Annotated in this window: 64 protein-coding genes and 2 rRNA genes (1 of these 66 cut by a window edge); 40 read left to right on the forward strand and 26 right to left on the reverse strand. The window is 69.6% G+C overall.

Annotated features, from left to right (window positions below):
• The 4 genes from BLQ91_RS25075 to BLQ91_RS25090 all read left to right on the forward strand — a co-directional run.
• Positions 1 to 134 (forward strand): 23S ribosomal RNA (locus BLQ91_RS25075); the annotation flags it as partial.
• Between the two features lie 112 nt (positions 135 to 246).
• Positions 247 to 363, forward strand: a 5S ribosomal RNA gene (gene rrf, locus BLQ91_RS25080).
• A 308-nt stretch (positions 364 to 671) separates the two neighbouring features.
• Positions 672 to 1517, forward strand: a complete 846-nt coding sequence (locus tag BLQ91_RS25085; protein ID WP_090100393.1) for a helix-turn-helix domain-containing protein — start codon at positions 672 to 674, stop codon at positions 1515 to 1517.
• Positions 1492 to 1668 (forward strand): DUF397 domain-containing protein, encoded by a 177-nt coding sequence (locus BLQ91_RS25090; protein ID WP_090100395.1) that lies wholly within the window; start codon positions 1492 to 1494, stop codon positions 1666 to 1668. The genes BLQ91_RS25085 and BLQ91_RS25090 overlap by 26 nt, the downstream gene beginning before the upstream one ends.
• Here the strand turns inward: BLQ91_RS25090 and BLQ91_RS25095 are convergent.
• Entirely contained in the window at positions 1653 to 2075 is a 423-nt protein-coding gene (locus BLQ91_RS25095; RefSeq protein WP_090100806.1) for a type II toxin-antitoxin system PemK/MazF family toxin, read from the reverse strand. The two genes, BLQ91_RS25090 and BLQ91_RS25095, sit on opposite strands and share 16 nt — an antisense overlap.
• Before the next feature lie 89 nt (positions 2076 to 2164).
• Here BLQ91_RS25095 and lepA point away from each other — a divergent pair, with 89 nt between their 5' ends.
• The 3 genes from lepA to BLQ91_RS25110 all read left to right on the forward strand — a co-directional run bounded on the left by lepA (position 2165) and on the right by BLQ91_RS25110 (position 5538).
• A complete protein-coding gene (gene lepA, locus BLQ91_RS25100; protein ID WP_090100397.1) occupies positions 2165 to 4000 on the forward strand; it encodes a translation elongation factor 4 in 1836 nt (611 codons plus the stop codon).
• 32 nt (positions 4001 to 4032) lie between these two features.
• Positions 4033 to 4857 carry a DUF72 domain-containing protein gene (locus BLQ91_RS25105; RefSeq protein WP_090100399.1) on the forward strand — a complete coding sequence of 275 codons (825 nt, stop codon included), beginning with the start codon at positions 4033 to 4035 and terminating at the stop codon, positions 4855 to 4857.
• A gap of 69 nt (positions 4858 to 4926) precedes the next feature.
• Positions 4927 to 5538 (forward strand): class I SAM-dependent methyltransferase, encoded by a 612-nt coding sequence (locus BLQ91_RS25110; RefSeq protein WP_090100401.1) that lies wholly within the window; start codon positions 4927 to 4929, stop codon positions 5536 to 5538.
• 55 nt (positions 5539 to 5593) lie between these two features.
• Here the strand turns inward: BLQ91_RS25110 and BLQ91_RS25115 are convergent, their stop codons facing one another.
• Positions 5594 to 5821: a hypothetical protein gene (locus BLQ91_RS25115; protein ID WP_090100403.1), complete on the reverse strand. Its 228-nt coding sequence runs from the start codon at positions 5819 to 5821 to the stop codon at positions 5594 to 5596.
• A 73-nt stretch (positions 5822 to 5894) separates the two neighbouring features.
• Positions 5895 to 6326, reverse strand: coding sequence for an HD domain-containing protein (locus tag BLQ91_RS25120; RefSeq protein WP_090100405.1), 432 nt, complete (start codon positions 6324 to 6326; stop codon positions 5895 to 5897).
• Between the two features lie 97 nt (positions 6327 to 6423).
• On the opposite strand from BLQ91_RS25120, the gene BLQ91_RS25125 reads away from it, so the two are divergent.
• The 5 genes from BLQ91_RS25125 to BLQ91_RS25145 all read left to right on the forward strand — a co-directional run bounded on the left by BLQ91_RS25125 (position 6424) and on the right by BLQ91_RS25145 (position 13666).
• A complete protein-coding gene (locus BLQ91_RS25125) occupies positions 6424 to 7899 on the forward strand; it encodes a chitinase (RefSeq protein ID WP_090100407.1) in 1476 nt (491 codons plus the stop codon).
• A 128-nt stretch (positions 7900 to 8027) separates the two neighbouring features.
• Entirely contained in the window at positions 8028 to 9074 is a 1047-nt protein-coding gene (locus tag BLQ91_RS25130; RefSeq protein WP_090100409.1) for a nitronate monooxygenase, read from the forward strand.
• Positions 9075 to 9084: 10 nt separating this feature from the next.
• Positions 9085 to 10617, forward strand: coding sequence for a DUF885 domain-containing protein (locus BLQ91_RS25135; protein ID WP_425412534.1), 1533 nt, complete (start codon positions 9085 to 9087; stop codon positions 10615 to 10617).
• On the forward strand, positions 10617 to 12137 hold the full coding sequence (locus tag BLQ91_RS25140) for a DUF885 domain-containing protein (protein ID WP_090100807.1): 1521 nt from the start codon (positions 10617 to 10619) through the stop codon (positions 12135 to 12137). The genes BLQ91_RS25135 and BLQ91_RS25140 overlap by 1 nt, the downstream gene beginning before the upstream one ends.
• On the forward strand, positions 12137 to 13666 hold the full coding sequence (locus tag BLQ91_RS25145; RefSeq protein WP_090100414.1) for a DUF885 domain-containing protein: 1530 nt from the start codon (positions 12137 to 12139) through the stop codon (positions 13664 to 13666). The genes BLQ91_RS25140 and BLQ91_RS25145 overlap by 1 nt, the downstream gene beginning before the upstream one ends.
• Here BLQ91_RS25145 and BLQ91_RS25150 read toward each other — a convergent pair.
• Positions 13641 to 15059, reverse strand: coding sequence for an amino acid permease (locus BLQ91_RS25150; RefSeq protein WP_090100416.1), 1419 nt, complete (start codon positions 15057 to 15059; stop codon positions 13641 to 13643). The genes BLQ91_RS25145 and BLQ91_RS25150 overlap by 26 nt on opposite strands.
• A gap of 108 nt (positions 15060 to 15167) precedes the next feature.
• Complete coding sequence (locus BLQ91_RS25155) at positions 15168 to 16136, reverse strand: zinc-binding dehydrogenase (RefSeq protein WP_090100808.1); 969 nt, start codon at positions 16134 to 16136, stop codon at positions 15168 to 15170.
• A 70-nt stretch (positions 16137 to 16206) separates the two neighbouring features.
• Here BLQ91_RS25155 and BLQ91_RS25160 point away from each other — a divergent pair, with 70 nt between their 5' ends.
• Genes BLQ91_RS25160 through BLQ91_RS25175 form a run of 4 tightly spaced genes read left to right on the forward strand, consistent with a single transcriptional unit; the run spans position 16207 to position 17348 of the window.
• Positions 16207 to 16419, forward strand: a complete 213-nt coding sequence (locus tag BLQ91_RS25160; protein WP_090100418.1) for a hypothetical protein — start codon at positions 16207 to 16209, stop codon at positions 16417 to 16419.
• Positions 16416 to 16862, forward strand: a complete 447-nt coding sequence (locus tag BLQ91_RS25165) for a guanyl-specific ribonuclease (RefSeq protein ID WP_090100420.1) — start codon at positions 16416 to 16418, stop codon at positions 16860 to 16862. Before BLQ91_RS25160 ends, BLQ91_RS25165 begins: the two co-directional genes overlap by 4 nt.
• Positions 16859 to 17122 carry a barstar family protein gene (locus BLQ91_RS25170; RefSeq protein ID WP_090100422.1) on the forward strand — a complete coding sequence of 88 codons (264 nt, stop codon included), beginning with the start codon at positions 16859 to 16861 and terminating at the stop codon, positions 17120 to 17122. Before BLQ91_RS25165 ends, BLQ91_RS25170 begins: the two co-directional genes overlap by 4 nt.
• Positions 17123 to 17165: 43 nt before the next feature.
• Positions 17166 to 17348, forward strand: a complete 183-nt coding sequence (locus BLQ91_RS25175) for a hypothetical protein (RefSeq protein ID WP_090100424.1) — start codon at positions 17166 to 17168, stop codon at positions 17346 to 17348.
• On the opposite strand, the gene BLQ91_RS25180 is transcribed toward BLQ91_RS25175, so the two are convergent.
• On the reverse strand, positions 17345 to 18121 hold the full coding sequence (locus BLQ91_RS25180; RefSeq protein WP_090100427.1) for an enoyl-CoA hydratase-related protein: 777 nt from the start codon (positions 18119 to 18121) through the stop codon (positions 17345 to 17347). The two genes, BLQ91_RS25175 and BLQ91_RS25180, sit on opposite strands and share 4 nt — an antisense overlap.
• A gap of 62 nt (positions 18122 to 18183) precedes the next feature.
• Here BLQ91_RS25180 and BLQ91_RS25185 point away from each other — a divergent pair, with 62 nt between their 5' ends.
• Together BLQ91_RS25185 and BLQ91_RS25190 are read left to right on the forward strand one after the other, a co-directional pair.
• Entirely contained in the window at positions 18184 to 18801 is a 618-nt protein-coding gene (locus BLQ91_RS25185) for a type 1 glutamine amidotransferase family protein (RefSeq protein ID WP_090100429.1), read from the forward strand.
• On the forward strand, positions 18788 to 19222 hold the full coding sequence (locus BLQ91_RS25190; RefSeq protein ID WP_245733798.1) for a MarR family winged helix-turn-helix transcriptional regulator: 435 nt from the start codon (positions 18788 to 18790) through the stop codon (positions 19220 to 19222). Before BLQ91_RS25185 ends, BLQ91_RS25190 begins: the two co-directional genes overlap by 14 nt.
• 27 nt (positions 19223 to 19249) lie before the next feature.
• Here BLQ91_RS25190 and BLQ91_RS25195 read toward each other — a convergent pair whose 3' ends face one another.
• The 11 genes from BLQ91_RS25195 to BLQ91_RS25245 all read right to left on the reverse strand — a co-directional run bounded on the left by BLQ91_RS25195 (position 19250) and on the right by BLQ91_RS25245 (position 28948).
• On the reverse strand, positions 19250 to 19861 hold the full coding sequence (locus BLQ91_RS25195) for a hypothetical protein (protein ID WP_090100431.1): 612 nt from the start codon (positions 19859 to 19861) through the stop codon (positions 19250 to 19252).
• 281 nt (positions 19862 to 20142) lie between these two features.
• On the reverse strand, positions 20143 to 20643 hold the full coding sequence (locus tag BLQ91_RS25200) for a hypothetical protein (RefSeq protein ID WP_143022799.1): 501 nt from the start codon (positions 20641 to 20643) through the stop codon (positions 20143 to 20145).
• An 85-nt stretch (positions 20644 to 20728) separates the two neighbouring features.
• Complete coding sequence (locus tag BLQ91_RS25205; RefSeq protein ID WP_090100435.1) at positions 20729 to 21424, reverse strand: sirohydrochlorin chelatase; 696 nt, start codon at positions 21422 to 21424, stop codon at positions 20729 to 20731.
• Positions 21421 to 22293: an ABC transporter permease gene (locus BLQ91_RS25210; protein WP_090100437.1), complete on the reverse strand. Its 873-nt coding sequence runs from the start codon at positions 22291 to 22293 to the stop codon at positions 21421 to 21423. The genes BLQ91_RS25205 and BLQ91_RS25210 overlap by 4 nt, the downstream gene beginning before the upstream one ends.
• Positions 22277 to 23053, reverse strand: coding sequence for an ABC transporter ATP-binding protein (locus BLQ91_RS25215; protein ID WP_090100439.1), 777 nt, complete (start codon positions 23051 to 23053; stop codon positions 22277 to 22279). The genes BLQ91_RS25210 and BLQ91_RS25215 overlap by 17 nt, the downstream gene beginning before the upstream one ends.
• A 21-nt stretch (positions 23054 to 23074) precedes the next feature.
• Complete coding sequence (locus tag BLQ91_RS25220) at positions 23075 to 24124, reverse strand: ABC transporter substrate-binding protein (RefSeq protein WP_090100441.1); 1050 nt, start codon at positions 24122 to 24124, stop codon at positions 23075 to 23077.
• A gap of 14 nt (positions 24125 to 24138) precedes the next feature.
• Entirely contained in the window at positions 24139 to 25485 is a 1347-nt protein-coding gene (locus BLQ91_RS25225; RefSeq protein WP_090100443.1) for a sulfate adenylyltransferase subunit 1, read from the reverse strand.
• Positions 25486 to 26385 carry a sulfate adenylyltransferase subunit CysD gene (cysD, locus tag BLQ91_RS25230; RefSeq protein ID WP_176959951.1) on the reverse strand — a complete coding sequence of 300 codons (900 nt, stop codon included), beginning with the start codon at positions 26383 to 26385 and terminating at the stop codon, positions 25486 to 25488.
• Complete coding sequence (locus BLQ91_RS25235) at positions 26382 to 27077, reverse strand: phosphoadenylyl-sulfate reductase (RefSeq protein WP_090100448.1); 696 nt, start codon at positions 27075 to 27077, stop codon at positions 26382 to 26384. The genes cysD and BLQ91_RS25235 overlap by 4 nt, the downstream gene beginning before the upstream one ends.
• Positions 27074 to 27232, reverse strand: coding sequence for an Insertion element protein (locus BLQ91_RS25240; RefSeq protein ID WP_090100450.1), 159 nt, complete (start codon positions 27230 to 27232; stop codon positions 27074 to 27076). Before BLQ91_RS25240 ends, BLQ91_RS25235 begins: the two co-directional genes overlap by 4 nt.
• Before the next feature lie 36 nt (positions 27233 to 27268).
• The gene (locus BLQ91_RS25245) at positions 27269 to 28948 is read right to left on the reverse strand and encodes a nitrite/sulfite reductase (RefSeq protein ID WP_090100810.1); all 1680 of its coding nucleotides are present in this window, start codon (positions 28946 to 28948) and stop codon (positions 27269 to 27271) included.
• Between the two features lie 371 nt (positions 28949 to 29319).
• Between BLQ91_RS25245 and hemW the strand changes: the two genes are divergently transcribed.
• Positions 29320 to 30528: a radical SAM family heme chaperone HemW gene (gene hemW / locus BLQ91_RS25250; RefSeq protein ID WP_090100452.1), complete on the forward strand. Its 1209-nt coding sequence runs from the start codon at positions 29320 to 29322 to the stop codon at positions 30526 to 30528.
• Positions 30529 to 30537: 9 nt separating this feature from the next.
• Here the strand turns inward: hemW and BLQ91_RS25255 are convergent, their stop codons facing one another.
• Together BLQ91_RS25255 and BLQ91_RS25260 are read right to left on the reverse strand one after the other, a co-directional pair.
• On the reverse strand, positions 30538 to 30753 hold the full coding sequence (locus BLQ91_RS25255) for a hypothetical protein (protein ID WP_090100454.1): 216 nt from the start codon (positions 30751 to 30753) through the stop codon (positions 30538 to 30540).
• A gap of 9 nt (positions 30754 to 30762) precedes the next feature.
• Entirely contained in the window at positions 30763 to 33300 is a 2538-nt protein-coding gene (locus BLQ91_RS25260; protein ID WP_090100456.1) for a GmrSD restriction endonuclease domain-containing protein, read from the reverse strand.
• A 153-nt stretch (positions 33301 to 33453) separates the two neighbouring features.
• Between BLQ91_RS25260 and hrcA the strand changes: the two genes are divergently transcribed.
• The 6 genes from hrcA (at position 33454) to BLQ91_RS25290 (ending at position 38477) form a co-directional block, all read left to right on the forward strand.
• Positions 33454 to 34476 carry a heat-inducible transcriptional repressor HrcA gene (gene hrcA, locus BLQ91_RS25265; RefSeq protein ID WP_090100457.1) on the forward strand — a complete coding sequence of 341 codons (1023 nt, stop codon included), beginning with the start codon at positions 33454 to 33456 and terminating at the stop codon, positions 34474 to 34476.
• Positions 34477 to 34517: 41 nt separating this feature from the next.
• Positions 34518 to 35666 carry a molecular chaperone DnaJ gene (gene dnaJ / locus BLQ91_RS25270; RefSeq protein ID WP_090100811.1) on the forward strand — a complete coding sequence of 383 codons (1149 nt, stop codon included), beginning with the start codon at positions 34518 to 34520 and terminating at the stop codon, positions 35664 to 35666.
• The gene (locus BLQ91_RS25275; protein WP_090100459.1) at positions 35663 to 36394 is read left to right on the forward strand and encodes a 16S rRNA (uracil(1498)-N(3))-methyltransferase; all 732 of its coding nucleotides are present in this window, start codon (positions 35663 to 35665) and stop codon (positions 36392 to 36394) included. The genes dnaJ and BLQ91_RS25275 overlap by 4 nt, the downstream gene beginning before the upstream one ends.
• 499 nt (positions 36395 to 36893) lie before the next feature.
• A complete protein-coding gene (locus BLQ91_RS25280; RefSeq protein WP_245733799.1) occupies positions 36894 to 37550 on the forward strand; it encodes an alpha/beta hydrolase family protein in 657 nt (218 codons plus the stop codon).
• A gap of 9 nt (positions 37551 to 37559) precedes the next feature.
• Positions 37560 to 38150, forward strand: a complete 591-nt coding sequence (locus BLQ91_RS25285) for a TetR/AcrR family transcriptional regulator (protein ID WP_090100463.1) — start codon at positions 37560 to 37562, stop codon at positions 38148 to 38150.
• Positions 38151 to 38159: 9 nt separating this feature from the next.
• A complete protein-coding gene (locus BLQ91_RS25290) occupies positions 38160 to 38477 on the forward strand; it encodes a histidine triad nucleotide-binding protein (protein ID WP_090100465.1) in 318 nt (105 codons plus the stop codon).
• On the opposite strand, the gene BLQ91_RS25295 is transcribed toward BLQ91_RS25290, so the two are convergent.
• Positions 38474 to 39256: a GNAT family N-acetyltransferase gene (locus BLQ91_RS25295; protein ID WP_176959952.1), complete on the reverse strand. Its 783-nt coding sequence runs from the start codon at positions 39254 to 39256 to the stop codon at positions 38474 to 38476. The two genes, BLQ91_RS25290 and BLQ91_RS25295, sit on opposite strands and share 4 nt — an antisense overlap.
• Before the next feature lie 13 nt (positions 39257 to 39269).
• Positions 39270 to 40019, reverse strand: coding sequence for a GNAT family N-acetyltransferase (locus BLQ91_RS25300; RefSeq protein WP_090100470.1), 750 nt, complete (start codon positions 40017 to 40019; stop codon positions 39270 to 39272).
• 145 nt (positions 40020 to 40164) lie between these two features.
• Here BLQ91_RS25300 and BLQ91_RS25305 point away from each other — a divergent pair, with 145 nt between their 5' ends.
• Genes BLQ91_RS25305 through BLQ91_RS25355 form a run of 11 tightly spaced genes read left to right on the forward strand, consistent with a single transcriptional unit; the run spans position 40165 to position 48536 of the window.
• Entirely contained in the window at positions 40165 to 41214 is a 1050-nt protein-coding gene (locus BLQ91_RS25305) for a PhoH family protein (protein WP_090100472.1), read from the forward strand.
• A 5-nt stretch (positions 41215 to 41219) separates the two neighbouring features.
• Entirely contained in the window at positions 41220 to 41765 is a 546-nt protein-coding gene (ybeY, locus tag BLQ91_RS25310; RefSeq protein ID WP_090100474.1) for an rRNA maturation RNase YbeY, read from the forward strand.
• Positions 41766 to 41788: 23 nt separating this feature from the next.
• Positions 41789 to 43078 carry a hemolysin family protein gene (locus BLQ91_RS25315; RefSeq protein WP_090100476.1) on the forward strand — a complete coding sequence of 430 codons (1290 nt, stop codon included), beginning with the start codon at positions 41789 to 41791 and terminating at the stop codon, positions 43076 to 43078.
• Complete coding sequence (locus BLQ91_RS25320; RefSeq protein WP_090100478.1) at positions 43071 to 43403, forward strand: cytidine deaminase; 333 nt, start codon at positions 43071 to 43073, stop codon at positions 43401 to 43403. The genes BLQ91_RS25315 and BLQ91_RS25320 overlap by 8 nt, the downstream gene beginning before the upstream one ends.
• Positions 43404 to 43446: 43 nt before the next feature.
• Positions 43447 to 44343 (forward strand): GTPase Era, encoded by an 897-nt coding sequence (gene era, locus BLQ91_RS25325; protein ID WP_090100480.1) that lies wholly within the window; start codon positions 43447 to 43449, stop codon positions 44341 to 44343.
• A gap of 15 nt (positions 44344 to 44358) precedes the next feature.
• On the forward strand, positions 44359 to 45111 hold the full coding sequence (recO, locus tag BLQ91_RS25330; RefSeq protein WP_090100482.1) for a DNA repair protein RecO: 753 nt from the start codon (positions 44359 to 44361) through the stop codon (positions 45109 to 45111).
• A 48-nt stretch (positions 45112 to 45159) separates the two neighbouring features.
• Positions 45160 to 45984, forward strand: coding sequence for an isoprenyl transferase (locus BLQ91_RS25335; protein WP_090100484.1), 825 nt, complete (start codon positions 45160 to 45162; stop codon positions 45982 to 45984).
• Positions 45981 to 46379: a YbjN domain-containing protein gene (locus BLQ91_RS25340; RefSeq protein ID WP_090100486.1), complete on the forward strand. Its 399-nt coding sequence runs from the start codon at positions 45981 to 45983 to the stop codon at positions 46377 to 46379. The genes BLQ91_RS25335 and BLQ91_RS25340 overlap by 4 nt, the downstream gene beginning before the upstream one ends.
• Before the next feature lie 23 nt (positions 46380 to 46402).
• A complete protein-coding gene (locus BLQ91_RS41615; protein ID WP_176959953.1) occupies positions 46403 to 46828 on the forward strand; it encodes a hypothetical protein in 426 nt (141 codons plus the stop codon).
• Positions 46825 to 47835, forward strand: coding sequence for a permease (locus tag BLQ91_RS25350; protein ID WP_090100488.1), 1011 nt, complete (start codon positions 46825 to 46827; stop codon positions 47833 to 47835). The genes BLQ91_RS41615 and BLQ91_RS25350 overlap by 4 nt, the downstream gene beginning before the upstream one ends.
• Positions 47832 to 48536 carry a TIGR03943 family putative permease subunit gene (locus tag BLQ91_RS25355; protein WP_090100490.1) on the forward strand — a complete coding sequence of 235 codons (705 nt, stop codon included), beginning with the start codon at positions 47832 to 47834 and terminating at the stop codon, positions 48534 to 48536. Before BLQ91_RS25350 ends, BLQ91_RS25355 begins: the two co-directional genes overlap by 4 nt.
• A 30-nt stretch (positions 48537 to 48566) precedes the next feature.
• Here the strand turns inward: BLQ91_RS25355 and BLQ91_RS25360 are convergent, their stop codons facing one another.
• The 3 genes from BLQ91_RS25360 to BLQ91_RS25370 are packed head-to-tail and all read right to left on the reverse strand — an operon-like array spanning position 48567 to position 49602.
• Positions 48567 to 48965 carry a Fur family transcriptional regulator gene (locus BLQ91_RS25360; RefSeq protein ID WP_090100492.1) on the reverse strand — a complete coding sequence of 133 codons (399 nt, stop codon included), beginning with the start codon at positions 48963 to 48965 and terminating at the stop codon, positions 48567 to 48569.
• Positions 48962 to 49312, reverse strand: coding sequence for an ArsR/SmtB family transcription factor (locus BLQ91_RS25365; RefSeq protein ID WP_051768539.1), 351 nt, complete (start codon positions 49310 to 49312; stop codon positions 48962 to 48964). The genes BLQ91_RS25360 and BLQ91_RS25365 overlap by 4 nt, the downstream gene beginning before the upstream one ends.
• A gap of 11 nt (positions 49313 to 49323) precedes the next feature.
• On the reverse strand, positions 49324 to 49602 hold the full coding sequence (locus tag BLQ91_RS25370; protein ID WP_245733800.1) for a hypothetical protein: 279 nt from the start codon (positions 49600 to 49602) through the stop codon (positions 49324 to 49326).
• Positions 49603 to 49619: 17 nt separating this feature from the next.
• Between BLQ91_RS25370 and BLQ91_RS25375 the strand changes: the two genes are divergently transcribed.
• Positions 49620 to 49997, forward strand: a complete 378-nt coding sequence (locus BLQ91_RS25375) for an antibiotic biosynthesis monooxygenase family protein (protein WP_090100494.1) — start codon at positions 49620 to 49622, stop codon at positions 49995 to 49997.
• Here the strand turns inward: BLQ91_RS25375 and BLQ91_RS43415 are convergent.
• On the reverse strand, positions 49981 to 50655 hold the full coding sequence (locus tag BLQ91_RS43415) for a tetratricopeptide repeat protein (protein ID WP_143022802.1): 675 nt from the start codon (positions 50653 to 50655) through the stop codon (positions 49981 to 49983). The two genes, BLQ91_RS25375 and BLQ91_RS43415, sit on opposite strands and share 17 nt — an antisense overlap.
• Positions 50656 to 50746: 91 nt before the next feature.
• On the opposite strand from BLQ91_RS43415, the gene BLQ91_RS25385 reads away from it, so the two are divergent.
• On the forward strand, positions 50747 to 52132 hold the full coding sequence (locus BLQ91_RS25385; RefSeq protein WP_090100814.1) for a glycine--tRNA ligase: 1386 nt from the start codon (positions 50747 to 50749) through the stop codon (positions 52130 to 52132).
• A 98-nt stretch (positions 52133 to 52230) separates the two neighbouring features.
• Here the strand turns inward: BLQ91_RS25385 and BLQ91_RS25390 are convergent, their stop codons facing one another.
• Positions 52231 to 52962: a Type 1 glutamine amidotransferase-like domain-containing protein gene (locus BLQ91_RS25390; protein WP_090100499.1), complete on the reverse strand. Its 732-nt coding sequence runs from the start codon at positions 52960 to 52962 to the stop codon at positions 52231 to 52233.
• Positions 52963 to 53103: 141 nt separating this feature from the next.
• Here BLQ91_RS25390 and BLQ91_RS25395 point away from each other — a divergent pair, with 141 nt between their 5' ends.
• A complete protein-coding gene (locus BLQ91_RS25395) occupies positions 53104 to 53688 on the forward strand; it encodes a YdcF family protein (protein WP_245733815.1) in 585 nt (194 codons plus the stop codon).
• On the forward strand, positions 53688 to 54736 hold the 5' portion of the coding sequence (locus BLQ91_RS25400; protein ID WP_090100503.1) for a deoxyguanosinetriphosphate triphosphohydrolase. It continues 190 nt past the right edge of the window; the window shows 1049 of its 1239 coding nt (coding positions 1-1049); it begins with the start codon at positions 53688 to 53690; the stop codon falls past the right edge of the window. Before BLQ91_RS25395 ends, BLQ91_RS25400 begins: the two co-directional genes overlap by 1 nt.

Raw genomic sequence — 54736 nt, forward strand, 5'->3', positions numbered from 1 at the left:
GCTCGTTCCAAGATGAGGTATCCCACCCTTTGTGGGTTAAGGCCCCCAGCTAGACCACTGGGTTGATAGGCCAGAGGTGGAAGACCGGTAACGGTTGGAGCTGACTGGTACTAATAGGCCGAGGACTTGTTACGAAGACGCTACGCATCCACTGTGCGGTTCTGGAAGAACAACCAGAACCGATCGAACCCACTGGCAGACGAGAGTGTGCTGGTTCGGGGTTCAGGTTGAACATTTCCATAGTGTTTCGGTGGTTATAGCGTTGGGGAAACACCCGGTCCCATTCCGAACCCGGTAGTTAAGCCCTTCTGCGCCGATGGTACTGCACTGGTTACGGTGTGGGAGAGTAGGTCGCCGCCGAACTTAATTTGCCCTGCGGGTTGAGCGCCACAAGCGCTCCCCGCAGGGCTTTTTCGTGCGATGCGTTGGATGTGTCGGAAGACGCCGTCGAAGGCCGTGCCGGCCGCCTCGCAGTGTGTGGGAGCTGCTGAAGTGCCAGCCGAAATCGATCCGGCGTGCACAGCTCGCCTGTTGACACGTGGCAGGAGCGCAAGAGCAGGGCAGCTACCGCGCTATAGGTAGCCGTGGACTCCACACGGCTTCATAGGGTGCTTTGTTTTCACCCGAATGAGCCTCTTCTTTGGACCTCCTTCAAACCTTAGCTTCGGCCTATGACTGTGATCACGTCCACTGCGTACAGCCGTGAACTCGGCGACGAACTGCGACGGCTGCGGGAGACCTGCACCAACTTGGGCGGCCGCGCGATGGCCGTCCGGCTCGGGTGGGACCCGAGCAAGGTGTCCAACATCGAACGGGGCAAGGCGCGGGCGAGCGAGATCGACCTCGTGCAGCTCCTGACCATGTGCGGCAAGGACATCGACTTCTTCGAGGACTTTCGGCGTCGGTACAGGAACGCCTTCGACGAGTACATCGTGCAGGTGTCCGGCAACCTGCGGACCCTGGCCTTCGCCGAGTCGACCGCGAAGAAGATCATCAGTTACGACCCGCTCGCGGTGCCTGGCCTTGTGCAGGTGCCTGAATACGCCGACGCCCTCTACCGGCTCGGTGGGTTCATCGTGGAGGAGCGGATCCCGACGGTCGTCCAGTTCCGGGTCGATCGCCAGTCGATCCTGCGACGGCACGACCGGCCGGAATGCCTGTTCTTCGTCCACGAGCTCGCGTTGCGGCAGCGGGTCGGCAGCGAGCGGGTGATGGAGGAGCAGTACGCCCGGCTGCTGTTCGAGGCGGACGTCATCAGGGTCGTACCCGCCCACGTCGTGGTGCCCTCGACCGGCCTTGTGCTGTGGGAGTACGAGAAGGCGTCGCCGGTGGCGTTCAGCGATACGGATGTTGCCAAGGTGTTCGTGCAAGACACGGGAGCCATTGCGCGCACTCGGTTGCTCTTCAACCACCTGGAGCAGGTCGCCTTGGATGCGGAACAATCGCGGAGCAAGCTGGCGGAGTACGTCGGCCGACCGCGAGGAGATTTCGATGCTCAGGGAACGCGTCTGGCGTAAGAGCAGCTACAGCGGCGCCACCGAGGACAGCAACTGCGTCGAGGTGTCGTTCGCCCGGGACGTGCTGGTGCGGGACTCCAAGAACGCGGACGCGGGCACGCTGACGTTCAGCGCGCCCGCGTGGCGTGCGTTCGTTCAGCGCCAGCCGTGACGGGCGCGTAGCGCGTCCACGACCCGGCCGAACGCGGCGGGCGTCAGCACGGCGCCCTCACGCCGGATGTCGTCGTCCGAGTCGAGGGCGAAGACGCGGTCCAGGCGCAAGTAGGAGGGCCGGCCCTCGCGGTCCCAGGCGCCGCCGCCCAGCTCCACGAAGTCGTCGCGCGGCTCCTTCGACGAGAGCATGAGCGCGATCAAGTCGCCGTTCGCGCGACCCACGACCAGCAGTGGGCGGTCCTTGCCCCGGGAGGCGTCCTCCTCGAAGGGGACCCAGGCCCAGACGACCTCGCCGGGGTCGGCGTCGCCGTCCGACGAGGGCTCGTACTCGAGCTTCGTGGCGTCGGCGGCGTCGAAGATCTCACGGACCGCGCCCTGGGCGGGGCGGGGGTCCTCACCGTTCATCAGCACGAACGCACCCTAGTGGTGCCGGGCACCCCGGACACTATGGGACCATAAGGGGACACCCGTCCGATTTCCTGCTGAGGACCGCCTTGACCACGTTCGCCGACACGACCTTCACGCCTCCGGAGCTGATCCGGAACTTCTGCATCATCGCGCACATCGACCACGGCAAGTCGACGCTGGCCGACCGCATGCTGCAGCTCACCGGCGTGGTCGAAGCGCGGGCGATGCGCGCCCAGTACCTCGACCGCATGGACATCGAGCGGGAGCGCGGCATCACCATCAAGGCGCAGAATGTGCGCCTGCCGTGGCAGGTCAACGGGCAGGACCACGTCCTGCACATGATCGACACGCCTGGCCACGTCGACTTCACCTACGAGGTGTCCCGCGCGCTGGAAGCCTGTGAGGGCGCCGTGCTGCTGGTCGACGCCGCGCAGGGCATCGAGGCGCAGACGCTCGCGAACCTGTACCTGGCGATGGAGAACGACCTCACCATCATCCCGGTGCTGAACAAGATCGACCTGCCCGCCGCGGACCCCGACAAGTACGCGAAGGAGATCGCGCACATCGTCGGCTGCGAGCCGGACGACGTGCTGCGGGTCTCCGCGAAGACCGGTCTCGGCGTCGAGGCGCTGCTCGACGAGGTCGTGAAGCTGGTTCCGCCGCCGGTCGGCGCGGCCGACTCCCCGGCCCGCGCGATGATCTTCGACTCGGTCTACGACACCTACCGCGGCGTCGTCACCTACATCCGCGTCGTCGACGGCAAGATCACGCCGCGCGAGCGCATCAAGATGATGTCGACCGGCGCCACGCACGAGATCCTCGAGGTCGGCATCGTCTCTCCGGAGCCGAAGCCGTCGCAGGGTCTCGGTGTCGGCGAGGTGGGCTACCTGATCACCGGCGTGAAGGACGTGCGCCAGTCCAAGGTCGGCGACACGGTCACCTCCGAGCGCAAGGGCGCCACGGAGCCGCTGGCCGGCTACCGCGAGCCGCGGCCGATGGTCTACTCGGGCCTCTACCCGGTCGACGGCTCGGACTACCCCGAGCTGCGCGAGGCGCTCGACAAGCTGCAGCTCAACGACGCCGCGCTCACCTACGAGCCGGAGACGTCCGCGGCGCTGGGCTTCGGCTTCCGCTGCGGCTTCCTCGGCCTGCTGCACCTGGAGATCACCCGCGACCGCCTGGAGCGCGAGTACGGTCTCGACCTCATCTCCACGGCCCCGAACGTCGTGTACCGCGTTGTGATGGAGGACGGCACCGAGCACGTCGTGACGAACCCGTCCGACTGGCCGGAGGGCAAGCGCGCCGAGGTCTACGAGCCCGTCACCAAGTGCACCATCATCGCGCCGTCGGACTACATCGGCGCGATCATGGAACTCTGCCAGGGCAAGCGCGGCCAGCTCGGCGGCATGGACTACCTCTCCGAGGACCGCGTCGAGCTGCGCTACACGATGCCGCTCGGCGAGATCATCTTCGACTTCTTCGACTCGCTGAAGTCGCGCACCCGCGGCTACGCGTCGCTCGACTACGAAGAGGCCGGCGAGCAGGACGCGGAGCTCGTCAAGGTCGACATCCTGCTGCAGGGCGAGACGGTCGACGCGTTCAGCGCGATCGTGCACAAGGACTACGCCTACGCGTACGGCACGCGCATGGCGACCCGTCTGCGTGAGCTCATCCCCAGGCAGCAGTTCGAGGTGCCGATCCAGGCCGCGATCGGTGCCCGCGTGATCGCCCGCGAGACGATCCGCGCCATCCGCAAGGACGTGCTGGCCAAGTGCTACGGCGGTGACATCACCCGCAAGCGCAAGCTGCTCGAGAAGCAGAAGGAAGGCAAGAAGCGCATGAAGATGGTCGGCCGGGTCGAGGTGCCGCAGGAGGCCTTCGTCGCCGCGCTGTCCACGGATGAGCCGAAGGGCAAGAAGTAGGCGCAGTGGCACGTCTGCATGTCGGCTGCGCCATGTGGAACCACAAGGCGTGGCTCGGGCGGTTCCTGCCGCAGTCGCACCCCGCCGGGGAGCGACTGCGGGCCTACGCGGGCTGGTGCAACGCCGTCGAGGGCAACACCACGTTCTACGCGACGCCCGCCAGGAAGACCGTCGAGACCTGGGCGCGGCAGACCGACCCCGGCTTCCGGTTCGTGGTCAAGCTGCCCAAGGTCGTCACGCACGAGCGACGCCTGGCCGGCGTCGAGGTCGAGATGCGGGCGTTCCTGGACGCGATCGAACCTCTCGGCGAGCGCGCGGTCCTGTGGACCCAGTTGCCCGGCTCGTTCGGCCCGGCGGAGGTGGACGCCCTGGGCCGCTTCCTGCGCAGGCTGCCCGCCGGCCTCCGGCGTGCCGTGGAGGTGCGCCACCCGCTGTTCTTCACCGACGGAGCAGCGACGTCGCTGCTGGAGGGGGCGCTTGCCGGCGCGGACGCCGAGTGGGTGCCGTTCGACACGACGGTCTTCTTCCAGAGCCCGCCTACCAGCGAGGCCGAGCGGGAAGCCTGGGACAGGAAACCGCGGTTGCCGCGGCGAACGCGAGCGCTGACCGACCAGCCGGTCGTGCGCTACCTGGGCCGGGACTCGGTCGAGGACACGGTCGAGGGGTGGCGGCCGTGGACCGCGGTGGTCGCCGGCTGGCTGCGGGAGGGCAGGTCGCCGACGGTGTTCCTGCACACCCCCGACAACGACGACGCGCCGGCGCTGGCCCGCCGGTTCCACGACGAGGTTCGCGCGCTGGTGCCCGGCCTCGACGCACTGCCCGAGCCCGAGCCGGTCGAGCCCGCGACCCTGTTCTGAGCTACCGGCCCTTTGCTGTTTCGGCAACGGAATTTGCCGATTCGGCACGGTCTGGCGCACCTTGGAACCATGACGACAGCGCAGGAGTTCTGGGAGTCCTTCTACTCGGAGCGGGACCAGGTCTGGTCCGGCAACCCCAACCCGTTGCTGGTGCGCGAGGCTGAACGGCTCAAGCCCGGCAGCGCGCTCGACCTCGGCTGCGCGGAGGGTGGTGACGCCGTGTGGCTCGCGAAGCGGGGCTGGCGGGTGCTGGGTGTCGACGTGTCGCAGGTGGCGCTCGACCGCGCCCTCAAGCACGCCTACGACGCCGGCGTGGAGATCTCGGTGGAACAGCACGACCTCAAGGCCACGTTCCCCGAGGGGTTGTACGACCTCGTGAGCGCTCAGTTCCTGCACTCGCCGGTCGAGGAGGACGGGGAGCGCAACAGCATCCTCAAGCGGGCCTCGGAGGCGGTGGCGCCGGGCGGGTACCTCGTCATCGGCGGGCACGCGGGCGCGCCGTCGTGGTCCGAGCACCAGGACTACCGGTTCCCGACGACCAAGGACGTGCTCGACCACCTCGGGCTCAAGGACAACTGGATCATCGTCACCGACGAGGTGGTGGAACGGCCGCTCGTCGGGCCGGAGGGCCAGGAGGAGACGCGCAAGGACAACGTCCTCACCCTCAAGCGGTTGTTCTAGGAACGCGAAGGCCACCCTCGGCATCGTTGCCGGGGTGGCCCAAGGATCCAGTTCGTCAGGCGGAACGCAGGAGGCGGTCCATCGCCTGGCGGTTGATGATCGAACGGAGCTCGCCGGTCTCCTCCGCGGCGTGGCGGGAAAGAATGGCGTCCAACTCCAGCCGGTCACTCTCGGTGGTGTAGCTGGCCAACTGCCGTTCCAGGCTCTGACGCTTGACGCGAGCCGCGCGGCGGGAGGCCAAGCTCGAACGCAGGGACTTCACGGACAGGTCGTGGCGGGTCATCTCGTCCTTCCAATCTTGGTTACGTTTCGATAATACACCCTGCTCATGACATCTGTACCGATATAGAAGCGAGTTAGCTCACGTACTCGTCGAGCAACTTCAACGCTCGTGCGTACTTGACCTTCAGCCGCTCCTGCGTCTCCTGGTCCAGGCGGGCGAGGCGCGCGGGGGAGAGGTTGTCGCCGATGTCGGCGCGCTTCACGCTGAGTGCCAACGGGTTCGCCGCCACGCGCCGCAGGTAGTCCTCCTGCGGTTCGTCGTCGAGGTGCGACAGGGCGACCACCGCGTCAACGACGGCGGGAGGGCAGCCACGTGCGAGGAGGTCGTCGGCCGTCACCGGGGTGTCCTCGATGACGTCGTGCAGCACGGCGGCCATCTGCTCGTGCTCGCCGGACACCGACGCCATGACCCGCAACGGGTGTCCGATGTACGGCCGGCCCGACTTGTCGACCTGCCCCTCGTGGGCGGAGGTGGCGATCGCGACGGCGTCTTCGAGGGTGAACACGGCACAAAGCTATTCCAGGGCTTGACCCGGCGCAGTGGTCTAGTCCATTTTTAGTCCACTCACAACATGGTCGCCGCATGATGTGTGGAGGTGGACCATGTCCAAGACCAGACGAGCAGCCGTAGCGCTGCTCGCCGCGCTGGTGTCGTGCGCCGGTCTGGTGCTGGTGATCAACGGCAGTGCCGCCGCCGCCAACCTCGCGGCCAACAGCGGCTTCGAGGCCGGCAACCTGAGCGGTTGGACCTGCACCGAGGGCACGAGCGCCACCAGCAGCACCAAGCGCACCGGTTCGTACGCGCTGCAGGGCGCGCCCGCGGGCCAGAGCAACGCGCGGTGCCAGCAGACCGTGACGGTGCAGCCGAACACGGCCTACAAGCTGTCCGCGTGGGTGCAGGGCAGCTACGTCTACCTCGGCGTCACCGGTGGCGTCGAGAAGAACACCTGGACGCCCGGCTCGAGCGGCTTCAGCCAGCTGAGCCTCGACTTCAACTCCGGCAGCGCCGGCAGCGTCACGATCTACCTGCACGGCTGGTACGGCCAGCCCGCCTACTACGCCGACGACGTCACCCTCGACGGCCCCGGCACCCCGCCCACGACCACGAGCACCACGACGTCGACCACCACCACTACGACGACGACCACGACCACCACCACGACGACGACGAGCAACCCGCCGAACACCGGTCTGCCCAAGCACGTCCTGACGGGCTACTGGCAGAACTTCTACAACGGTGCGCGCGCTCTCAGGCTGTCGGACGTGCCCACCACCTACGACATCGTCGCGGTCTCGTTCGCCGACGCGACGGCGGTGCAGGGGCAGGTCGCGTTCAACCTCGACCCGGGGCTGAGCAGCCAGCTCGGCGGCTACACCGACGCGCAGTTCCGCGCCGACGTGAAGACCCTGCAGGGCCGCGGCCAGAAGGTGATCATCTCCGTCGGCGGTGAGAAGGGCACGATCAGCGTCGGCAACTCGACGGCGGCGGCGAACTTCGCCACCAGCGTCAAGGGCCTGATCGCCACCTACGGCTTCGACGGCGTCGACATCGACCTGGAGAACGGCGTCAACGCCCAGTACATGGGTCAGGCGCTGCGCGACATCCACGCCGGTGGCGGCAAGGTCATCACCATGGCGCCGCAGACGATCGACATGCAGAACGTCAACGCCGAGTACTTCAAGCTGGCGCTGGCCACCAAGGACATCCTGACGATCGTCAACATGCAGTACTACAACTCCGGCTCGATGCTCGGCTGCGACCAGCAGGTCCACAGCCAGGGCACGGTCAACTTCCTGACCGCGCTCGCGTGCATCCAGCTGCAGTCCGGCCTGCGCGCCGACCAGGTCGGTCTCGGCCTGCCCGCGTCGCCGTCCGGTGCCGGTGGCGGCTACCAGCCGCCGGCCAACGTCAACAACGCGCTCAGCTGCCTCGCCCGCGGCACGAACTGCGGGACGTTCAAGCCGAGCACGACCTGGCCGTCGATCCGCGGCGCCATGACGTGGTCGATCAACTGGGACGCCTCGAACAACTGGCAGTTCGCGAACACGGTCGCCCCTCATCTGGACTCCCTGCCCTAGATGACGGGCACCGCCGGCGCCACGTCCACTGTGGACGTGGTGCCGGTGCCCGCCGGAACGGCTGGGCGTCGGCAACGACACAGGCGTTCCGCCGGGCGTCCACCGTCCCGTCCAACTAGGTTGTTCTCATGTTCCCCACGCTGGCCGTGCCCGTGATCGCCGCGCCCATGGCGGGTGGCCCGTCCACCCCGGAACTGGTCGCCGCGGTGAACGAGGCGGGCGGCCTCGGGTTCCTCGCGGCCGGGTACATCACCGTCGAACAGCTCGCGGAGAAGATCACCCGCACCGCCGAGCTCACCGCCGAGCCGTTCGGGGTCAACCTGTTCGTGCCCGGCACGCGGCCGACGGCCGACATCTCCTCCTACGTGCGAAGCGTCACGGCCCACGCGGACAAGGTCGGCGCGACGCCCGGTGAACCGCGCTGGGACGACGACAACTACGCGGCGAAGCTCGAACTCGTGCTGGCCCTGCGGGTGCCGGTGGTGTCGTTCACCTTCGGCCTGCCCGAGGCCGACGACGTGCGGCGGCTCAAGGCGGCTGGCTCGACCGTCGTCGTGACGGTCACCACCCCGGGCGAGGCGCGGCAGGCGCAGCACGTCGGCGCGGACGTCGTGTGCGTGCAGGGCTCGGACGCGGGCGGCCACCGGGGCACGTTCACCGACGACGGCATCTCGCCCGGCGGCGGTGAGCTCTACGGCACCCTCGCGGCGATCCGGCTCGTCAAGAGCGCCGTCGACCTGCCCGTCATCGCGACCGGTGGTCTCGTCACCGGCGCCGACGTCGCCGCCGTGCTGGCCGCGGGAGCGGTCGCGGCGCAGCTCGGCACCGCGTTCCTCGGTTGCCCGGAGGCGGGAACCGCTGCCGCGCAACGGGAAGCGCTCGCCGAGGGGAGCAGGCGCACCGCGCTCACGCGGGCGTTCAGCGGACGGCCCGCCCGCGGTCTCGTCAACCGGTTCCTGGTCGAACAAGGCCCGCACGCGCCCGCGGCGTACCCGAACGTGCACCACCTCACGAAGCCGGTGCGCGCCACCGGCCAGATGGAGGTCATGTCGCTGTGGGCGGGCACCACCTACCCGCTCGCGACGAGCGCCCCGGCCGCGGAGGTCGTCGCGCGGATCGCCGCCGAGCTGACCGAAGCGATCACCGTGCTGGCAGAGCGCTTCGGGCGCGGCTAAGAAGGAGAGCGTGACCTCGCTCTCCGATGAGATGTTCCAGGTGGCCATGGACCGCGAGCCGTTGTTCGCGTCCCTGGTCGGGGTGGCGGGCTGGGACGACCGGCTCGAAGACCTCAGCGACGACGGCGAGCGGGAGGTCCGGCGACGCCTGGACGACATCCTGAGCCGTGTCGCCACGAGCGACGAGGACCCGGTCACCCTCGCGGTGGTCCGGCACCAGGCCGAGTTCGCCCGCCACCGCATCGACGCGCGGCTGGTCGAGCACACCGTCGCCGAGGGACTCGCCGCACCGGTCAACAACCTCCTGATGACGGCGCCGCAGGTGGACATGTCCCGGCGGCTCGCGCAGGTGCCGCGGTTCCTCGACCAGGTCGCCGCGCGGGTGCGCGACTCCGACCGCAGGCCGTTGCGCCGGCACGTCCTGAGCACCTCGGCACGGCTCGCGAGCTTCCTGGAGTCACCGGCCCAGGAGTGGGAGGGCGACTCGTCCGGCGACATCCGGGCCGCGATCGCGCGGTACCGCGAGACCCTGCTCGCCCTGGACGCCACCCGTGACGACGACAGGGCGGGCCTGTGCTGGCTGCCCGACGGCGAGCGGAACTACGCCGCCCTGGTCGCCGACTACACGACCACCACCCGCACACCGGGGGAACTGCACCAGCTCGGGCTCGACCTGATCGCGCGGCTGCGCGAGGAGTACGCCGAGATCGGCTCGCGGGCGTGGGGCACCGCCGACGTGTCGCGGATCTTCCACCGGCTGCGCACAGAACTGTTGTGGGACAACGAGGAAGAGATGGTCACGCATGCGGTGCGGGCCATCGCGCGCGCCGAGGCGGAAGCGCCCAGGTGGTTCGGCCGGATGCCGAAGGCCCGCTGCGAGGTCAAGCTCGTCGAGGAGGCCGAACGCGCGACCGCGCCCATCGCGTACTACCTGCAGGCCCCGCTGGACGGCAGCCGTCCCGGCGTCTACTGGCTGAACCCGCTGGGCGCGACCGAACGCAGCCGCACGCAGTCCGAGACGACCGCGTTCCACGAAGCGATCCCCGGCCACCACTACCAGACCACCCTCGCCGCCGAGACCGAGCTGCCCGACCTCCGCAAGTACGCCGCGATCGACGCGTACCTCGAGGGCTGGGGTCTCTACGCCGAGCGCTTGGCTGACGAGATGGGCTTGTTCTCCTCCGACGAGCAACGCCTCGGCATGCTCTCGGCCGACGCGATGCGCGCCGCCCGGCTCGTGGTCGACACCGGTCTGCACGCGTTCGGCTGGTCGCGGCAACGGGCCGTCGACTACCTGCGGGCCAACACGGTGATGCCCGAACCGGAGATCCAGTCGGAGGTCGACCGGTACGTCGAAGTGCCCGGGCAGGCCTTGGCGTACATGGTGGGGCGCATCGAGATCCAGCGGCTGCGGGCCGAGGCGCGGGAGCGGCTGGGCGACCGCTTCGACGTCCGGGAGTTCCACGACCTCGTGGTGGGCAGCGGCCCCGTTCCGCTGTCCACCCTCGATGATCTGGTCACGACGTGGGCGGGGAGGCCCTGATGTCCCTTTCGGACGAGATGTTCCAGGCGATGATGGACTGGGACCCGCTGTTCGCCACGCTCGTCGGCGTGCCCGGCTGGGACGACCGGCTCGAGGATCCCAGCACCGAAGGTCAGCAGGCGTTGCGCGCGCGGTTGACGGCCATCCTCGACCGCGTCGGCTCCAGCGACGAGGACCAGGTCGCGAAGGACGTGATCCGGCACCAGGCCACCTCGATCATCACCAAGATCGACGCGCGCCTCGTCGAGCACACCGTGTCCCGCGGCCTGAACGCCCCGGTCGGCGTCCTGCTGCGGGCCACCTCGCAGATCGACTTCTCCCGGCGCCGCCACCTCGTGCCGCGGTTCCTGCGGCAGGCGGGCGAACGGCTCCTCGACAGCGACCGCAGGCCGTTGCTCCGGCACGCCCGCAACGGTGCCGCGCACGTCGAACGGTTCCTCGCCTCCCCGAAGCAGGAGTGGGAGGGCGAGCTGGACCTGCGCGGCGAGTTCGCCCGCTACCGGGAGGTCCTGCTGGGCCTGCCCGGCCGTGACGACGAGCAGGCCGGTCTGTGCTGGCTGCCCGACGGCGAGGAGAACTACCGCAAGCTCGTCCGCGACTACACGACCGCCTCGTACACACCGGCCGAGCTGCACGCGCTCGGCCTCGACCTCATCGCCCGGCTGCGCGAGGAGTACGCGGAGATCGGGTCGCGGGTCTGGGGTGTCAGCGACGTACCGGAGATCTTCCGGCGGTTGCGCACGGACCTGTTGTGGGACAACGAGGACGAGATGCTCGTCAGCGCCGTCGAAGCCGTCGCGCGGGCGGAAGCCGAGGCGCCGAACTGGTTCGGGCGGTTGCCGGAGGCGCGCTGCGAGGTCCGCTTCGTGCCCGAGATCGACCGGGAGAGCGCACCGTTCGCGTACTACACGGACGCGGCCCTAGACGGTTCCCGTCCCGGCACGTACTTCGTGAACCCGTTCAACGCCACCGGACGCAGCCGCACGGTGTCCGAGGTGACGGCGTTCCACGAGGCCACGCCCGGCCACCACTTCCAGCTCTCGATCGCCGCCGAGACCGAGCTGTCGAACCTGCGCAAGTTCGCGTTCGTCGACGCCTACCTCGAGGGCTGGGGCCTCTACACCGAGCGCCTGGCTGACGAGATGGGCCTGTACTCCTCCGACGAGGCACGGCTGGGGATGCTCGGGCTCGACGCGATGCGCGCCGGCCGGCTCGTGGTCGACACGGGCCTGCACGCGCTGGGGTGGTCGCGGCAGCAGGCCGTCGACTACCTGTGCGAGAACACCACGATGGACGACTCGGAGATCAGCTCCGAGGTCGACCGGTACATCGAGACGCCTGGTCAGGCGCTCGCGTACATGGTGGGACGCCTGGAGATCCTGCGGCTGCGCGGCGAGGCCCGGGCGGCGATGGGCGAGCGGTTCGACATCAGGGCGTTCCACGACCTCGTGCTGGAGAACGGCGTCGTACCGTTGTCCACGCTCGGCAACCTCGTCTCCGACTGGTCCAGGAGGGCCTGATGTCACTCGCCGATGAGATGTTCACGGCGCTCATGGACTACTCGCCGCTGCAGGCGGCGATGCTGGGCGTGCCGGGCTGGGAGGAGGGGCTCGGCGACCTGAGCGCCGAGGGCCAGCGGGCGAGCCGGGACAGGATCGCGAGCCTCGTGAGCAGGGCGGAGATGGACGACTCCGAGGACCCGGTCACGCTCGCGGTCATCCGGCAGCAGGGCACGGCGGTCGTCGACCGCATCGACGCGAGGCTGGTCGAGCACACCGTCGCCACCATGAGCGCGCCGGTGAACAGCCTGCTCATGATCTCCTCGAAGCTGGACGTCTCCGGGCGCCTCGGCCTGTACCCGCGCTACGTCGAGCAGGCGGGCGAGAGGGTGCGGGACTCCGACCGCCGCCCGCTGTCGCGGCACCTCCGGACCGGCGTGCAGCGCATGGACGCGTTCCTCGCCCTGCCCGCGCAGGAGTGGGAGGGCGGGCACTCGGACGACATCCGCGCCGCCGTCGCCGGGTTCCGCGACGTGCTGGCGTCGATCGAGGACGGCCGCGGCGACGACCGGGCGGGCCTGTGCTGGCTGCCCGACGGTGAGCGGAACTACGCGAACCTGGTCCGCGACTACACCACGACCTCCCGCACGCCCGATGAGCTGCACCGGCTGGGACTCGACGTCATCGCGTCCCTGCGCGAGGAGTACGCGGAGATCGGCTCGCGGCTGTGGGGCACGGCGGACGTGCCGGAGATCTTCCACCGGCTGCGCACGGAACTGCTGTGGGACGACGAACAGCAGATGGTCGAGAGCGCGGTGGAGGCGATCGCCAGGGCGGAGGCGGAGGCGCCGAAGTGGTTCGGGCGCATGCCGGCCGTCGGCTGCCGGGTGCGAGCCGTGCCGCCGGAGGAGCAGGCCACGTCGGCGATCGCGTTCTACCAGCCCGCGCCCGCCGACCGGTCGCGTCCCGGCACGTACTGGCTGAACCCGTTGGGCGCCACCGAACGCAGCCGGACGCTGTCCGAGGTGACGGCGTTCCACGAGGCGGTGCCGGGCCACCACTACCAGTTCTCGATCGCCGGCGAGACCGAGCTGCCGAACCTGCGCAAGTACGCGTTCATCGAGGCGTACCTGGAGGGCTGGGGCCTCTACACCGAGCGCCTGGCCGACGAGATGGGCCTCTACTCGTCGGACGAGCAGCGCCTCGGCATGCTGGGACTCGACGCGATGCGCGCCGGGCGGCTCGTCGTCGACACGGGCATCCACGCGTTCGGCTGGTCGCGGCAGCAGGCCGTCGACTACCTGCGCGAGAACACCGTCATGACCGAGCCCGAGATCCACTCGGAGGTCGACCGGTACATCGAGACGCCGGGCCAGGCGCTCGCGTACATGGTGGGGCGTCTGGAGATCCAGCGCATCCGGGCCGAGGCCGAGACGACGCTGGGCGACCGGTTCGACGTCCGTGCGTTCCACGACCTGGTGGTGGGGAGCGGCGCGGTGCCGCTCTCCACCCTCGGCCGGATCGTCAGTGCTTGGACCGGCGCTCCATGACGGAGTGCCGCTTCGAGTAGGCGAAGTAGATGATCAGGCCGATCACGAACCAGACCGCGAACCGCAGCCAGGTCTCCGGGGTGAGGAACGTGATCAGCCAGATCGAGAAGACCACGCCGATGATCGGCACCACCGGCATGCCCGGCGTCCTGAACGTGCGGGGCAGGTCGGGCTGCTTGTAGCGCAACACGACCACGGCGATGCACACGACGACGAACGCCAGCAGGATGCCGATGTTGGTGAGCTCGGCCGCCTCCGCGATCGGCAGGAACCCGGCGATGACCGCGGAGGCGACGCCCAGCACCCAGGTGATGCGCGACGGGACGTGCTTCACCGGGTGCGTCTTCGCGAACCACCGGGGCAGCAGGCCGTCGCGGCTCATCGAGTAGCCGACGCGGGCCGCGCCCAGCAGGAACGTGAACAGCACCGTCGTGATGCCGAGGATCGCGCCGACGCTGATGACGATGCCGAGCGCGGGGAGGCCGATGTCGGCGAAAGCCGTGGCGAACGCGGACTCCGAGTCGACGTCCCGGTAGTTCACCATGCCCGTCAGCACCAGGCAGGCCAGCACGTACAGGACCATGGAGATCGCCAGCGAGTACAGGATCGCCTTGGGCATGTGCCGCTGCGAGTCCTTCGACTCCTCCGCCGCCGTGGACATCGCGTCGTAGCCGAACACCGCGAAGAACACCGTCGCGGCACCCGTGAGCGCACCCGAGATGCCGAACGGGAAGAACGGGTTGTAGTTGTCGGTGTTGATGTGGAACGCGCCGACGATGATGACCAGCGCCACGACGGCGACCTTCAGGTACACCAGCGTGGTCTCGAAGCGGGCGGCGTTCTTCATGCCCGTGTTGAGCACGTACGCGATCAGCAGGCACAGCACGACCGCGAACAGGTTCACCTTGTACGTGCCCGCGGCGACGTCACCGGACTCGGTGCCCGGCGCGCCCAGCATCCACTGCGGCAGTTGGACGTTCAGCAACGACAGCAGTTCCGTGAAGTAGCCCGAGATGCCGATCGCGACCACCGCCACGATCGCGGTGTACTCGAGCAGCAGGTCCCACCCGATGAACCAGCCGACGATCTCGCCCAGCACCGCGTAGCCGTAGGTGTAGGCGCTGCCCGCCTTGGGGATCAGGCCCGCGAACTCCGCGTACGAGAACGCCGCCGCCGCGCTCGCGACACCGGCGACGAGGAACGAGACCAGCACGGCCGGGCCCGCGGTCTTGTTCGCGACGGCGCCCGCGAGGCTGAAGATGCCCGCGCCGATGATGCCGCCGATGCCGATCGCCGTGAGCTGCCACAGGCCCAGTGTTCTGGTGAGCCCGTCGCCTTTGTCCTCGGCGATCTGGTCGATGGGCTTGCGCCGGAAGACGCCCTGTGCGGTCATGCCTAGCTCCCTTGAGAAGTGGGTCCGGGCGAACCTATTCGCGACCACTGTCACGCGGTTTGTCCGGACCCACCAATCGGGAGCTTGTTTTTTGGCTTCAGGTGCTGTTTACGAGCGGGAGAACACGATCTTGCCGGCGGTCTCGCCGTCCAGCATCGCCTTCAGGCCCTGCTCGGCGTCCTCGAACCCCAGCTCGGCGCCGATCTGCGGCTTGAGCCCGTTGAGCGCGCAGAACCGCAGGAGATCGCCCAGCTCCTCGCGCGTGCCCATGGTCGAGCCGACGACCCGCAGCTGCAGGAAGAAGAGCCGTTGGAGCTCGGCCGCCGAGGCGTCGCCCGACGTCGCGCCGGAGATCACCACGACGCCGCCGGGCTTGAGCGCCTTCATCGAGTGCGACCAGGTGGCCTTGCCGACGGTCTCGAACACCGCGTCGACCCGTTCGGGCAGGCGCGCGCCCGACTCGAACACCTCGTGCGCGCCCAGGCCGCTGGCGAGTGCGCGCTTCTCCTCCGTGCGGCCGGTGACCCAGACGCGGAACCCGGCGGCACGACCCAGCTGGATCAGCGCGGTCGACACGCCGCCCGACGCGCCCTGCACGAGCATCGTCTGGCCGGGGCGCAGGCCGGACTTCACGAACAGCATCCGGTACGCGGTCAGCCACGCCGTGCCCATGCAGGCGGCCTCGGCGAACGACAGGTCCGCGGGCTTGGGCAGCGCGTTGCGGGCCGGCACCACGACGTAGTCGGCGAACGTGCCCTGGTGCTTCTCGGTGAGCAGCGTGCGCTTCGGGTCGAGCGTCTCGTCGCCGGCCCAGCCCGGGTCGCCGATGACGGAGTGCAGCACCACCTCGGTGCCGTCGTCGAGGGTGCCCGCGCCGTCGCAGCCGAGGATCATCGGGAACTGCTCGGGCTTGATTCCGACGCCGCGCAGCGTCCACAGGTCGTGCATGTTGAGGCTGGCCGCCTTGACGGCGACGCGCACCCACCCGGCGGGCGCCTCGGGCTCGGGGCGCTCGCCGACGCGGAGCGAGGCCAGCGGGTTCTCGGGACTGGGTTCTGCTGCGTAGACGGCGAACATGGTTCGCAACATACCCACCTGGATCGTGGCCAAATGCCGTGACACCGGTCACGGGACTAGGGTGGGGTGGGTGGACTGGCTGGTGCAGTGGTGGGACGGGGTCGAGCTGTGGCTCGTGCAGCTCCCCGTCGCCGTGCAGTTCCCCGTCGTGATGATCGTGGTGTTGCCGCTCTGCCTGGGCGTGGCGCGGCTGATCGACCGCGTCGCCGACTGGGGTGCGAACAACCCGGCGTCCATCGGCTCGCCGGAGCCGGAGCCCGAATCGGAGAAGGTCGCCGCGTGAGTCCTGGTCGTCGCCTGACCGTCGCACTGGTCGGGCTCATCGCTCTGGTCGTCGTCGGGTGGTTCGTCAAGGACACCGCCTCGAACCCCGAGGCGCCGCCCGCGAGCACCGCGCCGTCGGCGTCCCGGCTGGCCGAGGTGCCGGGCGGGAAGTCCGGCTTGGACGTCCAGGCGCTGTCGAAGCTGCCCGCCGAGGCCGCGAAGACGTGGAAGCTGATCGAGTCGAAGGGGCCGTTCCCGTACCCGCGCAACGACGGCGTGACGTTCCAGAACCGCGAGAAGCGGCTGCCTGCCAAGGAGTCCGGGTACTACAAGGAGTACACGGTGCCGACGCCCGGAAGTCCGGACCGGGGCGCGCGCCGGATCGTCACCGGGTCGGAAGAGGAAGTTTTCTACACCGGTGACCACTATTCGACGTTCGTCGTCGTGGACGTGACGAAGTGAAACGGCGCATTCTCGTCTCGGAGAAGAAAGCCGCCATCGCGGCCATTGCGCAGGCGCTCGACTTCCCGGAGTGGTTCGGGCAGAACCTGGACGCGCTGCACGACAGCCTGACCGACCTCTCGTGGCTGCCCGAGGGCGAGTACGTGCTGGTCGTGCCCGTGGACCTGGACCCGTCCGTTCTCGAGGTCCTGCGTGACGCCGCGAAGCAGACCGCCGGATCAGGTGACCGGAGACTGCGCGTGGTTCGCACGGAACGGTGACCGGGGCTGCGCAATTCCCGTCCGGGGTGGACAGTGCCGTCCCGTGGGAACGCATTTCCGCCGCACGGGCGAGGAACCCTCGGCCGAAGGGCACGAGGGTTTCCCCGGGTACGCCAGGATCGACTCGGGTTCCGCGAAGCACACCGAGGCGTTCGAGAACGACGGCAGGCTGATGCGCGCTTGCGGGTCCCCGCAGGGCGTCGTCGAGTGCACCGGCTGGTTCTAGTCCTCCGCGGGCACCCAGGACGGCTTGCGCTTCTCCCGGAACGCCGTGATGCCCTCCTGGCCCTCGGGGCCGCCGAAGTGCCGCGCCGACAGCTCCAGCATGTCCGCGAAGACCTCGCCGAGGTTCGTGGACCTCTCCCGCTGCAGCATCTCCTTGGTGGCCGCGAGCGCCCGGGGGGCACCGAGCGCGAGCATGTCGGTGTAGCGGCGGACCTCCGCGTCGACGCCGTCGACGGGCACCGCGGAGTTGAGCAAGCCGATCTCGACGGCGCGCTGGGCGTTGAACGCCTCACCGGTGAGGAACAGCTCGTGGGCCTGGCGGGGGAGCAGGCGCGGGAGCACCGTCACGGAGATGACGGCCGGCACGACACCGATGCGGACCTCGCTGAACGCGAACGTGGCCTCGTTCGCGGCGATGGCGATGTCGCACGCCGCCACGATGCCGACGCCGCCCGCGCGAGCCGGGCCCCTGAGCGCGGCGACGACCGGCTTGGGGCTGGTCCACAGCTGTTCGAGGATCGCGGGGAACTCGTTGACGCCCTGGTCACCCGCGCTCGCGCCGGCGGCCTCCTTGAGGTCCATGCCGGAGCAGAACACGGGGCCCGTGTGCGTCAGCACGACCACGCGCACCTGGTCGTCCTGCGCCGCCGTGCCCAGGTGCCCGCGGAGCTCCCGGCGCAGCTGCGAGGACAGCGCGTTGCGGTTGTGGGGGGAGTCCAGCGTGATCGTCGCGATGCCACGCCGCACCTCGTAGTGGACCAGCTCATCTGCCATGCGGCTGACCTTAGCTCCCGGCCTTCTTGACAGTGTCCTGTCAAATATGACAGCGTACTGTCATGACAACGCGGACGGTGTACCTCGGCCTCTACGACCAGCTCGCGGACTGGGAGTACGGCCACGTGGCCGCGCAGGTGAGCTCGCAGCAGTTCCAGCAGCGGCCGGGCCGCTACGAGATCAGGACGGTCGGGCTGACGACCGATCCCGTCCGCACGATCGGCGGCGTGCGGATGCTGCCGGACGTCGCCCTGCAGGACGTCTCGGTGGACGACGCGGCGATGCTCGTGCTGCCCGGCGGCGAGGGCTGGGAGACCGGCGATCTGGCGGCGTTCGGGAAGCTCGCACGGCGGTTCCGCGAGGCGGGCAAGCCGGTCGCGGCGATCTGCGGCGCGACGGCCGGGCTCGCGGCGGAGGGCCTGCTGGACGACGTGGCGCACACGTCGAACTTCCTCGAAGGGCTCGGGTCCTACGGCGGAGCGGCGCTCTACCGCGACGAACGCGTCGTGCGGGACCAGGGCGTGATCACGGCGGGCGGTGCGAGCCCGCTGGAGTTCGCGCGGGAGGTGCTGGCGGAGCTGGAGGTGTTCTCGCCGGCCACGGTGCAGGCCTGGTACGAGCTCCACCGCGACGACACGGCCGAGGCGTTCGGGAAGCTGGTGGCGAGTGTCCAGGACTGAAGCGGGTGACGTGCTCACCGACGTCGTGATGAGGACCTTCCGCCTCTACGGCGCGTTCCTCGACGCGGCCGAGGTGATGACGAAGCCGGTCGGGCTGACGGCGGCGTGGTGGCAGGTGCTCGGCGCCGTGCTGCGCGAGCCGTTGTCGGTGTCGGGGGTGGCGCGCGAGATGGGTCTCGCCCGCCAGTCCGTGCAGCGGATCGCGGACCTGTTGGTGGACAAGGGTCTGGCGGAGTACCTGCCGAACCCGGCGCACGCCCGCGCGAAGCTGGTCCGGCCCACCGCCGAGGGTTTCGCGGCGGTCGCCCGGCTGCGGGAGGCGCAGCACGAGTGGGCGAACCGCGTCAGTGCGCAGGTCCCGCTGGAAGACCTGCGCACGACGCTCGACACCATGACCAAGCTGGTCGCGGCTACTTCCTGATGCCCGGCAGGGGGTGGGGCACCGGTGCTAGCCGATCGTGGTCGTGGTCAGCACGGGGCTCGGGTCCGGGTAGCCCTTCGCGGCCGCGTCGATCGGGAACCCGAAGACGGTGACCACCGCGGTGAAGGTGAGGCCGGGGGCGTCGTAGCTCGTGCCGCCCAGTTTCGTGGTGATCGCCCCGGAGGCACCCGCCGCCAGGGTGATCGTGACGGTCGGCAGCTCGAAGTTCGCGCCGCCCCTGATCGGCCCGGGAACGCTCAGCACGACGTCGGTGCCCCGCAAGGCGACCGTCGGCGTGCCGCCCAGTCCCGAGCCGCCCGAGAGCGACGCCGAGGTGAACGTCGAGTTGGCGGGCACCGGCAGCCGGAGCGCGAGGCCCTTGATCTCGCGCACCTGCCGCCCACCGGCCTCGGACGGGATCGTGTTGGGCGCGGGGTCGATGGTGACCACCACGGCGGAGCCGGGCGCGGCGGTCGCGGGCGCCGACGCGTCGACGCCCTGGTCGAGCGTGAAGTCGGACGACTGCCCGGCGGCGCTCGCCCGGAGTTTGTAGGTGACCGTCTGCGGTGCGGCTGACGCGTTCGTGGTGAACAGCAGGGCCGGTACCAGTGCGGCTGCGGCGATTGCGGCTAGCTTCATGACCTCTCCCCGATGAGTGGACGAGGGGACATTTCCAGCACGCGGCGTGATCACCTGCCTACTCATGAGTAGGTTTCACGTCAACGGTTCACGGCTCACATCGCCCGAACGGCGCTGTGCGTGCGATCTTGTGGCGGCGGCCGGAAGTGACGCCGGCGCGATCTGAGGTGGCAGCGGCCGGGTGCAAATGTGCTATGCTCGTTCCCATAGCCTCTGCCACTAGGTGGAGGAAGTGAGCCCAGGTGCGCTTCCGGACGGTTGCTGCCTGGGCTTCGCGCTTTTCAGGGGACGATTCGAGTCACGACAGGGCTGATCCGCCGTACCCAGTCGCCGCCGGCTCCCAGGCACCAGGCGACAGCGTCGCTCACCCACAGTGCCGGCTCGGCAGAGGACTGGATGTGCTCGTAGACGATGCCCGCGTCACGTGCCTTCGTACGGGCGAGCACCACGCGATCTCGTGCGTTGCCCGCGTGATCGCGTGAGTCGAGGACAAGCCTTGTCACACCCAGGTCGATCGCATCGTCCACCAACCGCTCCAGCAGAACGGCTCGGGCGGAGTCGCCCTTCTCGCAACTCGACACCACGAGCACGTCGAAGGCCCGCTCAACGAGGCGGGACACGATGAACTTGCGGCGGCTGTCCTTCTCCGATTTGAAGTGCACTCGCCGCTCGCCGGGCAGGAGCAGGCCTCGCATCAGAGACCGGGTCGAGTGAAGTGCGGCGGGAGCGACGAGCGTCGCGGCGAGCAAATGACCGCCGCGTTCGGTCTCGTCCACGAACATGTGCATCCGAACAGGATCTCAGGCTGCACTGACAAATCCCGTCCGGGTGCTTGCACTGCGATCAAGCAAATGGTTGTCGCACAAGCTAAGCAGCGATCGTCTGCCGTGCCACTGCCTGGTCGTACCGGTCCAGCACCAGCTGCGCGACCTCGACGTCATCTCCCAACGGCCGAGCCACCACGGCATCCCCGGCCAGCGAGGCGGCCTTGTCCGGCAGCAGCCCGGGAGCGAGGAACCACGACGCCACGGCGATCCGCCGCGCACCACGAGCCCGCAACCGCTCCACAGCTTCCGGAACGGTCGGCGAGGCGATCGACGCGAACGCCGCCTCCACCCCGGCCCACCCGGACTCGCGAGCCCACCGGCGAGCCACCCGGGCCACGGCCTCGTTCGCCGGCGCGTGCGACGACCCGGCACCGGCGAGCACGACCCCGAGCGACCGGTCGCCGAAGTCGACACCCGCCTCCGAGAGCCGCCGCAACGCCGCCGACTCCAGCCGCGGGTCCGGGCCGAGCACGTCGGTGACGACGGCCGGGACGCGCGACTCGGCGACGGCGGCCGGCACGTCGACGCGGGCGTGGTAAGCCTTGCCCAGCAACAGGGGCACGACCACGGACGGGCCGCGCAGCACGTCGTGCAACCGCGGTGCGCACAGGTCGAGGAAGCAGCCGCGGACGTCGAGCTCCGGCCGCAACGACCGCACCACGTCCAGCAAGGAGTGGATCGACGCGGCCGAACGCGGGTCGCGGCTGCCGTGCGCGACGGCGACCAGGGGGATCACAACGCGCCCGTCAGGCCACGCGCCCGCAGCACGGCGCGCTCCAGCGGGCGGAACAGCAGCAGCTCGATCCCGATGCCCACCAGCAGGATCAGGAAGATCGCCGCGATGACCATGTTGATGTCGTTGAGCGACGACCCGTTGTGCAGGTACTGGCCGAGGCCGGTGCCGAGCTGCGGCGAGGTCGCGATGATCTCCGCGGCCATCAGCGACCGCCACGAGAACGCCCAGCCCTGCTTCAGGCCGGCGAGGTAGCCGGGCAGGGCGGCGGGCAGCAGGATGTGCCGCGCCGACGCCAGCCGTCCGGCGCCGAGGGCCCGGCCGACGCGGGGGAGCAGCGGCGGGATCTGGTCGATGCCCGCCACCAGGCCGTTCGCGATCGACGGCACGGAGCCCATCAGCACGACGAAGTAGATCGTCGACGGGGTGACGCCGAACCACAGGATCGCCGCCGGGACCCAGGCCACGGAGGGCAGTGACTGCAGGCCGGTCAGCAACGACCCGATCGCCGCGCGCACCACCCGCACCTTGGCGATCAGCAGGCCCAGCGGCGTGGCGATCAGCACCGCCGCGAGGAACCCGAGCACCGCGCGGTGCAGCGAGGTCCACAGGATGCCGAACGCCTCACCGGTGGAGATCGAGCGGACGAGCTCGTCCCACACGTCGACCGGGGCGGGCAGCTGGAACTCGGGCAGCAGAGCCGAAGCCCACAACGCCTGCCACACGCCGAGGAGCAGGGCGAAGGCGATGAGCGGTGGCACGCCCGTCTTGAGGAAACGGCGCCAGACCGGCGGCTTGTGCGCCTCGACGGGCGCGTCGAGCGCGTCGAGGCCGGCGCCGACCTTGTCGAGCGTGTCAGGAGGCGTGGCCACTGATGACCTCTCGCAGATGGGTGTTGATCTCGGCGAGGACCTCGTCCGAGGAGTCCCGGACGTCCCACTCGCGCACGACGCGGCCGGGACGCGAGGACAGCAGGACCACGCGCTGGCCGAGACGAACGGCCTCGCGCACGTCGTGCGTCACGAAGATGATCGCGGTGTTCGTGGTCTCCCACACGCGCAGCAGTTCGCTCTGCAGCACGTCCCGCGTGATGGCGTCGAGCGCGGCGAACGGCTCGTCCATCAGCAGCAGGGCGGGGGAGCCGTCCGCGGACACGGTGGCGGAGGCCAGCGCGCGGGCCAGTGCCACGCGCTGACGCATACCGCCGGAGAGCTCGTGCGGCCGCTTGTCCGCGGCGTCGCCGAGCCGCACGAGCTCCAGCAGTTCCAGCGCGCGGCGCTTGCGGGCCAGCCGGCCCACGCCGGCGAAGCGCAGCGCCAGCTCGACGTTGCGCTGGGCGGTGAGCCACGGCATGAGCGCGGGCTCCTGGAACATCACGGCCGGGCGCGAGGTGTTGACCTGCAGCTCGCCCGCCGTCGCGCCGTCGAGGCCCGCGACGATGTTCAGCAGCGTGCTCTTGCCGCAGCCCGACGCGCCGAGGAGGCACACGAACTCCCCCGGCTTGACCTTGAGGTCGACGCCGTCGAGCGCCACCACGGCCGAGCTGCCGTGGCCGAACACCTTGCGGATCCCGGCCAGTTCAACGGCAGCATCCACAGTGGACGAAACAGTGGTCTCGAGCGTGGCGGTCATGTCCGTGTCCCCTCGGCAGAGTTACTTCTTGTCCAGACCGGCTGCTTGCACCTGCGGCTTGCCCTGTGCCTGGAGAACCTTGTTCAGCAACGTGAAGTCGGCGTACCCGGCGACGTCAGCGGCCTCCTTGGCCACGCCCGCCGTCACGGCGTCCTTCGCGAGCTGCGGGAAGTGCTTGGCCTGCGCGTCGGTGGTCAGCTCGATGTTGTCCCAGGCGGCGTCGAGGATCTTGTCGCCGAGCTTCTTGGACGTGAGCTTCTCCAGCGCGGCGTTGACCGTCTTCTTCGCCTCGCCGGGGTTCGCCCTGGCCCGGTCGATGGCCGCGACGTGGGCCTTGAGCACGGCCTCGACCGTCTCCGGGTGCTCCTGGAGGAACTTCGTCCGCACGATGATCACCGTGGTCGGGAAGCTCCCGCCCTCCCAGAGGGTCTTCTCGTCCAGCAGCACCTTGCCGCCCGCCTCGGCGACGATGCGCGCCGACCAGGGCTGCGGCGACCACGTGGCGGCGATGTCGCCCTTCTTGAACAGGTCGAGCGACGCGGCGTTCTCCACGTTGGTGACGGTGACCTGACCGGTGAGGCCCTTCTCCGCCAGGTACTTCTTCAACGCCACGTCCTGGGTGTTGCCGAGCTGCGGCGTCGCGATGGTCTTGCCCTTGAGGTCCTCGACCGAGTTGATCTCGGGCTTGGTCACCAGCTGCGCGCCCCCGGACGTGGCGCCGGCGATCAGGCGCACGGCCTCGCCCTTGGACTTCGAGTACGCGTTGATGGCGGGCCCGGAACCGATGTAGCCGATGTCGAGGGACTCGCCGAGCAGCGCGTTGACCTCGTCGGGGCCGGCGTTGAACGTCTGGGTGGTGAGCTTGGTGCTGCCGAGCTCGGACTTGAACAGGTCCTTCTCGACGCCGATCAGCGCGGCGGCGTGCGTGACGTTCGGGAAGTAGCCGATGCGGACCTCGGCCGCGGCGCCCTTCGACTGGGCGGTGGGCGTCTCGCTGGTTCCGGCGCGGCTGCAACCGGACAGTGCGGTCAATGCGATCAGTGCGGCGGCGATGGCGGGCTTGAGGTTCACGGGGCGGTGGCCTTTCAGGGACCGGGGGAGACGAGGGCGTGGTTGTCCGGGGTGGCGTTCTCGCCACCCCCGCTACAGCTCTCCACGCCGTTCTCCAGCAACGGCAGCGGAGCCCCGACCAGCCCGGCCGCGAGCGTGGATCCATCGCTCGCGTCGATCACCAGGAAGGACCCGGTGCGCCGGCTGAAGCTGTAGTCGTCCAGCGGAACGGGCTCTGCCAGGCGCAGAGCCACTCGGCCGATCTCGTTGAGCTCCAACGAGCCGGGGCTGTCCACGCTGGACAGCGCCTGCTCGTCGAAGCGGTCGCGCAGGTCGGTGACCATCGCCTGCACGGTGCGCGTGCCGTGCTTGACGAGGACCCGGGCGCCGGGTCGCAGGGGCTTCTCCGCGAGCCAGCAGAGGGTGGCGTCCAGCTCGTCGGTGACGTTGGGCTCGTTGCCCGCCACCGCGATCAGGTCGCCGCGGGAGATGTCGATGTCGTCCGCCAGCAGCAGCGTCACGGACTGGCCGGCCGCCGCCTCCGCCAGTTCGCCGTCCGCCGTGTCGATCTTCGTGATCGTCGAGCGGCGGCCGGAGGGCAGCACGACGACCTCGTCGCCCGGCTTGACCGTGCCGGCCGCGATCAGACCGGCGTAGCCCCGGTAGTCGAGGTGCTCGGCGGTGCGCGGGCGGATCACGTACTGCACCGGGAAGCGGAACGGCGCGTCGTGCGGGTCGGGCTCGACCGGCACGGTCTCCAGGTGCTCCAGCAGCGTGGGGCCGGAGTACCACGGCGTGTTCGCGGACTTGTCCACGACGTTGTCGCCCGCCAGCGCCGACACGGGGATCTCGACGACCGAGTCCTCGGTGTAGCCCAGGGCCGTGGCGTGCGCCGTGAACTCCTTGGCGATGCGGGAGAACGTCACCTCGTCGTAGTCCACGAGGTCGATCTTGTTGACCGCCAGGACGAGCCGCGGCACGCCCAGCAGCGCGAGAACCGCCGCGTGCCGCCGGGTCTGCTCGATGACGCCCTTGCGCGCGTCGACCAGCAGGACCGCCAGCTGCGCGGTGGAGGCACCGGTCACCGTGTTGCGGGTGTACTGCACGTGGCCCGGGGTGTCCGCCAGCACGAACGACCGCTTGGGCGTCGCGAAGTAGCGGTACGCCACGTCGATCGTGATGCCCTGCTCGCGCTCCGAACGCAGGCCGTCGACCAGCAACGACAGGTCGGGGGTCGCGAGACCGCGATCGGCGCTCGCGCGGTGCACGGCGTCGAGCGTGTCGGCGAGCACGGACTTGGTGTCGTAGAGCAGCCTGCCCACGAGCGTGGACTTGCCGTCGTCCACGCTGCCCGCGGTGGCCAGCCTCAACAGGTCGCTCATTTAGAAGTACCCCTCCCGCTTGCGGTCTTCCATGGCGGCCTCGGACAACCGGTCGTCGGCCCGCGTGGCGCCGCGCTCGGTCAGCCGTGACGCGGAGACCTCGGCGATCACCGCGTGGATGTCGGCGGCGTCGGACTCGACGGCGCCCGTGCAGGAGCCGTCGCCGACCGTGCGGTAGCGAACCGTCTTGCGCACCAGCGTCTCGCCCTCGCGCGCCGTGCCCCACGGGCCCTCGGCGAGCCACATGCCGTCGCGCAGGAACACCTCGCGCTCGTGCGAGTAGTAGATGTCCGGCAGCTCGATGCCCTCGCGCTCGATGTAGTTCCACACGTCGAGCTCGGTCCAGTTGGACAGCGGGAACACGCGGACGTGCTCACCGGCGCGGTGCCGGCCGTTGTAGAGGTTCCACAGCTCGGGGCGCTGGCGCTTCGGGTCCCACTGGCCGAACGCCGTGCGCAGGCTGAAGATCCGTTCCTTGGCGCGGGCGCGTTCCTCGTCCCGGCGTCCGCCGCCGAAGACCGCGTCGAACCTGTGCTGCGTGATCGAGTCCAGCAGCGGGACGGTCTGCAACGGGTTGCGCGTGCCGTCCGGGCGCTCCTCGAGGCGGCCGTCGTCGATCCAGTCCTGGACCTTCGCGACCTCCAGGCGCAGACCGTGCTGCGCGACGACGCGGTCGCGGAACTCGATGACCTCGTCGAAGTTGTGGCCGGTGTCGACGTGCAGCAGCGGGAACGGCACCGGCGCCGGGTAGAACGCCTTGATCGCGAGGTGCAGCAGCAGGGTCGAGTCCTTGCCGCCGGAGAAGAGGATCACCGGCCGGTCGAACTCGCCCGCGACCTCGCGGAAGATGTGAATGGCCTCGGATTCGAGACGGCCCAACGTGTCCAGCGCGAGTGTCATCCGTGCAACCCACATTCCGTCTTCGACTGACCGGCCCACCGGCCGCTGCGCGCGTCCTGCCCCGGCAACGGCTTGGCGGTGCACGGCAGGCAGCCGATGGAGGGGTATCCCTCCTGCACCAACAGGTTCTCGAGGATCCCCTTTTCGCGGATGTAGGAGTTGAACTCCTCGTCGCTCCACGGCGCGATCGGGTTGATCTTCACCAGCCCGTTGCGCTCGTCCCACTGCACGATGGGCGTGTTCGCCCTGGTCGGGGCGTCGACGCGGCGCACACCGGTGACCCACGCGTCGTACTTCGCGAGCTCGCGGCGCAGCGGCACGACCTTCCGCAGGTTGCAGCACTTCGCCGGGTCCGACTGGTGCAGCAGGCCGAACTCGCGTTCCTGGTCCTCCACCGACTGCTCGGCGGCGGCGTTGACGATGCGCACCTCCGGGTAGACGACAGCGACGGCGTCGCGCACGCCGATCGTCTCCGGGAAGTGGTAGCCCGTCTCCAGGAACAGCACGTCGAAGTCCGGCTTCACCTTCGCGGCGAGGTCGATCAGGACGGCGTCCTGCATGTTCGACGCGACGATGTAGCTGTCGCCGAACGTGCGGGCCGTCCACTCCAGGGCCTCGATCGCCGAGGCGCCGGCCAGCTCCTCCTGCGCGGCGTCGGCGACGATCTTGAGGTCTTCCTTGAGATCGCTCACTTCTTCACCTCCTGCGGCAGGTTGAGCCCGACGAACGAGACCTTGAAGACGCGGCGGCACCCGGTGCACAGCCACGCGTAGCTGGGTTCCTCCTGCGGCCGGAGGTCCTCGTCACCGCAGTAGGGGCAGTAGAACGGCGTCGCGCGGTCACTCATCGCAGCCTCCGCTGAGGAACGCACGTCGGCTGGCGCTCATCGCAGCGAACCCTCTTCCGCGCGGGCGACCCACTGGGCGAAACGCTCGTCGGTCTCCCGCTGGGCGACGAAGTTCCGCACCACGCGCTCGACGTACTCGGGCAGCTCGGCCGCGGTGACCTTGTGGCCGCGCAGCTTGCGCCCGAACCCGGCGTCGAGGCCGAGGCCACCGCCGAGGTGCACCTGGAAGCCCTCGACCTGGTTGCCCGCGTCGTCGGTGACGATCTGGCCCTTCAGCCCGATGTCCGCGGTCTGGATGCGGGCGCAGGAGTTGGGGCAGCCGTTGATGTGCACGGTGATCGGCGCCGTGACGCCGTCGACGACGTCCTTGAGGTTGGCCTCGAGCTGCGTCACGAGGTCGAGGGCGCGGGCCTTGGTCTCGACGATCGCGAGCTTGCAGAACTCGATGCCGGTGCAGGCCATGATGCCCCGGCGCCACGGCGACGGGTCGACCTGCAGGCCGAGCTTCGCGAGGTCGCTCTTGAGCGCCGGGATCTCGGCCTCGGGCACGTCCAGCACGATGATCTTCTGCTGCGGCGTGAAGCGGACGCGGTTCGAGCCCGCCCGTTCGGCGTACTTCGCGACCTCGACCAGGATCGAGCCGGACACGCGGCCCGCGACGGGCGCGGCGCCGACGTAGAACAGGCCGTCCTTCTGCTTGTGCACGCCGATGTGGTCGAGCTGCTGGTCCAGCACCTCGGGCGCCGGGCCGTCGATCATCTTGCGCTGCAGGTACTCGTCCTCGACGACCTGCCGGAACTTCTCCGGGCCCCAGTCGGCGACGAGGAACTTGATGCGCGCGCGGTGGCGCAGGCGGCGGTAGCCGTAGTCGCGGAAGACGGAGATGACCGCCTCCCACACGTCCGGGACCTCGTCGAGCGGCACCCACGCGCCCAACCGCTTGCCCAGCATGGGGTTCGTGGACAGGCCGCCACCGACCCAGAGGTCGAAGCCGGGCCCGTGCTCGGGGTGGTGCACGCCGACGAACGCGATGTCGTGGATCTCGTGCGCGACGTCCTGCAGCCCGGAGATGGCGGTCTTGAACTTGCGCGGCAGGTTGGAGAAGCGCGGGTCGCCGATGTAGCGCTCGAGGATCGTGTCGATCGCCGGCTGGCCGTTGACCACCTCGTCCTGCGAGATGCCCGCGACCGGCGAGCCGAGGATGACGCGCGGGCTGTCGCCGCACGCCTCCATCGTCGTGAGGCCGACGGCTTCGAGCTTCTGCCAGATCGTGGGGACGTCCTCGACGCGGATCCAGTGGTACTGGATGTTCTGCCGGTCGGTGATGTCCGCGGTGTCGCGCGCATAGGTCTGCGAGATCTCGCCCAGGACCGTCAGCTGCTCCGTGGTGAGCGCGCCGCCGTCGCTGCGGACGCGCATCATGAAGAACTCGTCGTCCAGCTCCTCCGGCTCCAACGTGGCCGTGCGGCCGCCGTCGATGCCGGGCTTGCGCTGCGTGTACAGGCCGTACCAGCGGAACCGCCCGCGCAGGTCCGCCGGGTCGATCGAGTCGAAACCACCGTGGGCGTAGATGTTCTCGATGCGGGCGCGGACGTTGAGCGGGTTGTCGTCCTTCTTGCTCCGCTCGTTGGGGTTCAACGGCTCTCGGTAACCGAGTGCCCACTGCCCCTCGCCGCGACGCTGCTTGGCGCGCGGTGACGTCTGCGGCGTGGCCATCGCCATCCTCCGGGGTTTCGAGGCGCTCGGTGCGCGTGAAGAAGCCCGGAGGTGCTCGTGGCGGGGGCGTCGTCAGCGCGCCGGGCGCTGACGGGAACAAATCAGCGCGCGGTCATGCCGAACGACGGCACATCGCGCTGGAGACACGACGGAAGTCGACGTGGCGGCGGGCCACGAGGCGGACTCCAGTCGAATGCATGACCTCAGTGTGCATGCCGTCCAGAGCGTGGTCCACCGCCAACCGAATGCTGGGATTGACGAGGGGGAGTTGACATCCTAGGCTGGTTTCACTCCGTGATATCTCTGTCACCGACAGACACTTCCCCTGGTCGAACACCGCCATTGGGGGCGTGTAGGGGACACTGGGAGTCATGCCCTCCGCTTTGCCCGATGGCGAGCCCGCGCCCGCCGACGGTTCGCTCCCCCCTTCAGCCGTCGCCGGTGTCGGCTCACGCCCCTTCGGCATCTACGTGCACGTGCCGTTCTGCGCGACCCGTTGCGGCTACTGCGACTTCAACACCTACACGCCCGGCGAACTCGGCACCTCCGCGTCCCCCGAGTCGTGGCTGGAGGGCCTGCGCCGCGAACTGGACTTGGCCGCGTCCGTCCTCGGCACCCCCATCCAGGCCGAGACGGTGTTCGTCGGCGGCGGCACCCCGTCGTTGCTGGGCGCCTCCGGTCTGGGCGACGTCCTCGACGCCGTGCGCCAGTCGTTCGGCCTCGCGCCCGGCGCCGAGGTGACGACGGAGTCGAACCCGGAGTCGACCTCACCTTCGTTCTTCGAGGGCATCCTCGCCTCCGGCTACACCCGTGTGTCCCTGGGAATGCAGTCCGCCGCACGGCACGTGTTGCAGGTGCTGGACCGCAAACACACGCCCGGCCGTCCGGTCGATGCCGCACGCGAGGCACGCGCGGCCGGCTTCGAGCACGTGAACCTCGACCTCATCTACGGCACGCCGGGGGAGCAGCCCTCGGACCTGGCCGCCTCCCTGGACGCCGTGCTGGCCGCGGGCGTCGACCACGTGTCCGCCTACGCGTTGATCGTGGAGGACGGCACCGGCCTGGCCCGCCGCATCCGCCGCGGCGACCTGCCGATGCCGGACGACGACGTGCTCGCCTCGTCGTACGAGATGGTCGACTCGGTGCTCTCGGGCGCCGGCTTCTCCTGGTACGAGGTCTCCAACTGGGCCACGTCCGATGCCGCCCGGTGCCGGCACAACGTCCTGTACTGGAAGGGCGCCGACTGGTGGGGCTTCGGCCCCGGCGCCCACAGCCACGTCGGCGGCGTGCGCTTCTGGAACGTCAAGCACCCGGCCCGCTACTCGTCCCTGCTCGCTTCGGGCGCGTCCCCGGCCGCCGGGCGCGAGGTGCTGTCCGCCGAGGACCAGCGCGTGGAACGGGTGCTGCTGGAACTGCGCCTCGCCTCCGGCCTGCCGATGGACGTGCTGGACGAGGCGGGCCGTGAGGAGGCGAAGCAGGCGATCGCCGACGGCCTGCTCGAGCCGCACGACGACCGCTGCGTGCTGACGGACCGGGGCCGCCTGCTGGCCGACGCCGTCGTGCGCCGCCTGCTGCCCTGACTCGCCGGTTCAGCGGGCGCGCAGGTCGTGCTGGCTGAACACCTCGACGACGACCTGCCCGCGCTTGCGGTAGGTCGCGGTGCCCCACCACAACCCGTCCGCCCGCCGGGCCTCCTCCCAGACGACGGTGCCCTCCCACCACTCGTCCTCGCTGTGGACCAGGCACGCCCTCCCCGGTGCCGGACCGTCCTCATCAGGTGGCCGGAGCCACACCACGTTGCCCACGTTTGGACCCTAGCGAGCACCACCGACAAAAACCGTCGAGCGAGCCTGCTCGTAAAACCACTCCAAGGTCTCCTGCACCACGGCACGTGCGGCGGGGTCCAGGAGGACCTTCAGCGGAAAGCTCGGTCGCAGCTCTATCTTCGCGGCGGCGATGTTCACGCCGGGAGCCCCGTTCAGCCGCTGCCGGAGCTCTTCGCGCATCGTGACCTCGTCGAACGGCGGGCGGACACGGAGGTGCTGAAACACCACCTCGACCCTGCCGCTCGGGTAGATCGCGAAAGGCCAGATGTTGCCGCCTTCCTCGCCCTTCTCCCTGGCGATCAGAAAGCACGAGGTCTCGCTCCGGCCCGTACCGAACTCAGGGCGTCCACCGAGCTCCCGCCAAGCCTCGACAACGCTGAAGACCGCCGCCGTGACTTCTTCGTCGTGCTTGTCGCGCACTTGGTCGAAGAAGTGCGGGAGCGCTTCTTGGCCCAGGTCGGTGGCCGACGGCTCGTCCGTCGTCTCCACATCCAGGCCTGCGAGCTCGGCGAGTTCCTCGAACGAGATGTGCTGGGCGTCGGAAGCACGTCCGTCTTCGTCGAACTCCACACCTTCGGAACGCAACACGTCGAGGGGATCGTCGTTCTTGTCCGGTTCCAGCCATCGGAAACCAGGCGACACCAGGCCACCCGCCAGTAGAACGCGGTGCGCATTCGGTGCCGTGGCGGTGGAAAGCCGGGCGCCGACAGCCACCGGGTGGCTGCCGATGATTGCCGCTATATCGCCGTAGGTGGTCCACGAACCGGCTGGCAACGCAGCGAGCACGGTGTTCATCAAGCTCCACGCCGCGCTGGTGCTCGGTTTCGCACCTGCCAACGGACCGGGCCACGCGGCGATCACGCGCTCAGCCAGTGCGTCGGCCCGAGCAAGGATCTGAGGTCGGCCCCATGCAGGCTGTTCGGCGATTTGTCGGTTCATCACCAGGCCGCTTTCGGCGAGCTGGTCCTTCTTGACGTCGAACGAGCTGTTGCTCAGCTCCGAGTTGTACCCGGTCAACGTCAGGTTGCCGAGCGTGTGCACCAGTGCGTTGTGCACCTGCTCGTACGTTTCGCCAGGGTCCAAGTCCTTGTTGACGGCCTGTTCCCACTCGTCGGTGAAACTCTGCGGCATGACGTGCTCGATCGTCAGCGAATCCAGGTCGACGGGTTCCTTGCTGCCGTGATCTGCCTCGAGCCAGCGCAGGATCAATGCGCGCTGGTGCGGTCGGCCGTTCAAGTAATACGGCACCGTTCGAGTGGCAGCGCGCACCTCCTCGTCGTTCGCGTAGAACTTCCGTCCGGTCGACAGATAGGCGTGCACCGCTTGGTCCACGGGCTGGGTGCGATCCATCTCGGTCACGATCGAGAGCAGGATTCGGTTGATGTTGGCCGTCGCACGGCCGATGAGCAGACGCCTGACGAAGAAGCTTTCTACGTAGAGCATCGCCGATGCGATCTGCCCCGATGTGGCCGTTCCCTGCTGCCTGCGGTCCAGCAAGTGCAGCAGCAACGGGTACACCGTGGTGGTTCCCCATGCCTTCAGTCGCTGCAGCCTGGTGCGCACTGCCTCGTGCGGCTCGATCTCCGGGCTCAGGATGACGCGGAGGAGATTGCCCAGTCCGCACAGCCTGGCCACTTCCGCCTCGATCTCCGCTTCGTCGGTCAGCCGATCTAGTCGAGCCTGCTGACTCGCGTAGGTATCGGCCTGTTTGATCCGCGCGTCGCGTTGAACCAGGTCGAGCCAGAAGAGCAGCTCGAGTTCCTTGGACTTGTCGAGCTTTGCTTCGAGCGGCAGCCATAGCCCCCGGTAGACCTGCTCGCCCAGAACCGGCAACCGCATGAACAGGTAGTTGCGCAGCAGATCGGCTTGGCTGAGCGCCGCACCGGTGTTGTTCAGCGACTCGAAGATGCGGTGGGCGTTGTCGCCGGGGTGGGTGGTGATGGACACCAGGGCCAGTCCGCTGATGACGGCGTTCTCGAGCCGCTCGATGTCGAACTGGTCGACGGGATCGTCGAGTTCCACGAGCTTGGCGGCGAAGAAACGGTAGGCGGCACCGATCTGATCACTGCCCCCCGCGTGCGGCGTCGAATCGACGCAGGCCTGATAGGCGTCGCGGTTCGTCTGCGTTGGCACGACCTTGAGCCGCTGCGACTCCGGCTTGTACGGGTTGGTCAGGTAGAGGTCGTTCATGCGGCCGCGGTGGATCGGGTCTTCGTGCTTGGCTCGGTGATCGCGGATGGCGCAGAGCAGCAAGGTGAGTGTGGTGAGCCGCTGCTGCCCGTCGACGACCAGGTACTGCGGCACACCGGTTGGACCGTTGCCAGGGCTCGGTGCGAGAACGACGGACCCGATGAAGTGGGTGGCCGATTCGTGAGTGATGCGATCCTCTGCCAGCTGGACGACGTCGTCCCAGAGTTGGGAGAGCTGCTTCTTCTCCCATGAGTACGTTCGCTGGTACAGGGGGACTCGGTACTGCTTCGAGCCCTCCAGCAGATCCTGAAGCGTCGTTTCGTTCGCGGTGACCACCCGCGCACGTTAGGCGCGGAGGGCTGCCTGCGGGTTCTTTCGGTCCCTTATCACTCGAACGGCCCCAGGAGCCCGCTCAGAGGTTCGGAGCGGGCACCGGTCACGAATCCGGCTGGGTAAACTCGGAAGCAGTGGACACGGAGGTGAACAGCGGTGAACGCCGATGAGCGTCGGTTCGAGGTGCTGCGCGCCATAGTCGCCGACTACGTGTCCAACCAGGAGCCCGTCGGGTCGAAGGCCCTGGTCGAGCGGCACAACCTGGGCGTGTCGAGCGCGACGGTGCGCAACGACATGGCGGCGCTGGAGGACGAGGGCTACATCGCCCAGCCGCACACCAGCGCCGGGCGCGTGCCCACGGACAAGGGGTACCGGCTCTTCGTCGACAAGCTGAGCGAGGTCAAGCCGCTCTCGCAGGCGGAGAAGCGGGCGATCCGCAGCTTCCTGGACGGGGCGCTCGACCTCGACGACGTGATGCGCCGCAGCGTGCGGTTGCTCGCGCAGCTCACCCGGCAGGTGGCGGTGATCCAGGTGCCGACGCTGTCCCGCGCGGCCGTGCGCCACCTGGAGGTGCTGCCGATCACGCCGTCGCGGCTGATGCTGGTGCTGATCACCGACACCGGCCGCGTCGACCAGCGGATCGTCGAGCTGGGCGACGTGATCAGCGAGGAGCACACGGCGCAGTTGCGCGGTGTGCTGAACCAGGCGATGGCGGGGCAGCGGCTGGCCGAGGCCAGTGCCAAGGTCGCCGAACTGCCCGACGAGGTGCCGACGACCCTGCGCGACCCGATGCTGCGGGTGGCCACCGTGCTGATCGAGACACTGGTGGAGCACCCCGAGGAACGGCTCGTGCTCGGCGGCACCGCGAACCTCACGCGCAACATCACGGATTTCCCCGGCTCTCTGCGGCAGGTGCTGGAGGCGCTCGAGGAACAGGTCGTCGTGCTCAAACTGCTCGCCGCGAGCCGCGACCCCGGTCGTGTGCTCGTGCGCATCGGCGAGGAGAACGAGGCAGCCGAGATGCGCAGCACCTCCGTGGTGTCCATCGGCTACGGCAGCCGCGACAACCCCCTCGGTGGCCTTGGCGTCGTCGGACCGACGCGCATGGACTACCCCGGGACCATGGCGGCCGTGCGCGCGGTCGCCAACTACGTCGGTGAGATCCTGACCGGTCGTTGACCAGGACTTTGATCTGAAAGATGAACACGAAAGCGAACAAGGTGGCCAGGGATTACTACGGCATCCTCGGTGTTTCGCAGAACGCGACACAGGATGAGATCAAGCGCGCCTATCGCAAGCTCGCGAGGCAGCTGCACCCGGACGTCAATCCCAGCGAGGAGGCCCGCTTCAAGGAGGTGACGGCCGCCTACGAGGTGTTGTCGAACCCCGAGAAGCGCCGCGTCGTCGACCTGGGTGGCGACCCCCTCGACTCGGGCGGTGGTGGCCGCGCCGGCGGTGACCCGTTCTCCGGCTTCGGTCTCGGCGACATCATGGACGCGTTCTTCGGCGCGACGTCCGGTGGTGGCCGCGGGCCGCGCAGCCGCGTGCAGCCCGGCTCCGACGCGCTCATCCGGCTCGACATGACGCTGGAGGAGTGCGCGGCGGGTGCCACGCGCGAGCTGACGGTCGACACGGCGATCCTCTGCGACCGCTGCCACGGCGCGGGCACGCAGAACGACTCCAAGCCCGTCCAGTGCGACACCTGCCACGGCCGCGGCGAGGTCCAGTCGGTGCAGCGGTCGTTCCTCGGCCAGGTCGTGACGTCGCGCCCGTGCCCGGTCTGCCGCGGCTTCGGCGAGGTCATCCCCGACCCGTGCCAGCAGTGCGCCGGTGACGGCCGCACGCGGTCACGCCGCACGATCTCCGTGAACATCCCCGCCGGTGTCGCCGAGGGCATGCGCGTGCGCCTGGCGGGCCAGGGCGAGGTCGGCCCCGGTGGTGGCCCGGCCGGTGACCTCTACGTCGAGGTCGAGGAGCACCCGCACGAGATCTTCGAACGCGACGGCGCCGACCTGCACTGCGTCGTGCAGATCCCGATGACGACGGCCGCCCTGGGTGCCACGTTGCCGTTGAAGACGCTCGACGGCGAGGAAGAGCTGCAGATCGAGCCCGGCACGCAGCCGAACACGCAGCTCGTGCTCACGGGCCGCGGCATGCCGAAGCTGCGCTCCACCGGCCGCGTCGACGGTCGGGGCGACCTGCACGTGCACCTCGAGGTCGTCGTCCCGACGAAGCTCGACGCGGCGCAGGCCTCGCTGCTGCGCGACCTGGCCGAGCTGCGCGGCGAGAACGAACCCTCGCTGTCGCACAACGGCAAGGGCGGCGGCGGGCTGTTCTCCCGCCTGCGGGCCTCGCGCGGCAACCGGTGACCCTGCCGGTCTTCCTCGTCGAGGCGCTGCCGTCCGGCGAGGACTTCGTGCTGGACGGCCCGGAAGGCCGGCACGCTGCGACCGTCAAGCGGCTGCGCGTCGGTGAGGAGCTCGTGCTGTCCGACGGCTCCGGCACGCAGGTGCGGTGCTCGGTGACGGCGGTGGACCGCGCCGAGCTGTCGTTGCGCGTGCTCGAGCGCTGGGTCGAGCCCGAACCGTCGCCGCGCGTCGTGCTCGCGCAGGCGCTGGTGAAGGGCGACCGGGGTGAGCTCGCCGTCGAACTGGCCACCGAGGCCGGTGTGGACGGTGTGGTGCCGTGGCGCGCTTCCCGGTGCATCACGAAGTGGGAAGACGGCCCGCGCGGCGCGAAAGCGTTGGGGCGCTGGCGGTCCACGGTCCGCGAAGCGGCGAAGCAGGCCCGGCGCGCGCGGGTGCCGTCGGTCGACGAACCCGTGAGCACGACACAGCTCTCCCATCGCGTGTCGTCCTCGGCGTTGACGCTCGTGTTGCACGAGAGCGCCACCGAGCGGCTCGCCGACGTCGAACTGCCCGCCTCCGGAGACGTGCTGCTCGTCGTCGGTCCCGAGGGCGGGATCACGCAGGAGGAGCTCGACACCTTGCGGTCCTCGGGTGCGCGGATCGTCCGATTGGGCCCAACCGTTCTGCGTGCATCCACCGCCGCCGCGGTTGCTCTCGGTGCGCTCGGGGTACTCACGTCCCGGTGGTGACCCCGTTCACTCCGAAGATGAACATCGGATGGATTGGCTTGACGGAAGATGTAGCGAATCCCAGGCGGGTGGGGTTACCCTGGATCGCAGAGGGGCTGATTGGTCTATCCGGAAACGGAGTAGACGATTAGGCCTTCTGGCAAAGGACTCGCCGGACACCTCCCCCCTCGGTCCGGCGTCGGCGCCTCGCGGCGAAGCGACCCCCAGGCTTCGGACCGCGAGGCGCCCCTTTTGTTTTCCGGGCTCGAAGACTTCGCGTGGCGCGCAGGCTGATGTGACGAGTCACTGCGCGGTAGCTCTCAGTGCAGGTCACGGGCCTGAGGCGGCATCTCGGCGCATGTTGCAGTCTTTGAGTTTCAGGCTCACGGATCGCGCCGCAGGCTCCACACACGCGTGCGGGCACGCTTTCGCAGGGGTACCCCCTGATTGGGAACCCCTGCGTTTCAACGTACTCACGAGGTCTGACAAGTCCGGCGCGTTCTTCCCGTACTTTCTGCGTGTGCAGAGAATTGCTTACGGTGACCACCCCAGCCAGTTCGGTGAACTTTCCCTTCCGACCGGCGCTGCCCAGGGTGCCGTTGTCGTCATTCACGGTGGTTTTTGGCACCAGCGCTACGGCCTCGAACTCGGCCGGCCGCTCGCCGAGGCGCTCGTCGCCGACGGGTTCGCCGTCTGGAACGTCGAGTACCGCCGGGTGAGCGGCGGCGGGGGATGGCCGCAGACCGGGCAGGACGTCCTCGCCGCCATCGACGCCGTCGACCTCGGACCCGTCGTGACGCTCGGCCACAGCGCGGGCGGGCACCTCGCCGTGTGGGCGGCCAAGAACAGCGCGCGCGTGGCCGGGGCGGTCGCCCAGGCGGCGGTGCTGGACTTCACCCGCCACATCACGCCGCGGGCGCTCGAGCTGTGCACCGAGGAGCAGTTCGCCGAGGCCTCGCCCACCGCGCTGATCCCCATCGGCAAGCCGGTCGTCTGCGTGCACGGCGACCGCGACGAGGACGTGCCCGTCGAGCAGTCCGTCGCGTTCTGCGCCGCCGAGCCGCAGGCCGAACTCGTGGTCGTCGCAGGAGCCGGGCACATGGACGTGATCACGCCGGGGACCGAGGCCTGGGAGCGGTGCCGGACGGCTGTCCGCGGCCTCGCCCGCGACTGCTAGAAAAAGCCGGTGCCCAAGGTTGTCGACCACGAGCAACGCCGCCGCGAACTCGCCGAGGCGGTGTGGCGCATCGTGCGGCGCGACGGCATCGACCACGCCTCGGTGCGCGCCGTGGCAACGGAGTCCGGGTGGTCGAGCGGGTCCCTGCGGCACTACTTCCCGACGCAGAACGCGCTGCTGGGGTTCGCGATGGAACTCGCGTACCGGCGGTTCCTCGCACGGCTGGAGCGCATCGGCACCACCGCCGGCCACCGCGAGGTGGTGCGGGCCATCGCCCACGAGATGCTGGCGGTCGACGACGAACGCCAGGCGGAGGCCGCGGTGCTGCTGTCGTTCCTCCCGCGGGCGATGGTCGAACCGACGTTGCACGAGTTGGAGCGCCGCGGCACACGCGAGCTGTACGACGGGATCGCACGGGTGCTCACGGCGGCGCAGGAAGCCGGTGAGCTGCGGGACGGCGTCGTGCCGGTGAAGGCCGCCCGGCGCCTCGTCGTGCTGGTCGACGGCCTCAACATCCACCACCGGCTCGGGCCCGACGAGCTCACCGCCGAGGACATGGCCGAGGCCGTCGACGAGCAGCTCGACCGCATCTTCGCCTAGCGTCGGGGCATGTCCTGTTTGTTCTGCCGCATCGTCGGCGGCGAGATCCCCGCGACCGTCGTGCACGAGACCAAGACGACGCTCGCGTTCCGCGACATCCAGCCCAAGGCGCCCGTGCACGTGCTGCTCATCCCCCGCGAACACGTGCCGAACGCCGTCGACCTGGACGGTGACCAGCTCGGCGACCTCTTCGCCGCCGCGAAGGAGGTCGCCGAGGCCGAGGGCGTCGCCGAGTCGGGCTACCGGCTGCTGTTCAACACCGGACCGGACAGCGGGCAGGAGGTGTTCCACGCCCACCTGCACCTGCTGGGCGGCCGGCGTCTCTAGCCCAGCGCCTGCAGCAGGGGAGCGCGGTAGCGGGCGCGGTCACCGGGGAGCTCCTCGGCGCCCCTGACCATCCAGGTGGCCTCGCCCCACGACTCCATCCCGTTCGCCCGGACGAACGCGATCACCTGCGGGTCGTGCACGTCGACGCGCACGCTCGGGACATCCGCGGCGCAGTCGGCGATGAGCGCGCACGCGTCCGCCGGCGTGTCCGCGATCACCGGCCCGATGAGCATCCGCTGGGCGCGGACCTGCCACGTGCCCGCGACGCCGTGACCGGAGATCCGGATGGTGCCCATCCTCAGCAACCACTCCCACAGGTACGGCCGCGTGATACCGGTGACCTTCGTGTCGAGCGCGACCACGTCGTCGAGGTCCGCCTCTGCGGCGAGACGCGACACACCGGCCGCCGGTCCCGTGAACGTGCCCGCGTGGATGTCCGTGAAGCCGACGGCGTGGAAGCCCAGCTGCTCGTACAGCGGACGACCCATCTCCGTCGCGAACAACGTCGAGACACCCGTGCCCAGCACGTGCGACACCAACCGGCGGGCGTGCCCCTGCCGCGCCGCGCGTTCGGCGACCAGCACCATGCTGATCGACGCCAGCTCCGGGTAGCGCGTCACGATCGTCGTGCCGACGAGACCCTCCTCGTCGAACAGCCCCCAGCCCTCGCCGTGCGCGAGCAGGAACTCCCACTTGCTCTCCTCACGTGGCCACGACCGGCTCTCGGCCAGGTCGGAGCACGCGGTGATGTCGTCCTTCGCCAGTCTGCGCAGTTCCACAGGTCCCCCGAGGTCATCCGAGCGCGTGTGAGGCGGGCGCGAAGTAGCGCGCGCGGTCACCCGGCACGTCCGCGGCGCCGTGCACCATCAGCGTGCAGCCGCCCTCGATCTTGCCGAAGCCGTTCTCCAGCAGGAACGCGGCCACGTCGGGGCTGTCCGTGTCCACCCGGACGTCGCCACCACCGGCCGTCACGTCCGCCAGCAACTCGCAGGCGGCCGCGGCGTCCGGGGCGATCAGCGGACCGATCGTGACACCGGTGGGGTTCGGCCTGGTGGCGACCACGGCGGAGTCCGACACCAGCACGTCGTACGGCGACGACGGGTCGAGCAGCCGGTCCCAGAGCACGGGCCGCGTGTACCCGCTGACCTCCCGGTCGAGCTCGGCGAGGACCGGGACGTCCGAGGGCGTGCCCGGCCGCGACACGCCGGGAGCGGAACCGGTGAACACGCCGCGGTAGGAGACCGATGCCCCGACCGGGTGAAAGCCGAGCCGGGCGTACAGTGGTTCCCCCACCTCCGTCGCGTACAGAACGGACGGACTGACCTCCAGCGTCCTCGCCATCAGCCGCGTGCCGATGCCCCGGCGCTCCGCCCGCGACGCCACCAGAACGCCGCTGATCGCCTGCATCTCGGGATAAGGCGTCGTCAACGCCGTGCCGAGCAGCCCGGACGAGTCGAAGGCGCCGTAACCGGGACCGAGGGCGAGCATCATCTCCCACTGCTCGGGCGTCCAGGTCCAGCCGCGGTCCGTGATGAGCTTCATGCACTCGGGTACGTCGTCGACACCAAGCCTGCGGATCTCCACGGTCGATGAGCACACACGGTGAGCAAAGCGGTAGCCACCCATTTTCGGCCGGACTAGCATCGACGGCACCAGATCCGAGCGACAGGAAGCAGGCCGGGGCCTCGTGGCCGAAGAAACACAGCAGAGCAACAAGGAAGGTCAGTCCCGGTTCGCCGTACCGGAAGGCGCGGTGCTCACGCTGCTCGGGTCGCGCGACGAGAACCTCCGGCTCGCGGAGGAACTGCTCGACGCCGACGTGCACGTGCGCGGGAACGAGATCACCTTGTCCGGCGACCCCGCCGACGTGGCCTTCGCCGAACGCGTCTTCTCCGAGCTCATCACCCTCGCGAGCCGCGGCCAGGTCATCGACCACAACGCCGTCCGCCGCATCGTCGCGATGCTGAACGAGACCGACGTCGAGTCGCCCGCGGAGGTCCTGAGCCTCGACATCGTGAGCCGCCGAGGCCGCACGATCAGGCCGAAGACGCTGAACCAGAAGCACTACGTCGACGCCATCGACAAGAACACGATCGTGTTCGGCCTTGGTCCCGCCGGCACCGGCAAGACCTACCTCGCGATGGCCAAGGCCGTGCAGGCGCTGCAGTCCAAGCAGGTCAACCGCATCATCCTCACCCGTCCGGCCGTCGAGGCGGGCGAGCGGCTGGGCTACCTGCCCGGCACGCTCTACGAGAAGATCGACCCGTACCTGCGCCCGCTGTACGACGCGCTGCACGACATGGTCGACCCGGAGTCGATCCCGCGCCTCACGCAGGCGGGGACGATCGAGGTGGCGCCCCTGGCGTTCATGCGCGGCCGGTCGTTGAACGACGCGTTCATCATCCTCGACGAGGCGCAGAACACCACGCCCGAGCAGATGAAGATGTTCCTCACCCGGCTGGGCTTCGGCTCCAAGATGGTGGTGACGGGCGACACGACCCAGGTCGACCTCCCGGGCGGACAGCGCAGCGGCCTCCGGGTCGTGCGGGACATCCTCGACGGCGTCGAGGACGTGCACTTCTCGGAGCTGACCAGCCAGGACGTGGTGCGCCACCGCCTGGTCGGCGACATCGTCGACGCGTACGACAAGTGGCAGGTCCAGCAGGACGCCCTCGACCAGAACGGGCAACACCACGGACCCGGTGCACGCCGGGGGAACCAGCGCCGGGGACGATAGGCGCCGTGAGCATCGAGATCGCCAACGAGTCGGGTGTCGGGGTCGACGAGGGTTCCATCGTCTCCGCCGCCCGCTTCGCGCTGGACCGCATGGGCGTGAGCCCCCTGGCCGAGCTGTCCGTCCTCCTCGTCGAGCTGGACGTGATGGCGGACCTGCACGAGCGCTGGATGGACCTGCCGGGTCCGACGGACGTCATGGCCTTTCCCATGGACGAGCTGGACTCCGCGCGCCGGCCCGACGCCGCGGGGCTCGGTCCCGCGCTGCTCGGGGACATCGTGCTGTGCCCCGCGTTCGCCAAGGACCAGGCGAAGAAGGCCGGTCACAGCCTGCTGGACGAGCTGCACCTGCTGACCGTGCACGGCGTGCTGCACCTGCTCGGCTACGACCACGCCGAGCCCGCCGAGGAACGCGAGATGTTCACCCTGCAGAACCGCATCCTCGCGGACTTCCGCACCGCGCGTGACGAGGCCCAGCGGGCCGCGCACCAGCGCAGCGCCGACGACAAGGTGCTCGGCGCGGTCGGGCTCGACGAGAAGAACGAAGAAGTCTGAAGTCCCCCTAGAGAAACTGGATCATGAGCGCGAACCCTGCCAGTGTGATCGTGCTGGCCGTTGTGCTCGTTCTGGCCGCCGGTCTGTTCGCGTGTGTGGATGCCGCTCTCGGCACCGTGTCACGTGCACGGGTGGAGTCCTTGCAACGGCAGGGGCGCTGGGGTACCGGTCAGTTGCTGCACGTCCTCAACGACCGGCCGCGGCACGTCAACCTGTTGCTGCTGCTGCGCCTGGCGTGCGAGATGTCGGCGGCGGTGCTGGTCACGACGGTGTTCCTCGACTACGTCGCCGAGGACGGGCTCGCCGTCCTGTACTCGTGCCTGAGCATGCTCATCGTGTCGTACGTGCTCGTCGGCGTCGGACCGCGCACCCTCGGCCGTCAGCACCCGTACGCCGTGTCGCTCCTCGCCGCGGGCACCGTCCGGCAGCTCGGCCGGGTCCTCGGGCCGCTGTCGAAGTTGCTGATCCTGATCGGCAACGCGATCACGCCCGGCAGGGGCTTCCGCGAGGGCCCGTTCAGCTCCGAGGTGGAGCTGCGCGAGCTCGTCGACATGGCGCAGGAGCGCGGCGTCGTCGACGAGGGCGAGCGCGAGATGATCCACTCGGTGTTCGAGCTGGGGGACACCATCGCGCGCGAGATCATGGTGCCGCGCACGGAGATCGTGTGGATCGAGCACGCCAAGTCGGTGCGGCAGGCGCTCGCGCTGTCGTTGCGCACCGGCTACACGCGCCTGCCGGTGATCGGGGAGAGCGTCGACGACGTGCTCGGCGTGGTGAACCTCAAGGACCTCATGCGGGCGACGCTGGCCGACGGCGAGGACCCGAAGACCGTGGCGGAGCTGATGCGCCCGACGAGCTTCATCCCGGACTCGAAGCCGATCGCGGACCTGCTGCGCGAGATGCAGGTCTCCCGCAAGCACATGGCGATCGTCGTCGACGAGTACGGCGGCACCGCGGGCCTGCTGACCATCGAGGACATCCTCGAGGAGATCGTCGGCGAGATCACCGACGAGTCCGACACCGACGACCGGCCGCCGGTCGAGCACCTGGAGGACGGCGCGGTGCGGGTCAGCGCGCGCCTGCCGGTGGACGACCTGGACGCGCTGTTCGGCACCGAACTCGACGACCACGAGGTCGAGACGGTGGGCGGCCTGCTCGCGCAGCGGCTCGGGCGCGTGCCGCTGCCCGGCACCGAGGCCGAGATCGCGGGTCTGCGCATGCGGGCGGAGGGCGGCAAGGACGTGCGCGGCCGCATCCGCGTCACCACTGTGCTCGTGCGTCCCGTGCAGAAGGAGACAGAAGAAGATGACTGACATCGATCCCGAGGACGCCAAGCTCGTCACGCTCGCGCGCTCGGTCCGTGCGCGCAACGGCGCTGCGGAGGGTGCGGCGGTGCGCGACCTCGACGGTCGCACGTACAACGCGTCCACGGTCTCGCTGCCGTCGTTGAAGCTGACGGCGCTGCAGGCCGCTGTCGCCGCGGCGGTGTCGAGCGGTGCCGAGGGCTTGGAGGCGGCCGTCGTGGTGACCGGGGGCACGACGGTGGACGCGGAGTCGCTGGCGGCGGTCCGCGACCTCACGCCGACCGGTCCGGTGTTCCTCGCGGACACCTCCGGTGAGGTGCGCGAGCAGGTCTGAGGGTCAGCGCACGGCCCGAAGCGGGTAGAGGGACAATGGACTGATGGATGGTTACCGCTCCGGGTTCGCGTGCTTCGTCGGCCGCCCGAACGCAGGGAAGTCGACGCTGACGAACGCGCTGGTGGGCACGAAGGTCGCCATCACGTCCAGCAAGCCGCAGACGACCCGCCACACGATCCGCGGCATCGTGCACCGCGAGGACGGCCAGCTCGTGCTCGTCGACACGCCGGGTCTGCACCGGCCGCGCACGCTGCTCGGCCAGCGCTTGAACGACCTGGTGCGCGAGACGTGGTCGGAGGTCGACGTGGTCGGCTTCTGCGTGCCCGCGGACCAGAAGGTGGGGCCCGGTGACAAGTTCATCGCCGCCGAGCTGGAGAAGGTCGCCAAGCGCACGCCCGTCGTCGGCATCGTCACGAAGACGGACCTGGTGTCGCAGCAGCAGGTGATGGAGCAGCTGCTCGCGCTGCAGAAGGTCATGGAGTTCGCCGAGATCATCCCGGTCTCCGCGGTCGACGGCTTCCAGGTCGACAAGCTCAGCGACCTGCTGCTGCAGAAGCTGCCCGAGGGCCCGCAGCTGTTCCCGGACGGCGACCTGACCGACGAGCCGGAGCAGACGCTGGTGGCCGAGCTCATCCGCGAGGCCGCGCTGGAGGGCGTGCGCGACGAGTTGCCGCACTCCATCGCCGTGGTGGTGGAGGAGATGCAGCCGCGCGAGGGCCGGAACGACCTGATCGACATTCACGCGTTCGTGTTCGTGGAGAGGCCGTCGCAGAAGGCGATCATCCTGGGGCACCGGGGTGAGCGGCTCAAGCAGGTCGGCACGGCGGCGCGCAAGCAGATCGAACGGCTGCTGGGCAGCCGGGTGTACCTGGACCTGCACATCAAGATCGCCAAGGACTGGCAGCGCGACCCGAAGCAGCTGCGCCGCCTGGGCTTCTAGACGGCGGGGCTGCAGATGGCGAACCTGTACCGCGACACCGGCATCGTGCTCCGCGTGCAGAAGCTCGGTGAAGCGGACCGGATCATCACCTTCCTGACCCAGCGCCACGGCAAGCTCCGCGCCGTGGCCAAGGGCGTGCGCAAGACGTCGTCGAAGTTCGGTGCGCGGCTGGAGCCGTTCTGCCACGTCGACGTGCAGTTCCACCCCGGCCGGACGCTCGACATCATCACGCAGGTGCAGACGCTGGACGCGTTCGGCGTGGGGATCGTGAAGGACTACCAGCGCTACACGGCCGCGTGCGCGATCGTCGAGACCGCGGACCGCCTCAGCGCCGAAGAGGGCGAGCCGGTGCTGCGGCTGTACATGCTGGTCGTGGGGGTTCTCAGGGCGTTGGCGGGTGCTGAGCGCGACCCGTCGTTGTTGCTGGACGCGTTCCTCATGCGTGCGATGGCGTTCGCGGGCTGGGCGCCCGCTGTGAACGAGTGCGCGAAGTGCGGCGATCCCGGTCCGCACCGGGCGTTCAGCATCCAGGCCGGGGGCTCGTGCTGCCCGAACTGCCGTCCCGCGGGGTCGTCGTCGCCGTCGCAGGACACGCTGACGTTGCTGTCGGCGTTGCTGCACGGGCAGTGGACCGTGGTCGACGAGATCCCGCACATCGCCCGCCGTGACGCGAGTGGGCTGGTCGCGGCCCATCTGCAGTGGCACCTCGAACGGCAGTTGCGTTCGTTGCCGTTGGTCGAGCGGAAGGCGCAGCCGGCGGACGGCTAGGGTGGCGCGAGTCGACAACGGTTTTCGGTCGAAAGGATGCCTGGTCCAATGCTGCGTCGCCGCCGCTCCGAGCGTGAGAAGCGCGTACCGCGCCCGCCGGAGCCGCACCCGTCCGGTGCGACGCCCCCGGACATCCCCGCCGACCTGGTGCCGAAGCACATCGCGATCGTGATGGACGGCAACGGCCGCTGGGCGAACCAGCGCGGCCTGTCGCGGGTCGAGGGCCACAAGCGCGGTGAGCAGGTCGTGCTCGACGTCGCCAGGGGTTCCATCGAGCTGGGCGTGAAGTGGCTCTCCCTCTACGCCTTCTCCACGGAGAACTGGAAGCGCAGCCCCGAGGAGGTGCGCTTCCTCATGAACTTCAACCGCGACGTGATCGCGCGCCGCACCGACGAGCTGGACGAGATGGGGGTGCGCATCCACTGGGCCGGCCGTGCGCCGCGCCTGTGGGGCAGCGTCATCAAGCAGCTGCAGGAGGCCGAGGTCCGCACGGCCGGGAACGACGTGCTCAACCTCGTGATGTGCGTGAACTACGGCGGCCGCGCGGAGATCGGTGACGCCGCCCGCGAGGTCGCGCGCCTGGTCGCCGCCGGGAAGCTCAACCCGGACAAGGTCGACGAGCGCACCCTCGCCAAGCACCTCTACACGCCGGAGATGCCGGACGTCGACCTGTTCATCAGGCCGTCGGGCGAGCAGCGCATCTCGAACTTCCTGCTGTGGCAGTCCGCGTACGCCGAGATGGTGTTCCAGGACATCCTGTGGCCGGACTTCGACCGCCGCGACCTGTGGCGCGCCTGCGAGAAGTTCGCGGGCCGCGACCGGCGCTTCGGCGGTGCCGTCGACAAGCCGGAGGACGAGGTGGTGTCGTCGTGAACGCGAGCGGTGAGGCCCTGGAGGCCGCGCGCAAGGCGCTGGAGCTGTTCCACGACGTGTCCGTGGACGACGACGGCGCGTTGAGCTTCCGCCACGGCGACGTGCCGTGCGCGGTGCAGGGCATGGAGCTGGCCGAGGGCCTGACGGTGCTCTCGCTGACGGTGGTCGTCGCGTGGGACCTGCCGGCCGAAGCGGCCGCGTGGGTCGCTGAACGCGCCGGCCAGGGTCTGTTCGGCACGCTCGGCGTGATCCACTCCGAGCGCGGCACGGACGTCATGCTGCGCTACGCGTTCCCGGCGGACGGCCTCAAACCGGAGCCGTTGAGCACGCTGCTCATGCTGGTCGTGTCGACCGCGTCGCAGGTGCGCGGCGAGCTCCTCTCCCGGTTTTCTTGAGAAAGGACCCTTCCATGGGTGGCGTGATCATTTACGAGCCGGAAGAGGACTCGGACGTCAACGAGTTCCCGTGGACCGTCACGTTCGAGCCGTCGGGCGGTGACGACTGGGACTCGTTCATCTGCGGCCCGTACGAGCGCGACCACGCCGTCGCGCTGGCCGAGGCCGTGGCCCTGGACGACGCCGAGGGCGGTGTGCTGGCCATCGTGAAGCCGATGCTGCCCGCCCTGAGCGCCGAGGACGTCAGCGCCACCATCGAGGAGCTGCGCGAAGCCGCCCTCGAGGAGGACGCCGACGACGAGACGGTCAACGGCACGCCGGTCGACTTCGACGACGAGGACGACCTCGAGGAGGAAGAGGCGGAGTTCGCCGAGCCGCCCTCGCCCGAGGAGATCCGCGAGGGCATGGCGCGCACGTACCGCCGACTCCTGGACCTGGACGCGGAATGACGATCACCGGCGAGATCCGCTCGCCGAGGCGGCGCTCCGGCGGGCCTCGGCTGAAGATCACGTCGTTGGAGGTGCTGTGCGGGATCCTCGTTCTCGCACTGCTCTTCCAGTCCCGGCTCGTCGACCTGCTCGACGTGCCGAAGCTGCGCACCGCCTCGACCGTGTTCGTCGCGATCTGCGTACAGGCCATGCCGTTCCTCGTGCTGGGCGTGCTGATCTCCGGCGCCATCGCGGCGTTCGTGCCGGCCTCGGTCCTGCGCAGGCTGCTGCCGTCGAAGACGTCGCTTGCCGTGCCCGTGGCCGGTGTCGCGGGCGTGGCCCTGCCGGGCTGTGAGTGCGCCTCGGTGCCCGTCGCCCGGCGGCTCATGCAGCAGGGCGTGGCCCCGGCGGTCGCGCTGACGTTCCTGCTGGCGGCGCCCGCGGTGAACCCGATCGTGCTGGTGTCGACGGCGGTGGCGTTCAACGACACCCCGATGATGGTCGTCGCCCGGTTCGCCGGGTCGCTGCTGACCGCGATGGTCATGGGCTGGCTGTGGGTGCGCTTCGGCAAGGCCGAGTGGATCGCCGAACGCGCCCTGGCGCGCCTGGAGGACCACACGGGCCGCAACAAGTGGGCCGTCTTCGCCGAGAGCGCGCGGCACGACCTCGTCGACGCCGGCGGATTCCTGGTGCTGGGCGGGCTGTTCGCGGCGGCGTTCAAGACGTTCGTGCCGGTCGCCTGGATGCAGACCCTGGGCGGTCAGATCGTGCTGGGCGTCATCGTGATGGCGTTCCTGGCCGTGGTCCTCGCGCTGTGCTCGGAGGCCGACGCGTTCGTGGCGGTGGCGTTCTCCGCGCTGCCGCTGCTGCCGCGCCTGGTGTTCCTCGTCGTCGGCCCGGCCGTCGACGTGAAGCTGATCGCGCTGCAGGCCGGGGCGTTCGGCAAGTCCTTCGCCTTCCGCTTCGCGCCCGCTACCTTCGTCGTGGCGATCCTGTGCGCCGTCGTGTCGGGAGTGGTGCTGCTGTGAGACGGGAAACCCAGAACATCCTGCTGGTCCTGCTCGGCGGTGCGCTGCTGAAGATCAGCTTTTCGGGCCTGTACCTGCGCTACGTGCAGAAGAGCCTGCTGCCGCTGCTCATCGCGGCCGGCGTGGTCATGATCGGCCTCGCGCTGTTCGCGATCATCCGGGACATCCGCCGGGGCAAGGCGGCCGACGAGCACGACCACGAGCACGCGCACTCGTCGCGCTCGACGTGGCTGATGCTGTTGCCGGTGATGGCGGTGTTCCTGATCTCGCCGCCCGCGCTGGGCGGCGACGTCGTCAACTCGGCCGCCGACACGAACCAGACGCAGCGGTCCCGCAACCTGCTGGGCGAGCTGCCGTCCGGCGACGTCATCCCGTTGTCCATGACGGAGTTCGTCACGCGCACGGCGTGGGACGAGTCCGGCACGCTCGACGGCCGCCGGGTCAGGCTGACCGGCTTCATGCTGCGCTCGGAGGGCGGCACGTTCGTCGCACGGCTCGCGATCTCGTGCTGCGCCGCCGACGCCCGGCCGCTCAAGGTGAAGCTGACCGGGGACGTGCCCACGATCGCCGACGAGCAGTGGGTCGAGGTGACCGGGCAGGTCGTGCCGAAGTCGGCCAACGAGCAGAACTCGTGGGTGCCGAGCTTCACCGTGGAGTCGTTCACCTCGGTGCCGGAACCGGTCGAGCCCTACGAGAGCTGACGGTCCGGGGCGCCGGGCGCCCCGGACCCGCTACTTCAGGCCCTTGGCCGTGCACTCCGCGCACGTGCCGAAGATCTCGACGGTGTGGCTGACCTCGGAGAAGCCGTTCTCCGCCGCCACCCGGTCCGCCCACTTCTCGACGGCGGGACCCTCCACCTCCACCGTGCGGCCGCAGTGGCGGCACACCAGGTGATGGTGGTGGTGGGCCGAGCAACGGCGGTAGATCGCCTCGCCCGAGTCGGTGCGCAGCACGTCGACCTGGCCCGCGTCCGCGAGCGACTGCAGGGTGCGGTAGACCGTGGTCAGGCCGATGCCCTCGCCGCGGCGGCGCAGTTCCTCGTGCAGTTCCTGGGCGCTGCGGAAGTCGTCGAGCTGGTCGAGCAGGTTCGACACCGCGGTGCGCTGCTTGGTGGACCTCAGTCCGGTCACAACTTCTCCTCGACGTGCGTCACAGCGTCCACCACGATGTGCGCCAGGTGTTCGTCCACCAGCCGGTACACGACCTCGCGGCCGTGCCTCTCGCCGTGCACCACACCCGCCGACTTCAGCACTCTCAGGTGCTGGCTGATCAGCGGCTGCGCGACTCCCAGCGCCTCGACCAGCTCGTGCACGCAGCGGTCGTGTTCCCGCAGCTGCAGCACGATGGCGATGCGGACGGGGGCGGCCAGTGCGCGCAGCAGGTCGCCTGCCTCGGCGAGGGTGTGCGCGGGGCGGGGCGGGGCGGGCGCGGGGGCCGCGCGTTCGGGGGAGTGCTCGCCGTGCAACTGGACGGTCATGGCGGCGCACCTCACCTGGTAGGGATTTTCACAACCAATTCTACGGTGATGATGAGCAGTACCATCAGGACCACCACGCGCAATGTGCGCTGACCTGGTGAAAGAACCTTCCAGGTGGCTGCCAGCAGCACCCCGGCGGCGAGGATCAGCACGCCGAGCAGGACGGCGCCGACGAGACCGCCGACCAGGACGCCCGTGACGAACAGGCCGAGCACGAGCACGAACGCCACCACAGGGCGGACGCGTGCGAGCGGGCCGTCGCCGGGCAGCAGGGGGCGCTTGGAGGTCACCGTGTCATCCTTGCACCGTGCTGCTCGTGTGCCGCTTCCGCGTTTCCGACCCCGAGACGTTCACCTCGCGCGTCGAGGAGGCGTTGAAGCTGCTGACGGCCCAGCCGGGGTGCCGCAAGGGCACGCTGGCGCGGTCCACCGACGAGGACGACCGGTGGGTGCTGACGGTCGAGTTCGACTCCGTGGTGGCCTACCGGCGCGCGATGTCGCCGTTCCCCGTGCGCGAACACGTGGTCCCGCTGCTGTCCGAGGCGCTGACCGACGAGCCCGCGATGTACGAGCCGACGCTGACCAGCGCGGACGGCGAGGTCGAGGCGCACACGAGCGTGCTCGCCGAGGACGCGTTCACGGTGCGGCTCGGTGAGGCCGCGGGCCCGGCTACCCCGCGGCGATAGCCTCCATCTCCTCGACCCACTCGTCGTGCGAGTCGTGGGGCAGGAGCTCCAGCGCCCTGCGTGCGGCCGCCGCGGCTTCCTCCGTGCGGCCCAGCGCGTGCAGCGTCTTGGCCTTGCCGCTCTCCGCGTACGCCTCGGGCGTCTTCTCGAACGCCTCCAGGGCCTCGTCGTAGCGGCCGTTCTCGAAGTAGAACCAGCCGAGGTTGTTGTGCAGCGGCCCGAGCCAGCGCACCAGCCCGGGGTTCGCGACGACGATCTCGAGCCCCTGCTTCGTCCACTTCTCCGGGTCGTCGACCAGCGACGCCATGTGCGCGGCGTCGACGGCGAGCGACAGGTCGCCGCGGGTCTTGGCCAGGATGAACGCCGCCACGAACAGCGGCTGAGCGGCCTCGGGTTCGCCGCCGGAGCGGTGCAGCCTGCCGCGTTCGAGCAACGCCCGCACCCGGCCCGTCGAGTCGGGGGCCACCAGCACCTCCGCCTCGTCGACCAGGGCATGACCTGCGGCGAAGTTCTCCCGCAGGCCCTCGACCCGGGCGAGCTGGGTCAGCACCTCCGCCCGCTCGTCGTCGGTCTGGACGTCACCCAGGAACGCGCGGAACCTCGCCTCGGTGCCGTCCAGGTCGGCGAAGTCCCAGAGCTCTCGCAGCCGGTCTTCCATTCCTGCAGGGTAAGGCTCCGGTCGCTCGTTCGGGGCTCGACGTGACGGGCTAGGATTGAGCCCCCGATTCTCATCCCCGATGGAGTTCTCCTTGCCCGCCGATCGCATCGAAACCGTTGTCAGCCTCTGCAAGCGCAGGGGGTTCGTCTACCCGTGCGGGGAGATCTACGGCGGTACCCGCTCGGCGTGGGACTACGGACCTCTCGGCGTGGAGCTGAAGGACAACATCAAGCGCCAGTGGTGGAACTTCATGGTCCGCGGCCGCGAGGACGTCGTCGGCCTGGACTCGTCGGTCATCCTCCCCCGTGACGTGTGGGTCGCCTCCGGTCACGTCGAGGCGTTCGTCGACCCGCTGGTCGAGTGCGAGTCGTGCCACAAGCGGTTCCGAGCCGACACGCTGTCCGAGGAGTACGCGGAGCGCACCGGCAAGCAGGTCGCCGAGGGCGACGTCTCCGACGTGCCGTGCCCGAACTGCGGCACGCGCGGCCGGTACACCGAGCCGAAGATGTTCAACGGCCTGCTCAAGACGCACCTCGGTCCGATCGAGACCGAGGAGGGCCTGCACTACCTGCGCCCCGAGACCGCGCAGGGCATCTTCACGAACTTCCTGAACGTGCAGACGACGTCGCGCAAGAAGCCGCCGTTCGGCATCGGCCAGATCGGCAAGTCGTTCCGCAACGAGATCACGCCGGGCAACTTCATCTTCCGCACCCGCGAGTTCGAGCAGATGGAGATGGAGTTCTTCGTCGAGCCCGGCACGGACGAGGAATGGCACCAGTACTGGATCGACGAGCGCACCCGCTGGTACACGGACCTGGGCATCTCCAAGGAGAACCTGCGCCACTACGAGCACCCGAAGGAAAAGCTGTCGCACTACTCGAAGCGGACGGTCGACGTCGAGTACCGCTTCCAGTTCGGCGGCCAGGAGTGGGGTGAGCTCGAGGGCATCGCGAACCGCACCGACTTCGACCTCACCACGCACTCGAACCACTCGGGCGTCGACCTGTCGTACTTCGACCAGGCCACGAACTCGCGCTTCAAGCCGTTCGTCATCGAGCCGGCGGCGGGTGTCGGCCGCCCGATGATGGCGTTCCTGCTCGAGGCCTACACCGAGGACGAGGCCCCGAACGCCAAGGGCGGCGTGGACAAGCGCGTCGTGCTCAAGCTCGACCGCCGCCTCGCGCCGGTGAAGGTCGCGGTGCTGCCGCTGTCGCGCAACGCCGACCTCTCGCCGAAGGCCCGCGACCTCGCGACGGCCCTGCGCCGCAACTGGAACGTCGACTTCGACGACGCCGGCGCCATCGGCCGCCGCTACCGCCGCCAGGACGAGATCGGCACGCCGTTCTGCGTCACGGTCGACTTCGACACGCTCACCGACCTCGCCGTCACGGTGCGGGAGCGCGACACGATGTCGCAGGAGCGCGTGGCGATGGACCAGCTGGAGTCCTACCTGGCCGCGCGCCTGGTGGGCTGCTGATCCGAGCAGGACGGGTCGCTGGGCGTCACCCGTTGACGCCCAGCGCCGCGCTCAACGCGCGCCGGGCCAGAGCTCGGCGCACACCTGCGGAGTCCGCCTCACAGGAGGCGGGTGTCGAGCTCTTCCTCCTGCGCGGTCGCTGAGGAACCGTCCCTGGTCACCAGGTAGGCGCCCGCCCCCGCGCGTTCCGTCACCGCCTCGACGAACTCGGTGCCCCGGTAGAGCAGGCCGACGCCGTCATCGGTGCAGTACGTCTGCGGCAGCACACCGGAGGCGACGGCCTCGTGGACCTTCGGGCGGCGCTGCTCCTCGGAGTCGTAGTGCACGCCGTTGCCGTACGGCAGGAAGCCCAGGCCGTTCGTGACGATCCGCAGGTCCGGGCCGAACGAGTCCGTCGCGCCGCCCGCGTGCCAGCAGATCGAGCCCGCGGACACGCCGCTGAGCACGACGCCGGCCTGCCAGGCCGTGCGGAACACCTCGCCGAGCCCGTGCACCTCCCACAGCGCGAGCAGGTTCGCCACCGAGCCTCCGCCGACCCAGACGACGTCGTGGGACAGCACGAAGTCCTCGAGGTCGTCGGTCGGCGGCATCGGGAAGAGGTTCAGGACCGACACGTCGACGCCCGCGACCCGGCCGGCCTCCGCCATGTTGGCGTTTGACGCGCGCTGGTCGCCGCCGGCGGTGCCGACGTGGCACAGGCGGGGCTTGCGGCCGTGCACGCCGGAGAGGTCGAGGGCGAAGTGGATCAGTCCGCCGAATTCGAGGAAGGTGCGGCTCCCGGCGCGCACACCGCCGGACGTGGCGAGGATCGTGGGCTGCTCAGCAGGCATGATGGTGATCCTCGCAGGGGCGTCAACGCGATAGGCGTGGTGTCTGGAACCATGCACGGTGTGCGGACCACGCCCCTCAAGCCACTCGCCAGGATTCGCCGGATCGTGTTGCGCCTCGTCTTCGGGGTGTTGGTCATCGGCATGCTCGTGGTGGGCGGCACGGCGTTCCGCGTGTGGCAGGTCGCGAGGGTCGACGACTGGACGAAGGCCGACGTGGCGATCGTCCTCGGCGCCGCCCAGTACAACGGCGTGCCGTCCGACGTGCTCGCGGCGCGGCTGGAGCACGCGCTCGGCCTCTACCGCGAGGGCGTCGTCAGCTACATCGCGACGACCGGCGGCCGCCAGCCCGGCGACAACTTCACCGAGGGCCAGGTCGGCAAGCTCTGGCTGGTCAAGCGCGGTGTCCCGGAGGACAAGGTGCTCCAGGTCGGCGAGGGCGCGGACACGCTCGGTTCGCTGCGGGCCGTCGCCTCGGTCGCGCAGGAGCGCAGCCTGGGGACCGCCGTGATCGTCAGCGACCCGTGGCACTCGCTGCGCGCCCGCACGATGGCCGAGGACGCGGGCTTGAAGGCGTGGACGTCCCCGACGCGGGTCGGCCCGAACGTGCAGACGCGCGAGACGCAGCTGTACTACATCAAGCGCGAGACCGCAGCGCTGCTCTACTACCGCCTGATGAAGGCCCACGCCGGAGTGATCGAGGAGTTCAACCTCCCTAAAATCGGGTGATGGGATACACCGGCCACGACGCGGAGCGCCTGCTCCCCGAAGACCCCAAGAGCGCCGCGCTGCCGGGTGCCCGCACCGACACGCGCACGCCGTTCTCCCGTGACCGGGCCCGCGTGCTGCACTCCGCGGCGTTGCGTCGGCTCGCGGGCAAGACCCAGGTCGTCGGTCCCGGCGAGGGCTCCGAGGTCACCGGTGTGCCGCGCACGCGCCTCACGCACTCGCTGGAGGTCGCGCAGATCGGCCGCGGCATCGGTGAGGAGCTGGGTTGCGACCCGGACATCGTCGACACGGCCGGTCTCGCGCACGACATCGGCCACCCGCCGTTCGGGCACAACGGCGAGAGGGCGCTCAACGAGCTGGCCGGACCGTGCGGTGGCTTCGAGGGCAACGCGCAGACGTTCCGCATCCTCGCGCGTCTCGAACCCAAGTCGGCGCACGGCCTGAACCTCACCCGCGCGGTGCTCGACGCCTCCACGAAGTACCCGTGGGCCCGCACACCCGGCACGGTGAAGTTCGGCGTGTACGAGGACGACCTGGAGGTGTTCGAGTGGATGCGCGCGGGCGCACCGGACCGCGAGCGGTGCATCGAGGCGCAGGTGATGGACTGGTCCGACGACGTCGCGTACTCGGTGCACGACGTCGAGGACGGCGTGCTGGCCCACCGCATCAGCCTCGGCGCGCTGGCCCGTTCCGACGAACGCGCCGCCATCGCCTCGCTCGCCGCGAAGACGTTCTCCGACGAGTCCGTGGCCACGCTCGAGGCGACCGCCGAGGAGCTGCTCACGCTGCCGGTGATCGCGTACTGGACCGGCCACGAGTACGACGGCTCGCTGGGCGCGCAGGTGGCGCTGAAGAACCTGACGAGCGAACTGGTGGGCCGTTTCGCCTCGGCCGCCGTCACCGCCACCCGCGAGGTGCACGGCGACGGCGCGCTGACCCGCTACAACGCCTCGCTGGAGGTTCCCAGGCAGGTCGCCGCGGAGGTGGCGCTGCTCAAGGCGATGGCCGTGCGGTACGTGATGAGCGACCCCGCCCGCCTCGCGATGCA

Origin of the sequence: Lentzea jiangxiensis, assembly GCF_900104175.1 — a bacterium.
In the GTDB taxonomy this organism is placed as follows: Bacteria; Actinomycetota; Actinomycetes; order Mycobacteriales; family Pseudonocardiaceae; genus Lentzea; species Lentzea jiangxiensis.

Bases quoted from the DNA above. Each gene is read 5' to 3' on its own strand.
- BLQ91_RS25085 (WP_090100393.1), top strand. From the start codon at position 672: ATGACTGTGATCACGTCCACTGCGTACAGCCGTGAACTCGGCGACGAA.
- BLQ91_RS25090 (WP_090100395.1), top strand. From the start codon at position 1,492: ATGCTCAGGGAACGCGTCTGGCGTAAGAGCAGCTACAGCGGCGCCACC.
- BLQ91_RS25095 (WP_090100806.1), bottom strand. From the start codon at position 2,075: ATGAACGGTGAGGACCCCCGCCCCGCCCAGGGCGCGGTCCGTGAGATC.
- BLQ91_RS25105 (WP_090100399.1), top strand. From the start codon at position 4,033: ATGTGGAACCACAAGGCGTGGCTCGGGCGGTTCCTGCCGCAGTCGCAC.
- BLQ91_RS25110 (WP_090100401.1), top strand. From the start codon at position 4,927: ATGACGACAGCGCAGGAGTTCTGGGAGTCCTTCTACTCGGAGCGGGAC.
- BLQ91_RS25115 (WP_090100403.1), bottom strand. From the start codon at position 5,821: ATGACCCGCCACGACCTGTCCGTGAAGTCCCTGCGTTCGAGCTTGGCC.
- BLQ91_RS25125 (WP_090100407.1), top strand. From the start codon at position 6,424: ATGTCCAAGACCAGACGAGCAGCCGTAGCGCTGCTCGCCGCGCTGGTG.
- BLQ91_RS25130 (WP_090100409.1), top strand. From the start codon at position 8,028: ATGTTCCCCACGCTGGCCGTGCCCGTGATCGCCGCGCCCATGGCGGGT.
- BLQ91_RS25140 (WP_090100807.1), top strand. From the start codon at position 10,617: ATGTCCCTTTCGGACGAGATGTTCCAGGCGATGATGGACTGGGACCCG.
- BLQ91_RS25145 (WP_090100414.1), top strand. From the start codon at position 12,137: ATGTCACTCGCCGATGAGATGTTCACGGCGCTCATGGACTACTCGCCG.
- BLQ91_RS25150 (WP_090100416.1), bottom strand. From the start codon at position 15,059: ATGACCGCACAGGGCGTCTTCCGGCGCAAGCCCATCGACCAGATCGCC.
- BLQ91_RS25155 (WP_090100808.1), bottom strand. From the start codon at position 16,136: ATGTTCGCCGTCTACGCAGCAGAACCCAGTCCCGAGAACCCGCTGGCC.
- BLQ91_RS25180 (WP_090100427.1), bottom strand. From the start codon at position 18,121: ATGGCAGATGAGCTGGTCCACTACGAGGTGCGGCGTGGCATCGCGACG.
- BLQ91_RS25185 (WP_090100429.1), top strand. From the start codon at position 18,184: ATGACAACGCGGACGGTGTACCTCGGCCTCTACGACCAGCTCGCGGAC.
- BLQ91_RS25195 (WP_090100431.1), bottom strand. From the start codon at position 19,861: ATGAAGCTAGCCGCAATCGCCGCAGCCGCACTGGTACCGGCCCTGCTG.
- BLQ91_RS25200 (WP_143022799.1), bottom strand. From the start codon at position 20,643: ATGTTCGTGGACGAGACCGAACGCGGCGGTCATTTGCTCGCCGCGACG.
- BLQ91_RS25215 (WP_090100439.1), bottom strand. From the start codon at position 23,053: ATGACCGCCACGCTCGAGACCACTGTTTCGTCCACTGTGGATGCTGCC.
- BLQ91_RS25225 (WP_090100443.1), bottom strand. From the start codon at position 25,485: ATGAGCGACCTGTTGAGGCTGGCCACCGCGGGCAGCGTGGACGACGGC.
- cysD (WP_176959951.1), bottom strand. From the start codon at position 26,385: ATGACACTCGCGCTGGACACGTTGGGCCGTCTCGAATCCGAGGCCATT.
- BLQ91_RS25240 (WP_090100450.1), bottom strand. From the start codon at position 27,232: ATGAGTGACCGCGCGACGCCGTTCTACTGCCCCTACTGCGGTGACGAG.
- BLQ91_RS25245 (WP_090100810.1), bottom strand. From the start codon at position 28,948: ATGGCCACGCCGCAGACGTCACCGCGCGCCAAGCAGCGTCGCGGCGAG.
- hemW (WP_090100452.1), top strand. From the start codon at position 29,320: ATGCCCTCCGCTTTGCCCGATGGCGAGCCCGCGCCCGCCGACGGTTCG.
- BLQ91_RS25290 (WP_090100465.1), top strand. From the start codon at position 38,160: ATGTCCTGTTTGTTCTGCCGCATCGTCGGCGGCGAGATCCCCGCGACC.
- BLQ91_RS25300 (WP_090100470.1), bottom strand. From the start codon at position 40,019: ATGAAGCTCATCACGGACCGCGGCTGGACCTGGACGCCCGAGCAGTGG.
- BLQ91_RS25315 (WP_090100476.1), top strand. From the start codon at position 41,789: ATGAGCGCGAACCCTGCCAGTGTGATCGTGCTGGCCGTTGTGCTCGTT.
- BLQ91_RS25320 (WP_090100478.1), top strand. From the start codon at position 43,071: ATGACTGACATCGATCCCGAGGACGCCAAGCTCGTCACGCTCGCGCGC.
- era (WP_090100480.1), top strand. From the start codon at position 43,447: ATGGATGGTTACCGCTCCGGGTTCGCGTGCTTCGTCGGCCGCCCGAAC.
- recO (WP_090100482.1), top strand. From the start codon at position 44,359: ATGGCGAACCTGTACCGCGACACCGGCATCGTGCTCCGCGTGCAGAAG.
- BLQ91_RS25335 (WP_090100484.1), top strand. From the start codon at position 45,160: ATGCTGCGTCGCCGCCGCTCCGAGCGTGAGAAGCGCGTACCGCGCCCG.
- BLQ91_RS25350 (WP_090100488.1), top strand. From the start codon at position 46,825: ATGACGATCACCGGCGAGATCCGCTCGCCGAGGCGGCGCTCCGGCGGG.
- BLQ91_RS25365 (WP_051768539.1), bottom strand. From the start codon at position 49,312: ATGACCGTCCAGTTGCACGGCGAGCACTCCCCCGAACGCGCGGCCCCC.
- BLQ91_RS43415 (WP_143022802.1), bottom strand. From the start codon at position 50,655: ATGGAAGACCGGCTGCGAGAGCTCTGGGACTTCGCCGACCTGGACGGC.
- BLQ91_RS25390 (WP_090100499.1), bottom strand. From the start codon at position 52,962: ATGCCTGCTGAGCAGCCCACGATCCTCGCCACGTCCGGCGGTGTGCGC.
- BLQ91_RS25395 (WP_245733815.1), top strand. From the start codon at position 53,104: ATGCTCGTGGTGGGCGGCACGGCGTTCCGCGTGTGGCAGGTCGCGAGG.